Source organism: Arthrobacter sp. CG_A4, from assembly GCF_035985125.1.
GTDB lineage: Bacteria > Actinomycetota > Actinomycetes > Actinomycetales > Micrococcaceae > Arthrobacter.
Genome location: NZ_JAXCID010000019.1, coordinates 1 through 55,546 on the forward strand (window position 1 = coordinate 1; position 55,546 = coordinate 55,546).

54 protein-coding genes (1 of these 54 cut by a window edge) are annotated in these 55,546 nt (G+C 67.4%); 28 read left to right on the plus strand and 26 right to left on the minus strand.

Features of this window, described 5'->3' with window-relative positions; all coding sequences use genetic code 11:
- Positions 1-174: 174 nt before the first annotated feature.
- The 4 genes from RCH07_RS09815 to RCH07_RS09830 all read left to right on the plus strand — a co-directional run bounded on the left by RCH07_RS09815 (position 175) and on the right by RCH07_RS09830 (position 3,597).
- Positions 175-540 carry a TraR/DksA family transcriptional regulator gene (locus tag RCH07_RS09815; RefSeq protein WP_326967284.1) on the plus strand — a complete coding sequence of 122 codons (366 nt, stop codon included), beginning with the start codon at positions 175-177 and terminating at the stop codon, positions 538-540.
- Positions 537-1,313 carry a M50 family metallopeptidase gene (locus RCH07_RS09820; RefSeq protein WP_326967285.1) on the plus strand — a complete coding sequence of 259 codons (777 nt, stop codon included), beginning with the start codon at positions 537-539 and terminating at the stop codon, positions 1,311-1,313. The genes RCH07_RS09815 and RCH07_RS09820 overlap by 4 nt, the downstream gene beginning before the upstream one ends.
- Positions 1,314-1,322: 9 nt before the next feature.
- Positions 1,323-2,387, plus strand: a complete 1,065-nt coding sequence (locus RCH07_RS09825; protein WP_326967286.1) for a glutathione S-transferase family protein — start codon at positions 1,323-1,325, stop codon at positions 2,385-2,387.
- Between the two features lie 82 nt (positions 2,388-2,469).
- Positions 2,470-3,597: an FUSC family protein gene (locus RCH07_RS09830; RefSeq protein ID WP_442784803.1), complete on the plus strand. Its 1,128-nt coding sequence runs from the start codon at positions 2,470-2,472 to the stop codon at positions 3,595-3,597.
- Between the two features lie 75 nt (positions 3,598-3,672).
- Here RCH07_RS09830 and RCH07_RS09835 read toward each other — a convergent pair whose 3' ends face one another.
- From RCH07_RS09835 to RCH07_RS09845, 3 genes are read right to left on the minus strand one after another with little or no spacing between them, the layout of a single operon-like run.
- Complete coding sequence (locus RCH07_RS09835) at positions 3,673-4,584, minus strand: MaoC family dehydratase (protein ID WP_326967287.1); 912 nt, start codon at positions 4,582-4,584, stop codon at positions 3,673-3,675.
- Positions 4,581-5,921 carry a 3-oxoacyl-ACP reductase gene (locus RCH07_RS09840; protein WP_326967288.1) on the minus strand — a complete coding sequence of 447 codons (1,341 nt, stop codon included), beginning with the start codon at positions 5,919-5,921 and terminating at the stop codon, positions 4,581-4,583. Before RCH07_RS09840 ends, RCH07_RS09835 begins: the two co-directional genes overlap by 4 nt.
- A gap of 9 nt (positions 5,922-5,930) precedes the next feature.
- Entirely contained in the window at positions 5,931-7,328 is a 1,398-nt protein-coding gene (locus RCH07_RS09845; protein ID WP_326967289.1) for an acetyl-CoA C-acetyltransferase, read from the minus strand.
- 61 nt (positions 7,329-7,389) lie between these two features.
- On the opposite strand from RCH07_RS09845, the gene RCH07_RS09850 reads away from it, so the two are divergent.
- Positions 7,390-8,244, plus strand: coding sequence for a TetR/AcrR family transcriptional regulator (locus RCH07_RS09850; RefSeq protein WP_326967290.1), 855 nt, complete (start codon positions 7,390-7,392; stop codon positions 8,242-8,244).
- Positions 8,241-10,394 (plus strand): acyl-CoA dehydrogenase family protein, encoded by a 2,154-nt coding sequence (locus tag RCH07_RS09855; protein ID WP_326967291.1) that lies wholly within the window; start codon positions 8,241-8,243, stop codon positions 10,392-10,394. The genes RCH07_RS09850 and RCH07_RS09855 overlap by 4 nt, the downstream gene beginning before the upstream one ends.
- Positions 10,395-10,501: 107 nt before the next feature.
- Here RCH07_RS09855 and glgA read toward each other — a convergent pair whose 3' ends face one another.
- Entirely contained in the window at positions 10,502-11,707 is a 1,206-nt protein-coding gene (gene glgA / locus RCH07_RS09860) for a glycogen synthase (protein ID WP_326967292.1), read from the minus strand.
- Positions 11,708-11,803: 96 nt separating this feature from the next.
- On the opposite strand from glgA, the gene glgC reads away from it, so the two are divergent.
- From glgC to RCH07_RS09895, 7 genes are all read left to right on the plus strand, one after another.
- Positions 11,804-13,219, plus strand: a complete 1,416-nt coding sequence (gene glgC, locus RCH07_RS09865; protein ID WP_326967349.1) for a glucose-1-phosphate adenylyltransferase — start codon at positions 11,804-11,806, stop codon at positions 13,217-13,219.
- A 124-nt stretch (positions 13,220-13,343) separates the two neighbouring features.
- Entirely contained in the window at positions 13,344-14,795 is a 1,452-nt protein-coding gene (locus RCH07_RS09870) for an SDR family oxidoreductase (protein WP_326967350.1), read from the plus strand.
- A gap of 104 nt (positions 14,796-14,899) precedes the next feature.
- Positions 14,900-15,370: a pyridoxamine 5'-phosphate oxidase family protein gene (locus RCH07_RS09875; protein WP_326967293.1), complete on the plus strand. Its 471-nt coding sequence runs from the start codon at positions 14,900-14,902 to the stop codon at positions 15,368-15,370.
- Positions 15,371-15,656: 286 nt separating this feature from the next.
- On the plus strand, positions 15,657-15,971 hold the full coding sequence (locus RCH07_RS09880) for an RDD family protein (RefSeq protein WP_326967294.1): 315 nt from the start codon (positions 15,657-15,659) through the stop codon (positions 15,969-15,971).
- 423 nt (positions 15,972-16,394) lie between these two features.
- On the plus strand, positions 16,395-16,553 hold the full coding sequence (locus tag RCH07_RS09885; protein WP_326967355.1) for a hypothetical protein: 159 nt from the start codon (positions 16,395-16,397) through the stop codon (positions 16,551-16,553).
- A complete protein-coding gene (locus RCH07_RS09890; RefSeq protein ID WP_326967351.1) occupies positions 16,531-17,133 on the plus strand; it encodes an alpha/beta hydrolase family protein in 603 nt (200 codons plus the stop codon). Before RCH07_RS09885 ends, RCH07_RS09890 begins: the two co-directional genes overlap by 23 nt.
- 243 nt (positions 17,134-17,376) lie before the next feature.
- Positions 17,377-18,009: a CG0192-related protein gene (locus RCH07_RS09895; protein WP_326967295.1), complete on the plus strand. Its 633-nt coding sequence runs from the start codon at positions 17,377-17,379 to the stop codon at positions 18,007-18,009.
- Positions 18,010-18,029: 20 nt separating this feature from the next.
- Here RCH07_RS09895 and RCH07_RS09900 read toward each other — a convergent pair whose 3' ends face one another.
- Positions 18,030-18,482 carry a universal stress protein gene (locus RCH07_RS09900; protein WP_326967296.1) on the minus strand — a complete coding sequence of 151 codons (453 nt, stop codon included), beginning with the start codon at positions 18,480-18,482 and terminating at the stop codon, positions 18,030-18,032.
- Between the two features lie 300 nt (positions 18,483-18,782).
- Between RCH07_RS09900 and RCH07_RS09905 the strand changes: the two genes are divergently transcribed.
- Entirely contained in the window at positions 18,783-19,517 is a 735-nt protein-coding gene (locus RCH07_RS09905) for a response regulator transcription factor (RefSeq protein WP_326967297.1), read from the plus strand.
- A 19-nt stretch (positions 19,518-19,536) separates the two neighbouring features.
- Here the strand turns inward: RCH07_RS09905 and RCH07_RS09910 are convergent, their stop codons facing one another.
- Positions 19,537-21,237 carry a GAF domain-containing sensor histidine kinase gene (locus RCH07_RS09910; protein ID WP_326967353.1) on the minus strand — a complete coding sequence of 567 codons (1,701 nt, stop codon included), beginning with the start codon at positions 21,235-21,237 and terminating at the stop codon, positions 19,537-19,539.
- Positions 21,238-21,404: 167 nt separating this feature from the next.
- On the opposite strand from RCH07_RS09910, the gene RCH07_RS09915 reads away from it, so the two are divergent.
- Positions 21,405-21,905 carry a pyridoxamine 5'-phosphate oxidase family protein gene (locus RCH07_RS09915; protein WP_326967298.1) on the plus strand — a complete coding sequence of 167 codons (501 nt, stop codon included), beginning with the start codon at positions 21,405-21,407 and terminating at the stop codon, positions 21,903-21,905.
- 105 nt (positions 21,906-22,010) lie between these two features.
- Here the strand turns inward: RCH07_RS09915 and RCH07_RS09920 are convergent, their stop codons facing one another.
- The 3 genes from RCH07_RS09920 to RCH07_RS09930 are packed head-to-tail and all read right to left on the minus strand — an operon-like array spanning position 22,011 to position 25,399.
- The gene (locus RCH07_RS09920) at positions 22,011-22,862 is read right to left on the minus strand and encodes a transglutaminase family protein (protein WP_326967299.1); all 852 of its coding nucleotides are present in this window, start codon (positions 22,860-22,862) and stop codon (positions 22,011-22,013) included.
- The gene (locus RCH07_RS09925) at positions 22,859-23,785 is read right to left on the minus strand and encodes an alpha-E domain-containing protein (protein WP_326967300.1); all 927 of its coding nucleotides are present in this window, start codon (positions 23,783-23,785) and stop codon (positions 22,859-22,861) included. Before RCH07_RS09925 ends, RCH07_RS09920 begins: the two co-directional genes overlap by 4 nt.
- Before the next feature lie 57 nt (positions 23,786-23,842).
- Entirely contained in the window at positions 23,843-25,399 is a 1,557-nt protein-coding gene (locus RCH07_RS09930; RefSeq protein WP_326967301.1) for a circularly permuted type 2 ATP-grasp protein, read from the minus strand.
- A 100-nt stretch (positions 25,400-25,499) separates the two neighbouring features.
- Here RCH07_RS09930 and RCH07_RS09935 point away from each other — a divergent pair, with 100 nt between their 5' ends.
- Together RCH07_RS09935 and pepN are read left to right on the plus strand one after the other, a co-directional pair.
- The gene (locus RCH07_RS09935) at positions 25,500-26,540 is read left to right on the plus strand and encodes a YeiH family protein (RefSeq protein WP_326967302.1); all 1,041 of its coding nucleotides are present in this window, start codon (positions 25,500-25,502) and stop codon (positions 26,538-26,540) included.
- Between the two features lie 49 nt (positions 26,541-26,589).
- The gene (gene pepN, locus RCH07_RS09940) at positions 26,590-29,220 is read left to right on the plus strand and encodes an aminopeptidase N (RefSeq protein ID WP_326967303.1); all 2,631 of its coding nucleotides are present in this window, start codon (positions 26,590-26,592) and stop codon (positions 29,218-29,220) included.
- Between the two features lie 60 nt (positions 29,221-29,280).
- Here pepN and RCH07_RS09945 read toward each other — a convergent pair whose 3' ends face one another.
- The 5 genes from RCH07_RS09945 to RCH07_RS09965 all read right to left on the minus strand — a co-directional run bounded on the left by RCH07_RS09945 (position 29,281) and on the right by RCH07_RS09965 (position 33,426).
- A complete protein-coding gene (locus RCH07_RS09945) occupies positions 29,281-30,384 on the minus strand; it encodes a lipoate--protein ligase family protein (RefSeq protein ID WP_326967304.1) in 1,104 nt (367 codons plus the stop codon).
- A gap of 116 nt (positions 30,385-30,500) precedes the next feature.
- Positions 30,501-30,758 carry a type B 50S ribosomal protein L31 gene (locus RCH07_RS09950; protein WP_326967305.1) on the minus strand — a complete coding sequence of 86 codons (258 nt, stop codon included), beginning with the start codon at positions 30,756-30,758 and terminating at the stop codon, positions 30,501-30,503.
- A gap of 171 nt (positions 30,759-30,929) precedes the next feature.
- Positions 30,930-31,739 carry a TrmH family RNA methyltransferase gene (locus RCH07_RS09955; protein ID WP_326967306.1) on the minus strand — a complete coding sequence of 270 codons (810 nt, stop codon included), beginning with the start codon at positions 31,737-31,739 and terminating at the stop codon, positions 30,930-30,932.
- 97 nt (positions 31,740-31,836) lie between these two features.
- Positions 31,837-32,622 carry a sulfite exporter TauE/SafE family protein gene (locus RCH07_RS09960; RefSeq protein ID WP_326967307.1) on the minus strand — a complete coding sequence of 262 codons (786 nt, stop codon included), beginning with the start codon at positions 32,620-32,622 and terminating at the stop codon, positions 31,837-31,839.
- 18 nt (positions 32,623-32,640) lie between these two features.
- Positions 32,641-33,426: an ABC transporter ATP-binding protein gene (locus RCH07_RS09965; RefSeq protein ID WP_326967308.1), complete on the minus strand. Its 786-nt coding sequence runs from the start codon at positions 33,424-33,426 to the stop codon at positions 32,641-32,643.
- A gap of 92 nt (positions 33,427-33,518) precedes the next feature.
- Here RCH07_RS09965 and serB point away from each other — a divergent pair, with 92 nt between their 5' ends.
- Positions 33,519-34,427, plus strand: a complete 909-nt coding sequence (serB, locus tag RCH07_RS09970; RefSeq protein WP_326967309.1) for a phosphoserine phosphatase SerB — start codon at positions 33,519-33,521, stop codon at positions 34,425-34,427.
- A 74-nt stretch (positions 34,428-34,501) separates the two neighbouring features.
- On the opposite strand, the gene RCH07_RS09975 is transcribed toward serB, so the two are convergent.
- The gene (locus tag RCH07_RS09975; RefSeq protein ID WP_326967310.1) at positions 34,502-35,254 is read right to left on the minus strand and encodes an SDR family oxidoreductase; all 753 of its coding nucleotides are present in this window, start codon (positions 35,252-35,254) and stop codon (positions 34,502-34,504) included.
- Positions 35,255-35,451: 197 nt separating this feature from the next.
- Positions 35,452-35,871: an Hsp20/alpha crystallin family protein gene (locus tag RCH07_RS09980; protein WP_326967311.1), complete on the minus strand. Its 420-nt coding sequence runs from the start codon at positions 35,869-35,871 to the stop codon at positions 35,452-35,454.
- A gap of 330 nt (positions 35,872-36,201) precedes the next feature.
- Here RCH07_RS09980 and RCH07_RS09985 point away from each other — a divergent pair, with 330 nt between their 5' ends.
- Positions 36,202-37,968: an HNH endonuclease signature motif containing protein gene (locus tag RCH07_RS09985; protein ID WP_326967312.1), complete on the plus strand. Its 1,767-nt coding sequence runs from the start codon at positions 36,202-36,204 to the stop codon at positions 37,966-37,968.
- Between the two features lie 466 nt (positions 37,969-38,434).
- Here the strand turns inward: RCH07_RS09985 and fabG are convergent, their stop codons facing one another.
- The gene (fabG, locus tag RCH07_RS09990) at positions 38,435-39,160 is read right to left on the minus strand and encodes a 3-oxoacyl-ACP reductase FabG (protein WP_326967313.1); all 726 of its coding nucleotides are present in this window, start codon (positions 39,158-39,160) and stop codon (positions 38,435-38,437) included.
- A gap of 181 nt (positions 39,161-39,341) precedes the next feature.
- On the opposite strand from fabG, the gene RCH07_RS09995 reads away from it, so the two are divergent.
- The 3 genes from RCH07_RS09995 to RCH07_RS10005 are packed head-to-tail and all read left to right on the plus strand — an operon-like array spanning position 39,342 to position 40,906.
- Positions 39,342-39,776 (plus strand): DUF3099 domain-containing protein, encoded by a 435-nt coding sequence (locus tag RCH07_RS09995; protein WP_326967314.1) that lies wholly within the window; start codon positions 39,342-39,344, stop codon positions 39,774-39,776.
- Positions 39,773-40,021: a hypothetical protein gene (locus RCH07_RS10000; protein WP_326967315.1), complete on the plus strand. Its 249-nt coding sequence runs from the start codon at positions 39,773-39,775 to the stop codon at positions 40,019-40,021. Before RCH07_RS09995 ends, RCH07_RS10000 begins: the two co-directional genes overlap by 4 nt.
- On the plus strand, positions 40,022-40,906 hold the full coding sequence (locus RCH07_RS10005) for an SURF1 family cytochrome oxidase biogenesis protein (RefSeq protein ID WP_326967316.1): 885 nt from the start codon (positions 40,022-40,024) through the stop codon (positions 40,904-40,906).
- Between the two features lie 65 nt (positions 40,907-40,971).
- On the opposite strand, the gene RCH07_RS10010 is transcribed toward RCH07_RS10005, so the two are convergent.
- Entirely contained in the window at positions 40,972-42,570 is a 1,599-nt protein-coding gene (locus RCH07_RS10010; RefSeq protein ID WP_326967317.1) for an ABC-F family ATP-binding cassette domain-containing protein, read from the minus strand.
- A gap of 276 nt (positions 42,571-42,846) precedes the next feature.
- Here RCH07_RS10010 and RCH07_RS10015 point away from each other — a divergent pair, with 276 nt between their 5' ends.
- From RCH07_RS10015 to RCH07_RS10025, 3 genes are read left to right on the plus strand one after another with little or no spacing between them, the layout of a single operon-like run.
- Positions 42,847-43,593, plus strand: a complete 747-nt coding sequence (locus RCH07_RS10015) for a biotin transporter BioY (RefSeq protein WP_326967318.1) — start codon at positions 42,847-42,849, stop codon at positions 43,591-43,593.
- Entirely contained in the window at positions 43,590-44,309 is a 720-nt protein-coding gene (locus RCH07_RS10020; protein WP_326967319.1) for an energy-coupling factor ABC transporter ATP-binding protein, read from the plus strand. Before RCH07_RS10015 ends, RCH07_RS10020 begins: the two co-directional genes overlap by 4 nt.
- A complete protein-coding gene (locus RCH07_RS10025) occupies positions 44,306-44,938 on the plus strand; it encodes an energy-coupling factor transporter transmembrane component T family protein (protein ID WP_326967320.1) in 633 nt (210 codons plus the stop codon). Before RCH07_RS10020 ends, RCH07_RS10025 begins: the two co-directional genes overlap by 4 nt.
- Positions 44,939-44,981: 43 nt before the next feature.
- Here the strand turns inward: RCH07_RS10025 and RCH07_RS10030 are convergent, their stop codons facing one another.
- The gene (locus tag RCH07_RS10030; protein ID WP_326967321.1) at positions 44,982-46,217 is read right to left on the minus strand and encodes a thiolase family protein; all 1,236 of its coding nucleotides are present in this window, start codon (positions 46,215-46,217) and stop codon (positions 44,982-44,984) included.
- Positions 46,210-47,682 carry a class I adenylate-forming enzyme family protein gene (locus RCH07_RS10035; RefSeq protein WP_326967322.1) on the minus strand — a complete coding sequence of 491 codons (1,473 nt, stop codon included), beginning with the start codon at positions 47,680-47,682 and terminating at the stop codon, positions 46,210-46,212. The genes RCH07_RS10030 and RCH07_RS10035 overlap by 8 nt, the downstream gene beginning before the upstream one ends.
- Positions 47,683-47,740: 58 nt before the next feature.
- Between RCH07_RS10035 and ypfJ the strand changes: the two genes are divergently transcribed.
- Positions 47,741-48,628, plus strand: a complete 888-nt coding sequence (ypfJ, locus tag RCH07_RS10040) for a KPN_02809 family neutral zinc metallopeptidase (RefSeq protein ID WP_326967323.1) — start codon at positions 47,741-47,743, stop codon at positions 48,626-48,628.
- 137 nt (positions 48,629-48,765) lie between these two features.
- Here ypfJ and RCH07_RS10045 read toward each other — a convergent pair whose 3' ends face one another.
- From RCH07_RS10045 to RCH07_RS10070, 6 genes are all read right to left on the minus strand, one after another.
- Positions 48,766-49,098 (minus strand): metal-sulfur cluster assembly factor, encoded by a 333-nt coding sequence (locus tag RCH07_RS10045; RefSeq protein WP_326967324.1) that lies wholly within the window; start codon positions 49,096-49,098, stop codon positions 48,766-48,768.
- 13 nt (positions 49,099-49,111) lie between these two features.
- Positions 49,112-49,909: a Fe-S cluster assembly ATPase SufC gene (gene sufC, locus RCH07_RS10050; protein ID WP_326967325.1), complete on the minus strand. Its 798-nt coding sequence runs from the start codon at positions 49,907-49,909 to the stop codon at positions 49,112-49,114.
- Between the two features lie 96 nt (positions 49,910-50,005).
- Positions 50,006-50,365, minus strand: a complete 360-nt coding sequence (locus RCH07_RS10055; RefSeq protein WP_028275514.1) for a non-heme iron oxygenase ferredoxin subunit — start codon at positions 50,363-50,365, stop codon at positions 50,006-50,008.
- A 31-nt stretch (positions 50,366-50,396) separates the two neighbouring features.
- The gene (sufD, locus tag RCH07_RS10060) at positions 50,397-51,683 is read right to left on the minus strand and encodes a Fe-S cluster assembly protein SufD (protein WP_326967326.1); all 1,287 of its coding nucleotides are present in this window, start codon (positions 51,681-51,683) and stop codon (positions 50,397-50,399) included.
- Complete coding sequence (sufB, locus tag RCH07_RS10065) at positions 51,683-53,146, minus strand: Fe-S cluster assembly protein SufB (RefSeq protein ID WP_326967327.1); 1,464 nt, start codon at positions 53,144-53,146, stop codon at positions 51,683-51,685. Before sufB ends, sufD begins: the two co-directional genes overlap by 1 nt.
- Positions 53,146-53,982 (minus strand): helix-turn-helix transcriptional regulator, encoded by an 837-nt coding sequence (locus RCH07_RS10070; protein WP_326967328.1) that lies wholly within the window; start codon positions 53,980-53,982, stop codon positions 53,146-53,148. Before RCH07_RS10070 ends, sufB begins: the two co-directional genes overlap by 1 nt.
- A gap of 199 nt (positions 53,983-54,181) precedes the next feature.
- On the opposite strand from RCH07_RS10070, the gene RCH07_RS10075 reads away from it, so the two are divergent.
- Both RCH07_RS10075 and RCH07_RS10080 read left to right on the plus strand, forming a co-directional pair.
- Positions 54,182-55,150: an ABC transporter ATP-binding protein gene (locus RCH07_RS10075; protein WP_326967329.1), complete on the plus strand. Its 969-nt coding sequence runs from the start codon at positions 54,182-54,184 to the stop codon at positions 55,148-55,150.
- On the plus strand, positions 55,147-55,546 hold the 5' end (the start) of the coding sequence (locus RCH07_RS10080; RefSeq protein ID WP_326967330.1) for an ABC transporter permease. The gene runs 410 nt beyond the window's last position; 400 of the gene's 810 nt are visible here — the first part of the coding sequence; the start codon lies at positions 55,147-55,149; the stop codon falls past the right edge of the window. Before RCH07_RS10075 ends, RCH07_RS10080 begins: the two co-directional genes overlap by 4 nt.

A 55,546-nucleotide genomic window follows, 5' to 3' on the forward strand; every position in this document is an offset into this window, starting at 1 on the left:
TCCCAGAGACCCTGCCGAATCCCGGGAACCGGCCCGGCGATTTAAACCCAAAATCGAGAACCCGCCGCTACCCGACTAATGACCCACGCACCTAGACGCAGGCGTGTGCCCGTCCCGTGGTGTGCCCCGTCCCGTGGTGTGCACCGTGTGCGATCCGCGCTAGCCTTGCAGCCTATGGTCGACGTCGAACGTTTCCGGATTCTCCTGCTCGAGGAGCGCCAACGGAAACTTGCCCTCCTGCCCGCCCTCCGCCAGGACATCACCTCGGTGACCGCGGCCCGGCAGGACTCCAACGTCGACGACGAACACGATCCCGAGGGTGCCACGATCGCCTTCGAACTCTCGCAGGCCTCGGCGCTGCTGGAGCAAAGCAGGGCCGGCCTGGCGCAGGTCGAGGCCGCACTGGCCCGCATCCGGGACGGCAGCTACGGGATCTGCCAGGACTGCGGCGAGGAGATCCCGGCGGGCCGGCTTGAGGCCAGGCCCTGGACGCCGTACTGCATCCGGCACACCCCGGGTGCTGCCGGCAGGAAAGCATGAACGCCGCCGGGACCTGGTGGGACCGGATCATCGCCGGATCCGCGCAGGGCCCCGTCCCGCACGTCACCGGCACCGAACTCGCCCTGGTGGTCCTCCTCGCCGTCGCACTCTCCCTCCCCCGCGTCACCTGGCGGTATTTCGGACTGCTGGCCACCGTGACCCACGAACTGGGCCACGCCTTCGCCGCGCTGATGACGGGCCAGCGCCTCGGCGGGATCCGGCTCAGCCTGGACCACTCCGGCACCACCGCCACGTACAGCCGGCGCCGCCTGGCCGCCGTCTGGTCCACGTTCTGGGGCTACCCGGTGCCCGCCGTCGTCGGTGCTGCCATGGTCTGGTGCGGCTTCAACGGCTGGGGACCGGCGGCGATGTCGGCCGGAACCCTCGTGCTGTTGGCCTCGTTCCTGTTCATCCGCAACGGGATCGGAGTGCTGATCACCGCGGCCGCGGTGCTGTCCGCCGTGCTGCTGGTCCTCTTTGTCCCGCCCGAATTCAACGGCCACGTCATGATCGTGCTCGGTCTGGCCCTCCTGGTCGCCGCCGTCCGGGACCTCGGGAAGCTGGCCGCCGTCCATCTGCGGCGCCGGGACAGATTGCCGACGTCGGACGCCTACTTGCTGTTCCGGGCTACCCGAGTCCCGGCGGTCATCTGGATCGGGCTCTTTGCCGCGGTTGTGGGGGCTTCCTGGTGGTTTGCCTGGCAGCCGATGGCCCAAGTCTTCGCACCGTTGCCGGGGCCGGCGTTGCGGGGACCGGGCGCTCCCCCGGCATAGGCTGGGACCATGAGCCAGACACACGCCAATGACCCCGGCCACAGCACGAGGGGTGCCTATGTCACCGGCGGCGAGGAGTTCAGCCGGGACACCAACTACATCGAGGACCGGATCACCCGGGACGGTGGTCCGGGCCGCAACGGCGAACCCGGCTGGCCGGTGGAACCGGGCCGCTACCGTCTGATCGCGGCGCGCGCCTGCCCCTGGGCCAACCGGACAGTGATCGTCCGGCGGCTGCTCGGTCTCGAGGACGTCATTTCCCTCGGACAGCCCGGCCCCACCCACGACGCCCGCTCGTGGACCTTTGACCTGGATCCCGGCGGCAAGGATCCCGTGCTGGGCATCGAGCGGATCCAGGCGGCCTACTTACTCCGGTTCCCGGACTACCCCCGCGGCATCACGGTACCGGCGATCGTCGACGTACGCAGCGGCCAGGTGGTCACCAACAACTTTCCGCAGATCACCCTGGACTTTTCCACCGAGTGGACCGAGTACCACCGTCCCGGGGCACCGGAGCTGTACCCGGAGCACCTGCGGGATGAGATCAACACCGTCAACAAGAGGGTCTTCACTGAAGTCAACAACGGCGTCTACCGCTGCGGCTTCGCCGGCTCCCAGCAGGCCTATGATGCCGCCTATGAACGGCTCTGGACTGCGCTGGACTGGCTGGAGGAACGCCTCACCGGCCAGCGGTACCTCGTCGGGGACACCATCACCGAGGCCGATGTGCGGCTCTTCACCACCCTGGCGCGGTTCGACGCCGTCTACCACGGGCACTTCAAGTGCAACCGGCAGAAGCTCAGCGAGATGCCGGCGCTCTGGGGATATGCCAGGGACCTGTTCCAGACCCCCGGCTTCGGCGATACAACCGACTTCGTGCAGATCAAACAGCACCACTACATCGTCCATGAGGACATCAACCCCACCGGGATCGTGCCGAAGGGGCCGGAGCTCGGGAACTGGCTAAGCGCGCACGGCCGCGAAGCCCTCGGTGGGCGCCCCTTCGGCGACGGGACGCCGCCGGGCCCGGTCCGGGCCGGGGAAGAAGTGGCTCCGGGGCACGGGGCGGCCTGAGCCACTTTCCCGCACAGGCTGAGGGCAGGGACGGGGTTTGTCCACTTGTCGCAACATCGCCCCCGGCCTAGGGTGAGCCGGGATGGGCAATGAAAAGGACGCCAGCACATCGCCGCCTCCCCCCGCGGCGAGACTGTGGCGGATCGTGACCGGCGGCGTGGCTTCGACGCTGCTCTGGCCCCGGCTGCAACTGGCCATGAAGGCGGCATTGGCCGCGGGCATAGCCTTCTTCATCGCCCCGTTTATGCCCGGGTCCGCGGCCGACTACCCCTACTACGCTCCACTCGGCGCCCTCGTCGCCATGTACGAGAACGTATCCGGGTCCATCCGCCAGGGTGTCCAGACGCTGGTGGGGCTGGCGATCGGCATCGGCCTGGCCTTTGTGCTCGTCAGCGTTGGGGACCCCACTCCGCTGTCGGTCGCCATCGTGATGGGCTTTGGAGTCATCCTCGCCGGGCTCCCGCGGATTGGCTCCGGCAGCGACTGGATCCCGACGGCGGCCCTCCTAGTCCTGCTGGTCGGCGGGAACAACCCGGACAGCTTCTCCTTCGGCTACCTGGTCCAGATGGGCGCAGGGGTCGCCGTGGGCATCCTGGTCAACCTCCTCGTGTTTCCCCCGCTGCATTTCCACGCCGCGGCTCTCAGCATCGCGGAGTTGCGCCTGGCCCTCGCCCAACAAATGCGGGACATGGGCAAAGCGTTGAAAGAGAGCTGGCCGCCGGAGCACGAGGACTGGTCCGGCCGGTCCGAGGCGCTCGCAGGCTCGGCCCGCTCTGTCCGGCTCGCGGTGGAAAAGGCGGATGCCAGCCGGCAGGCCAACCCCCGGCGACGGCTCCATCCGCGGGATGTGGAGCTGGACTACCGGAACCTCCGTGACCTGGAGCGGGTGACGTTCCACGTCCAGGACGTGACGCAGGTCCTCTCGGATGTCATCTGGGCCGGGGACACACCATTCGTTATACCGGATGAATATGCCGTCCCGCTCGCCGACGCGATGGCTGCGGTGGCCGACGTTCTGCGCGCCATCGAAGAGGAGAGTCCGGAACGCCAGGCGGAGCTGGCGGACGCGGCCAGCATTGCGGTGAAGGAGTTGACGGCCCGCATCGGCGCGGAGGAAGCGACCACGGACGAGCCCAGCGCTGTGGAATCCATCCTGCTGAGCCTGCTCCGCATGCTCCGCGTTGTGAAGTCCGGCGGGGCCAGGACGTAAACGGGCCCGAAACGACGGCGGCCGCCCCAGGGAAAGGGGCGGCCGCCGCCGTCGGAGATTCAGCCGAGTCTGGTGCTACAGCGCGGCAACCGTTCCGCTGAAGTGCTTGCGGCCGGACTTCGGGTTCCAGCCGACATAGTCGGAGCGCCGCCAGCCGCCGTCGCTGCCCTGGCCAGTGCTGATGTCCAGGGCCACCTGCGCGGGCAGGAACACCGGCGCCTCAAAGGCGAGCTGCCAGCTGAATGTCTCACCCTTTGCGGCGCCCACGTCGGCCAGCGCCCTTGATGCGAGGTACATGCCGTGAGCGATCGACCGGCGCATCCCCAGGGCTTTGGCCGAGAGCACGCTCAGGTGTATAGGGTTGAAGTCTCCGGAAACGGCGGCGTAGGCCCGTCCGGTGTCCACCCCCAGCCGCCAGAGCGCAGTGGGATCCGGGGCGGTGAAGTCCACCGGCGTCGACGGTGCCGATGGCTTGTCGATTCCGGGCAGGAACACGCCTTTGGCCAGGTAGCTGGATACGCCGCGCCAGCGGATCATGTCCTCCCCCGCCCCCCGTACCTCGGCCACGAGGTCCAGCTGGGTGCCGGAACGGTGGCCGCGCAGGTTCTCCGCCCAGGCCCGGATGTCCACCACATCGGTGAAGCGGACGGGTGCGGACTGGACCACGTGGTTTTCGAGGTGGATCATCCCCAGCAGCGGCAGAGGGAAGTCATCGCGGTTCATCACACTCATCGCCAGCGGGAACGCCAGCGCATGGATGAAACCGGCCGGGAGGATGTCGCTTGCCGTTTCCCCGACCAGGTGCTGGTAGGCCGTGAGGTTCCCGGCCCCGGCCTTCACACCACGGACCTCGTGGCTGCATAACGGAAGCGTGGTCCCCGTGTGGGTTCCCAGGATCCGGCGCCGCGCAGCGGTGGCTGCGGCGTTGACGTACTGCTTGGAGAGCGCCGGCATTTCGCCCAGAATGACGGGCTGCGAAGGGGTCATGCCCCCACCAGGTTCTGCCCGCAGACCCGCAGCACCTCACCGGAGATCCCGCCGGCGGCGTCGCTGGCCAGGAACGCGATGGCCTCGGCGACGTCGTCTGGCCGGCCGCCCTGCTGCAGGGAGTTGAGCCGGCGGGCCAGCTCGCGGGTGGCGAACGGGATCCGGGCCGTCATCTCGGTCTCGATGAAGCCGGGGGCGACGGCGTTGATGGAGCCGCCGTGCGCGGCCAGAAGCGGTGCCGTGGCCCGGACCATGCCCGTCACGCCGCCCTTGGAGGCGGCGTAATTGGTTTGCCCGCGGTTGCCGGCGATGCCGCTGGTCGAGGCGACGGATACGATCCGCGGCGAGTTCCGGAAGTGCTCCGAGGCCAGCAGCGCCTCGTTGATGCTCAACTGGGCCGCGATATTCACGGCGATGACGGAGTTCCAGCGCCCCGCATCCATGTTGGCGAGCAGCTTGTCGCGGGTGATGCCCGCGTTGTGGATCACGATGTCGAGCCGGCCGTGGCGAGCCACGGCATGGTCGATGATCCGCTGGCCGGCGTCGTCACGGCTGATGTCCAGCTGCAGGGCGGTGCCGCGCACCTCGTTGGCGACCGCTGCCAGGCGGTCCCCGGCCGCCGGGATGTCCACGACGATCAGCGTGGCGCCGTCGCGGTGCAGCGTGCGCGCAATCGCGGCGCCGATCCCCCGTGCTGCACCGGTCACGACGGCGACCCTGCCTGCCAGCGGCTTGTCCGCATCGGCTGGCAAGTGCCCGGCAGCGGACGTGACGGTCAGGAACTGCCCGTCCACGAACGCGGAGCGGCCGGAGAGGAAGAAGCGCAGCGCGCCCAAGGTGCTCGGGCTGGTGGTGCCCGCGCCGTTGGCGAGCAGGATGCCGTTGCCGGTGGCGCCGGCCCTGAGTTCCTTGGCCAGCGACCGCAGCAGTCCGTCGACGCCCTGCCGGGCCGCGGCAACGGCCGGATCGGCGGAATCCGAGGCGGCGCGGGACACGGTGATAACACGGGCGTTGGGCGCCAGGTCGCGCAGCGAGGAGGCTGCCGTCAGGACAGGCTGCTCCAGATCCCCGGGACGGGCCAGTTCGTCCAGCACCAGGATGATGGCGCCGAGCTTTTCCCTGGGCACGGCATGCCGGCGGACGTCCAGCTTCCAGGACAGCAGGGCCGAGGCGAGTTCGTCGGCGCCGCTGCCCGTGCCCTGGACCAGCACCGGCCCCTCGATAAGAGGCTGACCTGCCTTGTGGCGCCGGAGCACCACGGGCTGCGGGAGCCCGAGCTTCCTGGCGATGTCCTTGCCAAGGCCCCTGCTCACGAACTGGGTGTATTTGTCGGTCATCCGGTCCCCCTAGTGTGCTTCGAGAATAGCGACGACGCCCTGGCCGCCGGCGGCGCAGATGGAGATCAGGCCGCGTGCCGGGCGTCCGTCGATCTGCCCCTTGGCATGCAGCATCTTCGCGAGCGAGGCCACGATCCGTCCGCCGGTGGCGGCGAAGGGGTGCCCTGCGGCGAGCGAAGATCCGTTGACGTTCAACCTGGACGCTTCGACGCTGCCGAAGGCTCCGTCGAGGCCGAGACGGCTGCGGCCGAATTCCTCATCCTCCCAGGCGGCGAGGGTGCTCAGCACGGTACCGGCGAAGGCCTCGTGGATCTCAAAGTAGTCAATGTCATCGAGGGTCAGCCCGTTGCGGGCCAGCAGCCGCGGCACCGCGAAGGCGGGAGCCATCAGGAGCCCGTCCTTGCCGTGCACAAAGTCAACGGCCGCCGCCTCGCCGTCGACGACGGTGGCGAGTTTGGGCAGGTCGTGCGCGTCAGCCCATTCCTCCGAGGCCAGCAGCACGGTGGAGGCGCCGTCGGTGAGCGGCGTGGAGTTCCCGGCCGTCATGGTCGCCGCGGCGCCCAGGTTCTTGCCGAAAACGGGCTTGAGTGTGGCGAGCTTCTCGAGGCTGGTGTCGGCGCGCAGGTTGGAGTCCCTGCTGAGGCCGCGGTACGGGGTGAGCAGATCGTCGAAGAAACCGGCATCGTAGGCGGCGGCGAGGTTCCGGTGGCTCTTGAAGGCCAGTTCGTCCTGCGCCTCGCGGGTGACGTTCCACTGCGCAGTGGTGAGCGCCTGATGTTCGCCCATGGACAGCCCGGTCCGGGGCTCGCCGGTGTTCGGGGCATCGGGCGCGAGGTCCTTGGGCCGGAGGCGGCTGAGGATCTGCAACCGCTGCGGCAGCGTCTTGGCGCGGTTCAGGTCCAGCAGCACGTCACGGAGGCCCTCGCTCACGGCGATCGGCGCGTCCGAGGCGGAGTCGACGCCGGCGGCAATGGCTGAATCGATCTGGCCGAGTTTGATCTTGTTGGCGAGGCCGAGCACCGTTTCCAGGCCGGTGGCGCAGGCCTGCTGCAGATCGTAGGCCGGCGTTTCTGCGGAGAGCGCCGAGCCGAGGACGGCTTCGCGCGTCAGATTGAAATCGCGGGAGTGCTTGAGCACGGCGCCCGCGGCAACTTCGCCGATGCGCTCATCCTGCAGGCCGAAGCGGGAGATCAGCCCGTCGAGGGCAGCGGTGAGCATGTCCCGGTTGGAGGACTTGGTGTAAGCGCCTCCGGTCCGGGCGAACGGAATGCGGTTGCCGCCAACCACCACGGCCCTGCGGAGCGCCGGCAGTGCCGTAGCTCCGGCCTGTCCTGTGTTCTGTCCTGCGGACCCTGCCGTCGGGGTCGATTCCTGGGGTCCGGGTACGGACTGTCCATTCACGGACATGGGCTGTCTCCTTTGATCAAAACGGTTACCGATACCCAGCGTACCTGATACGGTGGGTATCGTGAACAACCTCCAGTCTGACTCTTCCGGCGGTGGCCCGGCCAGCGCCGTCGCGTCCGCCGGCGGCACCGTCGATGGGCGTGCCTCACGCTGGCAGCCGCACCGCGAGGAACGCCGTCGGGAGCTCATCAAGTCGGCCCGCAAGGCCGTCCACGCGCTGGGCAGCGAAGCCTCGATGGAGGACATTGCCGCGGCGGCAGGGACCTCCAAATCGGTGTTCTACCGGTATTTTGGGGACAAGGCCGGGCTCCAGCAGGCGGTGGGTGAAGTGGTGCTCAGCCAGATGCAGCGGCGCATCCAGGAAGCGGTGCAGGGCGCCCAGACTCCCGGCGAGGGCCTGCTCGCCATGGTTTCCGCGTATCTGCAGATGGCCGAGACGAGCCCCAACGTCTACACCTTCGTCACCCGGTATGCACCCGCCGGCGCGGACGGCGCCGCCGGGTCCGCCGCCGGGTCCATTGCCACGGCGGGCGCCCTGGGCCACTTCTTTGCGGCGATCAGCGACATGATCGCCCGGCCCATGCGGAGCCACCTCGGCGACTCGGCCGGCCGCGAAACGGCAATCGGCTACTGGCCAAACGCCGCGATCGGCCTGGTCCGGAACGCCGGCGAGCAGTGGCTCGCCACTCCGGACTCCCCGTCCAGACCGGACCAGGCGGCGATGGCGTGCCAGATCACGCACTGGCTCTGCCTGGGCATCGCCCCCGAGCTCCGGAACCAGCCCGCCCCGCCCGCCGTGGCGCCGGCGGTGGCAGAAGACCCGGCGGAACCCGCGCAGCGCACCCAACGACCCACAACTTCAGAACCAACCTCGTCAGAGCCAACCTTGTCAGAACCAAAGAAGGAATCGACATGACTGAACTAGCGGACCGCGCAGCGGACCCGGCGATCGACCCGACGACCAACCCGACGACGAACGCGAATCCGGCCGCCCGGTCGGTGGCTTCATCGTCTGACGCCACGGACGCGGGAGCGCCCGCCGTCGACGTCGCGGCCCTCGGCGAACTGCTCCTCGGCAAATGGGCCGCCACCCGGCGCGTCGCGCGGGCCCTTGCCGGCCGGCCCGAGCTGCACAAAACCGAAGGCCTGAGCCACACGGATCACCGGCAGCGCGTCTTCGGCCAGCTCAAAATCCTGGTGGAGAACGGCGCCGTCCACCGCGCCTTCCCAGCGTCCGTCGGCGGCGCCGACGAACACGGCGGAAACGTGGCCGGTTTCCAGGAACTCGTCATCGCCGACCCCTCGCTGCAGATCAAAGCCGGCGTCCAGTGGGGCCTGTTCGGCTCCGCCGTAAACCACCTGGGCACCGAAGAACACCACCGGACGTGGCTGCCCGGCATCATGAACCTGGATATTCCGGGCTGCTTCGCGATGACGGAAACCGGCCACGGCTCGGACGTTGCGAGCATTGCCACCACCGCCACCTATGACCCGGCGACCGAGGAGTTTGTGGTCCACACCCCCTTCCGGGCCGCCTGGAAGGACTACATCGGCAACGCCGCCGTGGACGGCCTGGCCGCGGTCGTGTTCGCCCAGCTGGTCACCCGGGGAGTTAGCCATGGCGTCCACGCTTTCTACATGGAGCTGCGCGATCCCGGAACCAAGGACTTCCTGCCCGGCATCGGCGGCGAGGATGACGGCGTCAAGGGCGGCCTGAACGGCATCGACAACGGCCGGCTGCACTTCACCAATGTCCGGATCCCGCGCACCAACCTGCTGAACCGCTACGGCGGCGTCGACGCCGACGGCAGCTACACCTCCTCCATCGCCAGCCCGGGCCGCCGCTTCTTCACGATGCTCGGCACCCTGGTCCAGGGCCGGGTGTCGCTCGACGGCGCCGCCGTGACCGCCTCGAAACTGGCGCTGAAAACAGCCATCCAGTACGCCACCGAACGCCGGCAGTTCAATGCCTCGTCGCAGACGGACGAGGAAGTGCTGCTCGACTACCAGCGGCACCAGCGCCGGCTGTTCACCCGGCTGGCCACCACCTATGCCGCGGGCTTCGCGAGCGAACAGCTGCTGCAGAAGTTCGACGACGTCTTCTCCGGCCGTAACGACACCGACGCGGACCGGCAGGATCTGGAGACCCTCGCCGCCGCGCTCAAACCGCTCAGCACCTGGCACGCGCTGGACACGCTGCAGGAATGCCGCGAGGCCTGTGGCGGGGCGGGATTCCTGATCGAGAACCGCTTCGCCTCGCTGCGGGCGGACCTCGACGTCTACGCGACCTTCGAAGGCGACAACACCGTACTGCTGCAACTCGTCGCCAAGCGGCTGCTGGCCGACTACGCCAAAGAATTCCGGACAGTGAACTTCGGCGTGCTGGCCCGCTACGTGGTGGGCCAGGCCGCCGGTGCCGCGATCCACCGCACCGGGCTGCGCGGCGTGGCCCAGTTTGTGGCGGACTCCGGTTCGGTGCAGAAGGCGGCCATCGCGATCAAGGACGAAGCCAGCCAGCGGACCCTGCTGACGGACCGTGTCCAGACCATGGTCGCGGAAGTGGGTTCGGCTCTCAAGGGCGCCAACAAGCTGCCCCAGGCGCAGGGCGCCGCGCTCTTCAACAAGCACCAGAACGAGCTCATCGAGGCCGCGCAGGCGCACGCCGAACTGCTCCAGTGGGAGGCGTTCACCGAGGCGCTGGGCAAGGTCGCGGATCCGGGGACCAAGGTGGTCCTGACGTGGCTGCGGGACCTTTTCGGGCTGTCCCTGATCGAAAAGAACCTGTCCTGGTACCTCATGAACGGACGGCTCTCCATGCAGCGCGGCCGCACAGTGGGCGATTACATCAACCGGCTCCTGGTCAAAATCCGTCCGCACGCCCTGGACCTCGTGGATGCATTCGGCTTCGGTCCGGAGCACCTCCGGGCCGAGATCGCCACGGGCGCCGAGAAGGTCCGGCAGGATGAGGCCCGGGAGTACTTCCGCGGGCAGCGCGCCAGCGGACAAGCACCGGTGGACGAGAAGATCCTGATCGCGCGCGCCGCGAAGACGGCCCCGCGCCGCTGACCCGCCGCTTCACCGGCGCTTTACCGGCGGGAGAACGACGACAGCGCCGCACCTCACCCGGGGCGGCGCCGTCGTCGTCCGTATTTGCGCTATTTCCCGCAGGTGCCTCAGGAACCGTGCGGAAGCACCGAGCGGTACACCTCAAGGGTGGTTTCCGTGATGGACTCCCAGGAGAAGTGCTCCTCCGCCCGGCGCCGCCCAGCCTCGCCCATGGCACGCGCCCGCTGGGGATCGGACACCACCTCGGTGAGCGCCGCGGCGAATTCGGTGACGAACTTCTCCGGATCCAGCGGGACACCGGTGCCGTCCGTGACCTGCTCAAGCGGAACCAGCAGCCCGGTCTCGCCGTGCCGGACGACTTCGGGGATTCCGCCGGTGGCGCTCGCCACGACGGCGGCGCCGCAGGCCATGGCCTCAAGGTTCACGATGCCCAGCGGCTCATAAATCGACGGGCACGCGAACGCGGTCGCGTGGCTGAGCACCTGGATAACCTCGTTGCGCGGCAGCATCCGCTCGATCAGGATGACGCCGCTGCGCTGGCCCTGCAGCTCCTCGATCAGGCGCGCCGTTTCGGCCGCCAGCTCGGGGGTGTCCGCGGCACCGAGGCACAGGACCAGCTGGACCCCGGCCGGAAGCTTGGCGGCGGCCCGCAACAGGTACGGGACGCCCTTCTGCCGGGTGTTCCGGCCCACGAAGACGACGCTCGGCCGCTCCGGATCGATGCCGAGGGCACGGATGATGTCGTCCCCCTCGTCCCGGTTCCACCGGCTCACGTCGATGCCGTTGTGCACCACCTTGACCTTGGCCGGGTCTACCTCCGGGTAGCTGCGCAGGATGTCCTGCCGCATGCCCTCGGAGACGGCGATGATGGCCGCAGCCGCTTCATAGGCGGTCTTTTCCACCCACGAGGAAACGGCGTAGCCGCCGCCGAGCTGCTCGGCCTTCCACGGACGCAGCGGCTCCAGGCTGTGGGCGCTGAGCACGTGGGGAATCCCGTGCAGCAGCGACGCAATGTGCCCGGCCATGTTGGCATACCAGGTATGCGAATGCACGAGGTCGGCGCCGGCAATGTCGGGGGCCATCCGCAGATCCACGCCCAGGGTCTGGACGGCGGCGTTCGCTCCGCCGAGATCCTCCGGCACCGCGTAGGACGTGACCGTCGCTCCGTGGTAGCAGGATTCACGGGGCGCGCCGAACGCACGCACCTGCAGATCCACGTGGTGGGCCAGCACCCTGCTGAGCTCGGCCACATGGACCCCGGCGCCGCCATAGATTTCGGGCGGGAATTCTTTAGTCACAATGTCTATACGCACAAACCCCAAGGTAGTCGTTACGGTGGAACTGATCTAGTGTGAAGACGTTCGGGCGTGCCGGACTGTTTTGGGGAGTAACAAAGGCGTTCAGGAGCGATCACCATGCCGAATAAAAGCGTTCTGGCCATTGTCCTCGCGGGTGGCGAGGGGAACCGGCTGATGCCGTTGACGGCGGACCGGGCCAAACCCGGAGTGCCGTTTGCCGGAAGTTACCGGCTCATAGACTTCGCCCTGTCCAACCTGGTCAATTCCCGGTACCTGCAGATCGTCGTCCTAACGCAGTACAAATCCCACAGCCTTGACCGCCACATCTCCGAAACCTGGCGGATGTCCACACAGCTGGGCAACTACATCGCCTCCGTTCCGGCGCAGCAGCGGGTGGGCAAGAGCTGGTTCCTGGGCAGTGCCAACGCCATCTACCAGTCGCTGAACCTCATCCAGGACGCCAGCCCGGACATCGTCGTCGTGGTCGGTGCCGACCACGTCTACCGCATGGACTTCGCGCAGATGGTGGACTCGCACGTCGCCAGCGGCGCCAAGGCAACCGTCGCCGCCGTGCGCCAGCCGCTGAGCATGGCCGACCAGTTCGGCGTGATCGAAGTGGACCACAACGATCCGCGGAAGATCGGCGCGTTCGTCGAGAAGCCGTCCTCCACGCCCGGGCTCGCCGCCGATCCCTCCCAGTTCCTGGCCTCCATGGGCAACTACGTCTTCGACGCCGACGCCCTCGTCGAGGCCCTGCACGTCGACGCGGAGCGCCTCGACACCAAGCACGACATGGGCGGGGACATCATTCCCTACTTTGTCAACAAAGGCGAAGCCGGCGTCTACGACTTCACCCTCAACGAGATCCCCGGCTCCACCGATCGAGACCGGACGTACTGGCGCGACGTCGGCACGATCGACTCCTTCTACGACGCGCACATGGACCTCATCTCGCCGGTGCCCGTGTTCAACCTCTACAACTCGGAATGGCCGATCTACACGCGGCAAAGCATCTCGCCGCCGGCAAAGTTCGTCCGCGGAGTGGGCAACACCGTCGGCACGGCCCTGGATTCAATCGTTGCCAGCGGGACAGTGATCTCCGGCGGCATCGTCGAGGGCTCCGTGCTTTCCAACGACGTCTATGTCGGCACGTCCAGCCGGGTGCTCGATTCCGTGCTGATGGACAAGGTCACCATCGGTGAAGGTGCCGTCGTCAAGCGCGCCATCATCGACAAAAACGTCAAGGTCCCCGCGCATGCGGCCATCGGCCTCGACGCCGAACTGGACCGGTCCCGCGGCTTCAAGGTCACCGACACCGGTATCACCGTTGTTTCGAAGGGACAGCTGGTCCCGGAACCGGGCGAGGCAGAGCGCGTCCTTTCCTCCGCCAACCTGATTCTGGTGCCGGACGCTGTCAAGGCCGCCACAGAAAACTGGCCGGCCCTGCGGGAGTCCGTGGACAAGATCGCAGAAGTGCAGGCCGCCGCCGTCGGCGTCGCAACCCTGCGGTCAGCCCCGGCGGGCTAAACGCAATCTCCCGGGCAGCGCCGGGCGCCGGCGTCGGGCCGGGCCCCCGGCAGGCTGTAAAATTGGGGCAATGAGCTCCCCCGATGTGCCTTCTGACCTGCCTTCCGGTCTGACTACCGCCGATTTGACCGCGCCGGACTTAACCGCAGCGGAAATCGAGGCTTGCCTCAAAGTCCTGAACAGCATCCACGTCTACGACGAGGAGCACCCGGACTACGTACTGGTGCGCCGCGCCACCGGCAAGATGTTCAAGGCCGTCAAACGGCACCGCAGGGTCAGCAAACGGGACCTCATCGCTGAGGCGGACCGGGCCGTGCTGGCCCAGACCGCGACGGCGGCCCCGGACCGGATCGACGACGAGACCCGCGGCAACAAACTCGCAACCTCTGCCACGGGCGAGATCGCCGGGCACCTGATCAAGTCCCGGCCCTGCTACATCTGCAAGCAGCACTACACGCAGGTGGACGCCTTCTACCACCAGCTGTGCCCCGAGTGCGCCGCTTTCAGCCACAGCAAGCGGGACGCCCGCACGGACTTGAGCGGCCGCCGCGCCCTCCTCACCGGCGGCCGGGCCAAGATTGGCATGTACATCGCGCTGCGCCTGCTTCGCGACGGGGCCCACACCACCATCACCACGCGCTTCCCCAAGGACGCCGTACGCCGCTTCGCCGCCATGGAAGACAGTGGCGACTGGCTGCACCGGCTGCGGATCGTCGGCATCGATCTCCGCGATCCCTCCCAGGTGATGGCCCTGACGGACACCCTGGACGCGGCCGGACCGCTGGACATCATCATCAACAACGCGGCCCAGACCGTTCGCCGTTCCGGAAACGCGTATCAGCCCCTCATCGACGCCGAGGACGAGCCGCTGCCCGCCACGCTGCAGCCGGCCAACGGCGGCCCCGAACTCGTCACCTTCGGCCACGCCCACGACAAGCACCCGCTGGCCCTGGCCAGCACGGTGCTGGAGCATCCGGTCCTCGCAGGCGACGCCATCACCGCGCTCGCCCTGTCCACCGGCTCCGCGTCGCTCGAACGCATCGCCGCCGGCACGGCCATCGACGCCGGCGGGCTCGTCCCGGACCTCGCGGCCATCAACAGCTGGACGCAGGTGGTGGACGAGGTCGATCCCCTCGAGATGCTTGAGGTCCAGCTCTGCAACGTCACCGCGCCGTTCCTGCTGGTCAGCCGGCTCCGGGGGGCCATGAAGCGCTCCGCCGCCCGGCGGAAGTACATCGTCAACGTCAGCGCCATGGAAGGCCAATTCTCCCGCGCCTACAAGGGACCCGGCCACCCGCACACCAATATGGCCAAGGCTGCGCTGAACATGATGACGCGGACCAGCGCCCAGGAAATGCTGGACTCGGACGGCATCCTAATGACCGCCGTCGACACCGGCTGGATCACCGATGAGCGCCCGCACCACACCAAGGTTCGCCTTATGGAGGAAGGCTTCCACGCCCCGCTGGACCTGGTCGACGGCGCCGCCCGGGTGTACGATCCGATCGTTGCGGGCGAGTCCGGTGAAGACCAGTTCGGATTCTTCCTCAAGGACTACAGGCCCAGCCCCTGGTAGACCCTCCCCCGGCTGCCAGGCTGCGCTACGTGCCGGTCTTCGTGCCGGTCTTCGGGCCGTATGGCCCTGACGAGGTTCCCCGACGGTACGTGTAGCGTGGGTCTATGAATACAGAGACGACGCCTGCGCCGAATTACGAGCTGACCATCGACGAATGCTGGGGCTTGCTGGGCACCGAAGTTCTCGGACGCATTGCCATGATCGTCGACGGCCATCCGGAGGTTTTCCCGGTGAACTTCGTCCTGGAACGCCGTGCGATCGCCTTCCGCACCGCGGGCGGAACTAAGCTCTGGGGCGCCATGACGGCCAAGCCGGTTGCCTTCGAAATCGACGGCTATGACGCCCACGAGCAGACGGCGTGGAGTGTTATCGCCCGCGGCGAGGCCGAGCTGATCGAAAGCCAGGACGATAAGAACGCTGTGGACGCGAAGCTGCTGGAGCCGTGGCAGGCGGGCGACAAGGACTTCTATGTGCGCGTGGCACCCAGGGTGCTGACCGGGCGCCGGTTCAAGGTCAACAACCCTGACCTGTGGAAGACCAGGCTCACGGATCCCCGCCGGCAGTCCTTCGAATAGAGGGCCTTGGGAGCGCGCACGCGCTCTTGCCGAAAACCTGGTATGGGATGACCGCGGCCGGGCGCCGGCCCTGGGCCGGACGCCCGATCAGTCCGGCCCCGCGGCGACTTGTCGATCGCTGTCCCCGAAATCGGGGCGGAGACGGGCCGGAACGGAAGTTCAATGTTCAGGGCTCATCGGTGCTGATTTCGGCTTTCAGCGGCTCCATTGTTCGGATCTAACCAGTGGTGTCGCCAGAGCATTTGACGGGACGGTAGTCGGTTAGGCGAGCGATAGACTCGCAATCGTGAATCAACACCCGTGGAACCGGCTGGCAGCATGGCTCGTTGATTGGCTGCTCGTCCTGGGATGGCTGGCGATTACCGCCGCCGTGGCGGTGCCTTTGTTCCTCAGCAGCTATACCGGTGGGCTGTCAGTCTTGGCACTGAATATCGTCGCAACTCTCGTTGTCGTGGTCCCGGTGACCGTCGGAATGGCTGTTCTCGAATCGAGCGCCCGGAAAGCGTCGATTGGGAAGCGCGCTCGTCGGCTCATCGTTGTGACCATATACAACCCCCAACCGCGTATCCAGAACACGGGCGCTCGGCCGCAACGTCCTTAAGATAGCTTTGCCTTGGACAATTGGCCATGCAGCCGTATTCGAGATCGTCGCCACGAGCACCACCGACGCCGTCCCTGTTTCTACATGGATCGTGACTGCATTTGCTTACATCCTGCCGATCGTTTACGTGGTTTCACTATTCATCGGCTCGGGTCGGACACCCTACGATCGGGTCTGCGGCACGGCAGTTGTTGCCCGAACATCCGAACCACCACAAGGTGCAATCCGAAAAAGACCTTCTGCAACGTAGGCCCGCGGAGATGACAAGCAAAATTCACGAACTGGAACCTCCCCAGACGCGGCTCCGCCTGGCGTTACTGGATCCGGCTCTAAGCGCGCCCATTGAGGGACGCTGCACCGGTGGTGGCCGGCTTTTCCGCGGAGCATAATGACGATCCCGTTTGGTGATGTACAGTCCGGGCTATGGATCCAATAGTCCGAGAACACGCACGGGTCAGCACCGCCGGCGGCGATCTCGATGCCCTCGTTCATTATCTTCCTTCGCCGGTATCCCGGCCGGGACTGGTCATGGTGGACGGTTCCGGAGACGGCACAGCGGATGGCTGGGGCGGGGGCTGCTGACCTGCTTGTCTTGCGCGGCGCCGTCGTCCTCACGCATGACAAGCCCGGATGCGGAAATTCTACTGGTAACTGGCGGACTCAATCGCTGGCTGCACGGGCGGAAGAGTCCCTAGCGGCGGCGGCGCTGCTGAGTTCACACCCAGCGGTGGCAAGTAAGGAATGCGGTTTGTACGGCGTGAGTCAAGGCGGCTGGGTGGCGCTGATCGCGGCGGCTCTGGATGCCCGGGTCCGCTTCGTCATCTCCAATTCGGGACCGGGGGTGTCACCGGCGTATCAGGACCGCTTCAGGATCCTGAACGACTTGCGGCAGGACGGCCAAGACGGCACAGCCCTGACGGAAGCCGGCCGGTGGCTTTATGAACGTGCAGACCGTCTGCTTGCCGGGCAGTTCCTGGAGGATGTCCTTGCCAGTCAAGAGAGCTTCAAGGGCAGTTCCTGGTACCATCTCACGACTCGCTACTTCGACACCTGGTTCCTGTCCCCGAAAGCCTGGCTGCGTTCTCGACGCTGCTCCCGCCGTTACCCGGAAATCCACACGGCATCGCCGTGTTCCCTGGCGCCGGACACGGCCTGTTCGTAGAAGACCCCGATCCGGCTGTCGACAGGTCCGCACAGCTGGCTCCCGGCGTCGTCCCCATGGTCCGGGCCTTTATTCACATGAATTCGTCGGCCCCGGCCGGGGACCACCGCAACTGACAGGCACCGAGTCCGTGACACTTCGGCGGCGATGCAGGAAAGTCGAGTCCAACGTGCCCGGGAGGCTGCGGCGCAGCGCCTCCGGTCCGGAAGCACTTGGCCGGCGCCTGCGGTTAGGCTGGCTGTCATGGCAATCCTCCACCAAGCCGAATTGCGGCCGACGAAACTTGAACTCCTCGAAGAGTGGCTGCCCCGCCAGCCGTGGTTCCCGGAGTCCGGCACCGCAGCCCTGCACAAAGTAGGCTCCTATCGGTTCGACGACCCTGCCGGCGAGGTCGGGATTGAGACGATGCTCGTCTCAGCGGGGAACGCCACCGTTCAAGTACCACTCACGTACAGGGCCCAGCCCCTGGCCGGCGCGAAGTCATGGTTGATCGGAACGATGCAGCACTCAGTTCTCGGCACGAGATGGGTTTACGATGCCTGCGCCGATCCCGCCTACGTGACAGCTTTGGCGGCATGCATATTGCTGGGCCAGCCCCAGGCAGAGCAGTACCTCGAAGTGGCGGGACAACTTGAATTGCTGGACCAGTCCGTCGTCGTACACGCCACCGGAGCTAAACTCGATGCCATTCCTGTCGTCTCTTCGGCCACCCCAAACACCACCGCCGCCGGTACCACTATCGAGACCGGAAACCTTCACGTACTCGTTATCCGGCGATTGGACCTGGATCAGCAACCAGTTGGCCGGCTCACGTTGACCGGCAGCTGGGAAGGGCAAAAGGTCGACGTCGGACTCGCCGCCATCACTATGGCCTGACCCCTGCGGCAGGACCCGCCCTACTTCGCTGCCTGAGCTTCCGGAGTGTGCACGACGAGCACCGGGCAATGGGCGTGCGCCACCAGGGCGGAACTCACCGAGCCCAGGAGCAACCCTCCGAAGCCTCCGTGCCCGCGCCGGCCCACAACGATCATGTCCGCGTCCCGGCTGGCCTCGATCAGTGTGTGCCTGGGGTGGCCCTGCACGAGCCGGGCTTCCACGTTGGCCGGGGCCTCGGCGCCGAAGGCCTTCACGATGCTCTCCTGCAGGATTTCACGGGCGCGGACGTCGAAGTCGTCGATGCCCATCGCGACGTAGCCGTCATACACCGGAGGGACGTCCCAACTCGCCAACGCGATCACCGCGGCAGAGAGCGGCACTGCCAGGGCTTGCGCCCGGCGGAGTGCTTCGACCGAGGCGTCTGAACCGTCGACCCCCACCACAATGGTCCGGACATCCCTGGCTTCGGTCATGGCTGATCCCTTCGAGTGCTGATGGTGCGTCATCCCAAGGATAACGCCGGCCACCGGCGGCGTTCAGGGCCTAAGGTCACGGCCATCACGGCCATCACGGATAAGCGGCGGACCGTGGTGACCCGGTAGGCCCTATGACCCTTGTCCGCGTTTAGGCTGGGTACAAGAATTGCAGAGGCCGGGGACGGACAACCCCCGGGCAGCGAAGAGGATTCAGCCGGGGCGCCGGTACAACCGGCGCGACAGGCTGGGTAACACCGCATCACACGAGGCTGCGCAGGCGGCCGGGACGGGAGAATCATGATTGCCTGGGCAGACACAGGTCCCGCTGCACCCGATAGGGCGCCGGCCGTCATCCGCGTCTTCATCCTCGATGACCACGAACTCGTCCGGCGCGGGCTGCAGGAACTCCTGGAGGGCGAAGGGTTCCTCGTCGTCGGGAGTTCCGGGTCCGCCGTCGAAGCGACGCGCCGCATTCCCGCGCTGCATCCGGACGTGTGTGTCCTCGACGCGCGGCTGCCGGACGGAACTGGCATTGAGGTATGCCGCGACGTGCGCTCCATCGACCCCTCCCTTAACTGCATCATCCTGACGAGTTACGACGACGACCAGGCCCTGCGGGGTGCGGTGCTGGCCGGAGCCAGCGGCTACGTCCTGAAGGAAATCGGCGGCACCGATCTGATCGGGGCGCTGCGCCGGGCGTCTGCCGGCGAATCACTCTTCGAGGAAGGCGTTGCAGCAGGCATCATCGACAGCCTTGCGGAAGCCGAAGAAGTGGACCCGCGGACATCCTCCCTCACACCTCAGGAGCGCCGGGTGCTGGAACTGGTGGGAGGCGGACTCACCAACCGCCAGATTGCCGCCGAAATGTTCCTTGCCGAGAAGACCGTCAAGAACTATGTTTCGTCGTTACTTGCCAAGCTCGGCTTCGAGCGGCGCACCCAGGCGGCCGTATTCATCGCAAGCCCCGCCCTACCGCTACCGCACGGAAGTCGTTCCACCGCCGACGGCAGCCGCCCGCACAGCCTCCGCTGAGAACATGGGCCGGCCGTCGTTAGATCGGCACCGACCACTCAAGGCTCGTACCGGCGTCGGGCGCGCTGGTGACTGTGCATTCGCCGTCCAGCATCTTCGCCCGGTCCTCCAGGTTTGTTAGTCCGTTGCGCTTCTCCGGCTTGGCGAACCCTGAGCCGTTGTCGGTGATGACCACGGTCACCCGGCCCTTGATCACGCCGACCGACACCGAGATGGCATCGGCGCCGGAGTGCCGGATGGCGTTGCTGAGCCCTTCGGAGACGACGGCGACAACGTTGTCCGCCTTGTCGGGGGTGACCACGTCCACGGGGCCGGTGATGGTCAGCCGGGGCGTGAACGGCATGGACTTGGCCGAGCTCTTGGTGACCCGCCGGATCCGCCCGCTGAGCAACTCGGGTTCCCCGCCGCTGCTCTTGAGAGAGTAGATCGTGTCGCGCAGGCTCCGGATCGCCTCGTCGAGTTCTCCGGTGATGTTCCGGATCCGTTCCGTCGCGAGCTCGTCCTTGGTGAAGCGCATCAGGCTCTGCACGCTGAGTCCGGCCGCGAACAGCCGCTGGATGACGAGGTCGTGCAGGTCCCGGGCGATCCGGTCGCGGTCCGTGAACACCAGCAGTTCTTCGCGGAGGCGGTGGACGCGGGCGAGTTCCAGGGCGAGGGCCACGTGGGATCCGAAGACGGCCCCCATCTCGATGTCTGTGCGGCCGTAGTGGAGCGAGTCCGTCTCCCGGGCCAGCAGCAGGAGTCCGTGATGGGCCCCCTGGGTGCTCAGCGCCACGGCAAGCAGCGGTCCGGTGAGCCGTGGGTCGGTCTCGCCGAAGAGGCCGGAGGCGTCGTCAAGGACAACCGGCTCACCGCCGTCGAAAACGCCTTGGAGCAGCGGGGAATCGAGCATCAGCGTCCGGCCGGAGAACTGGGCGCCGAGCTTGCCTGCGACGCCAGCGACAATGTGGCCCTGGCCGTTGACGGCCGGTGCGACGAGCAGGGCAAGCTGCGAACCCGATTCCTGCAGGGCGCGGCTGGCGATGGGGTCCAGGCCCCCCGAGGTGTAGTCCCGGTCGCTGCTCAGCATCAGCCCGGAGACGTCCATACAGGCTTCCAGCCAGCGCGCCCGGCGCCGGGCGTCGTCGTAGAGCCGGGCGTTTTCAATCGCGACGCCGGCAGCGGCGGCGAGGGCGACGGCCAGGCCCTCGTCCTCGGCCGTGAATTCGCTGCCGTCGTCCTTCTCGGTCAGGTACAGGTTGCCAAAAACGACGTCCCGGACACGGACGGGGACGCCGAGGAAGGACTGCATGGGCGGGTGGTTCGCGGGGAAACCGTAGGACTCCGGATGCCGGCGCAGGTCATGGAGCCGCAGCGGGCGGGGATCGGTGATCAGCAGGCCCAGCACGCCGTGGCCGGTGGGCAGCGGGCCGATCTTGTGCGCCAGTTCCCCGTCGATGCCGACCGTGATGAAGTGGCTCAGCGCCCGGTCATCCCCGATCACGCCGAGGGCCCCGTAGCGGGCGCCCAGCAGTCGGCACGCGGACTGGACGACGCGTTCGAGGACGGTGTCAAGGCTCAGGTCTTCGGCGACGGCGACGACAGCCTCCAGCAGGCCGGCCATCCGCTCCTGGGTCTGGAGCAGAGCCTCGGACCGGGCATCGAATCCCTTGAGCACCCCGTCGATTCCTGGGTGCGGCCCGGCGCCGGCGTGCTCTGGGTTGTCCCGGATTGAATGCATGCTCATTGCCCCAATTCACTACGACCAACACGGCCATCAGCGACGCTGACGACGTGCTGCCAGACTACCCCGCATCCGGCCCGAGGACCCGGGAAGCAGCGCATTGTTCCTTCGGATGTCACCTTGTGCCTAACCCTCCGGCGACGGATTGACGTAGGCTCGGCGGCATGACTACTGAACCGAACCCGGGCGAACACCAGCCAAAAGACCGGCCGTCACACGACGTGGAAACCCTCGACCACCATGAATGCTGGCGGCTGTTGCGCAGCGTCACGGTGGGCCGGCTGGCGGTGTGGGTGGACGATCATCCCGACATTTTCCCGATCAACTACAAGGTGGACCACGGTTCCCTGGTCTTCCGGACCGCTGACGGCACCAAGCTCCAGGCGGCAACCGGCGACACCGCAGTGGCCGTGGAGGCCGACGGCGTCGACGCGGACAGCGGCGTCGCGTGGAGCGTCGTGATCAAGGGCCAGGCGGCCCCGGTGCAGAATCAGCAGGAAGTCCTGGATACGGTGGGGCTGCTGTTGTTCCCGTGGCAGGCAGGGAAAAAGGAACACTTCGTCCGGATCACGCCCGACACCGTCACGGGCCGCCGCTTCAAGGTGGTGCCGCCACTGACCTGGTGGACGCCGCTGGACGATGCCGCCCATTCCGGACCCGAATAGCCCCGAATAATCCCGTTGCGCTATCAGCTATGGCTGTTCTGAGGGCTTCAGAGCAGCTCCAAGTGATAGCGCAATGCGGGTGGGTCGGCTGGGTGCGTGGGTCGGCTAGGCGAGGCGGGTCATCTCCACGCTCACGCTGAGCTCTGAGCCGCCGCCGCCGGACAGGATGCCCTTCAGCGGCGGGACGTCGCGGTAGTCGCGTCCACGGGCCACCGTGACGTGGAAATCGCCGGCGGGCTTGTGGTTGGTGGGGTCCCAGCTGCGCCATTCGCCGTCCCACCATTCCAACCATGCATGGGACTGCCCGGCGATCGGCTCCCGCAGTTCCGCCGTCGACCGCGGGTGCAGGTAGCCGGACACATACCGCGCCGGGATGCCGCGGCTGCGCAGCGCGCCGATGGCAAGGTGCGCGAGGTCCTGGCAGACGCCCTGGCGCTGGATCCAGGCTTCCTCGGCGTTGGTGGTCACGCCGGTGGAACCCAACATGTACGTCATTTCACCGCGCATCCATTCAAAGACCGCCAGGGCAGCCCCGTGCGGGTCGCGGCCCCCGACGACGCCGGGAATGATGCCCAGCACTTCCGTGCCCGGCCCGGTGAGCTGCGACTGCGGAAGCCAGTCGCTGAACCTGTTCAGGGTGTCCGGGGCAGCCAGCACGTCCCAGCCGACGATGTCCGCCCCGGCCGGGATCTTTTCCACCCGGTGCACCTCCACCGTGGTGGTGGAGACGACTTCCAGGAACTCATGCGGCATCTGCATGTCAAAGGCCGTGACCCGGGTGCCCCAGTAGTCGCGGTAGCTGCTGACGGCCGCCTGCGACGGTGAGACTTTCATCGACGACTCCAGCACCACCTGCTGGGGGTCCGTCAGCGGCGTCATGCGGGCTTCGTTGTAGGAGAGCGTGACGCGTTTGTTGTACTGGTACGCGGTCTTGTGGATGATACTGAGCCGGGTCATGAAACTTCTCCCACCCAGGCCAGTTCGTCTGCCTGATTGAAGTACTTGCGGGAAATGGCGTCCGAGGCCTGTGAGACGGCTTTCTGCACGCGTTCCATGTGTTCGGGCAATTCCGACATCAGGTCGTCGGTGCGGTGGAACTCGAGGAAGGTCCGGGCCTGGCCCACAATCCGGCGGGCGTCGTTGATGAAGCCGACACGCTGGGCCGAGGGGTCCAGCATGGCCAGGCACTCGTCGGCGTCGCGCAGGGCATACACGATGGAGCGCGGGAACAACCGGTCCAGGAGCAGGAACTCCGCCGCGTGCTGGTCGCCGAACGCGGCGCGCCGGGTCCGTAGGAAGGACTCGTAGGCCCCCGCGCAGCGGAGCATGTTCACCCACGACATCCCGGCCGAGAGGACGTCCCTGGTGGAGAGCATCCGCGCGGTCATGTCGGCGCGTTCCAGCGACCGGCCCAGGACCAGGAACTGCCAGCTCTCGTCGTGGCTCACCGTGGTGTCCGCGAGGCCGCTGACCATGGCCGTGCGTTCCAGCACCCAGTTGCAGAAGCGGTAGGTGCCCACGACGTCCTTGCGGTGCTGGTTAAGCCCGTAGTACGTGGTGTTCAGGCTCTCCCAGAGCCCGGACGACACAGTTTCCCGGGCGCGGCGGGCGTTCTCCCGCGCCGCGCCCAAAGAGCCGGCAATGGACGTGGCACTCTGCTTGTCGTAGGCGAGGGCGTTGAGCAGCTCGGGGAGGCCGAAGTCCTCGCTCTGCGCCCGGGCGCCCATCACGGCGAGGAGTTCCTGCGCCACCGCGCGCTGTTCCTCCATCGGCAGGTGGTTGAGCCGCTCGAGGTGGACGTCGAGGATCCGGGCGGTGCCGTCAGCCCGTTCCACATAGCGGCCGATCCAAAACAGTGACTCGGCGATACGGCTAAGCATCCGCGGTTACCTCCTGCGCATCGGATATCTGAAATGAGGAACTTGGCGTGCCGGGGGTCACTGCTGCTGCTCTTTCTGGCTGTCGCGCCAGTTGCTCTCCACGGGCCAGACCGAGACCCGCTCGCGGATTGCGATGGCGGGCCGGGGAATGGTCTCCACCGGGACCTGCGGCGAATCCGCCAGCACCCAGGTGTCCTTGGAGCCGCCGCCCTGGCTGGAGTTCACGATCAAAGACCCCTCCTTGAGCGCCACCCGGGTCAAACCGCCGGGCAGGACCCAGACGTCGTCGCCGTCGTTGACCGCGAAGGGGCGCAGGTCCACATGCCGCGGGCCGAACCTGTCGCCGCTCAGCGTGGGGACGGTGGAAAGCTGCAGGACCGGCTGCGCGATCCAGCCGCGGGGATCCGCGATGACGCGGCTGCGCAGCGCCTCGAGTTCGTCCCTGGACGCGTCCGGGCCGATCACCAGGCCCTTGCCGCCGGAGCCGTCCACGGGCTTGACCACCAGCTCGGCCAGGTTGTCCAGGACGTATTCCCGGGCTTCCTCCTCCTCCAGCCGGAAGGTGTCCACGTTGGCGATGACGGGTTCTTCGTTCAGGTAGTAACGGATGAGGTCCGGCACATAGCTGTAGACCAGCTTGTCGTCGGCGACGCCGTTGCCCACGGCGTTGGCGATGGTGACGCCGCCGGCGCGGGCGGCGTTGACCATGCCCGGGCAGCCGAGCATGGAATCGGCGCGGAACTGCAGCGGGTCCAGGAACTCGTCGTCGATCCGTTTGTAGATAACATCCACGCGCTGTTCGCCTGCGGTGGTGCGCATGTAGACCCGGTTGCCGCGGCAGATGAGGTCGCGGCCCTCGACGAGTTCCACACCCATCAGGCCGGCCAGCAGGGTGTGTTCAAAATAGGCGCTGTTGAAGACGCCCGGGGTCAGCACCACCACGGTAGGATCGTCGACGCCGGCGGGGGCCGTCTTGCGCAGGGCGGACAGCAGGCGGCGGGGATACTCTTCGACCGGCCGGATCAGCTGCTGGCCGAACGCTTCGGGCAGGCCCTTGGCCATGGCCCGGCGGTTCTCCAGAACATAGCTCACACCGGACGGCACCCGGACATTGTCCTCGAGGACACGGAAGGTCCCCTCCGCGTCGCGGACGACGTCGATGCCGGAGACGTGGACGCGGACGCCGCCGGCCGGCTCAAAGCCGTGCACCTGGCGGTGGAAGTGGGCGCTTGTGGTGACCAGCTGGCGGGGGATCACGCCGTCGGCCACCACCGTCATTTTGTCGTAGACGTCGTTGAGGAAGGCCTCGAGCGCCCGGACGCGCTGGGCCACGCCTTTCTCCAGGATGGTCCATTCGTCGGCCGGGATGACCCGGGGGACGATGTCCAGCGGGAAGGGCCGTTCCTCCCCCGCGAAGTCGAAGGTGACCCCGCGGTCCAGGAACGTGCGCGCCATGGAGTCGGCACGGGCGGTGACATCGGCCAGCGAGAGTTCCCGCAGGGCCCCGGCAACCTGCCCGTAGGACTTCCTGGCCTGCTGGCCCGAAGCGAACATCTCGTCATAGGCGCCGGTGCGGCCGGCCGCTTCGGAGTAATCCTGGAAAAGATCAGACATGCCGACTAGCAAATCACCTTTTTGTTACGAAATCATGTCGGCAGGGCCGCGTCGGGTGGTGCGCACCGTCTTTTCCGGCCGCTTACGGCAAGGTAGGGGCGTGCCCTCGTTCCCGCTGAAGCCCGCAGCAGCCACTTCCGCGGCAGGTCCCGGCCTGCTCGCCGCCGCGGCCGCCGTCGGGCTTGCCCTTGCCGTCCACACGATGGTCCCGGTCCTGCCGTCGATGACGCTGGCCGTGGTGCTGGGACTCCTCGCCGCGAACCTGCCGGGCGTCTCCGTCTGGACTGCGGACGCAGGACGGCCGGGACTGGACTTCGCCGGCAAACACCTCATGCGCGCCGGGATCGTGGTCCTTGGCCTGAAGGTAAGCATCGTGGATGTGCTGGGGCTGGGCTGGGCTGCCCTGCTCCTGATCACCGGCGTGGTGCTGGCCGCCTTTGCGGGAACCTACGGCATCAGCCGGCTGTTCCGGCTCCCGCCGCAGGTATCCCTGCTGATCGCCACCGGTTTTTCGATCTGCGGGGCCTCCGCCATCGGAGCCATGGCCGCGGTCCGCCGGATCCGGCAGGAGGACACCGTCCTCCCGGTGGCCCTCGTGACCCTGTGCGGCACGCTCGCCATCGGCGGGCTGCCCCTGCTGATGCGGCCCCTGGGGCTCGGCCCGGAAGAGTTCGGGGCCTGGGCCGGGGCCTCGGTGCACGACGTCGGCCAGGTAGTCGCCACCGCGCAGACCGCCGGGACGGCGGCGCTGGCAGTCGCCGTCGTCGTCAAACTGACCCGGGTGATCCTGCTCGCGCCCATGGTCGCCGCCGCGGGTCTGCTCCACCGCTCTGGCGCCGCTGTCACTACCGCGGGCGGCGCGGGCGGGAGGCGTCCCCCGATCGTCCCGCTCTTTGTGCTCGGCTTCGTTGCGCTGGCGGCTGTGCGGTCCACGGGCTGGCTCTCCCCCGGTGTCCTCGAAGCGGCCGCGGTGCTGCAGGACCTGCTGCTGGGAATGGCGCTCTTCGGCCTCGGCTCCGCGGTCCGGGCGGGCCAACTCCTGCACACCGGCGCGCGGGGGCTGCTGGCCGCGCTGGCATCCTGGCTGCTGATTGCCGGGCTGGGGCTGGGCGCCGCGCTCCTTATGCTCCGGCAGGGTTGAGCCGCCCGTCGGGTGAGCCGGGACACAGCATGCGTGATTAGATAGCGGGGTGTCGAACCAGAACCTGCGCCGCGATGAAGCCGCGGCCCGCTCAGCCCTGATCACCACCCACAGCTACGATGTGACCCTAGACGTCCGGCAGGCAGTCGATGTGAACGTCGCAGGCTACCCCAGCCGGAGCGTGATCAATTTTTCCGCCGGCGAGGGCTCCGCCACCTTCCTGGACTTCATCGGCAGCGACGTGCACAGTGTGTTCCTCAACGGCGCGGATCTTCCCGTCGCCGACGTCGTGGACGGCTCCCGGATCCGCCTCGACAACCTCCGGGCCGAGAACCAGGTCACCGTGAACGGCACCGCGCTCTTCAGCACCTCCGGCGAAGGCATGCACCGCTTCTTCGACCCGGCCGACGGCCACTGCTACCTCTACACCCAGTACGAGCCCGCCGACGCCCGCCGGGTCTTCGCGAACTTCGAACAGCCCGATCTCAAGGCCGAATTCACCTTCCATGTGATGGCCCCCGCGGAATGGCAGGTGGCCTCCAACGGCGTCGAAACCCGGCGCACCCCGCTGACGTCCGACCCCGCCACGAGCCGCTGGGACTTCGCCCCGACCAAGGCGATGTCCACCTACATCACCACGGTGCTGGCCGGCCCTTACTTTAAGGCCGAGGACGCCTGGCGCAAAACGCTCGACGACGGAACCGGCCTGGACGTTCCGCTGGCCTTGTACTGCCGCGCCTCGATGGCACCCTCCTTTGACGCCGCGGCGCTCTTCACGCTCACCAAGAACGGCCTGGACTTTTTCAACGACCTCTTCGACTTCCCGTATCCGTGGGGCAAATACGACCAGGCGTTTGTGCCTGAGTACAACCTCGGTGCGATGGAAAACCCCGGGCTGGTGACGTTCACCGACAGCTACGTGTTCGCCTCCCGGGCCGCCGATTCGCAGTACCAGGCCCGCGCCAACACCCTGCTCCACGAGATGGCGCACATGTGGTTCGGCGACCTCGTCACGATGCAGTGGTGGGACGATCTATGGCTCAAGGAATCCTTCGCCGACTACATGGGCACCCTCGGCGTCGACCGGACCACCGGCTGGTCCACTGCCTGGGTGAACTTCGCCAGCAACCGCAAGGCCTGGGCCTACATGCAGGACCAGCTGCCCACCACACACCCCATCGTCGCCGACATCCCGGACCTTGAGGCGGCCAAGCAGAACTTCGACGGGATCACCTACGCCAAGGGTGCCTCGGTGCTCAAGCAACTCGTTGCCTTCGTGGGCTTCGAGGCGTTCATTGCCGGCTCCCGGCAGTACTTCAAGGACCATGCCTACGGCAACACCACCCTGGCTGAACTGTTGGCCGCGCTGGGCGCCGCCTCCGGCCGCGACCTCGGGGAGTGGGCACGCCAGTGGCTGCAGACCGCCGGCATCTCGACCCTCTCCAGCGAGATCGAGGAGAATGACGGCGTGCTGGGCACCGTGACACTGTTGCAGGACGCGGAGGACCCCATCACCGGCCGGCAGGAACCCCGCCCGCACCGGCTGCGCATCGGCCTCTACGAAACGGACGACGCCGGCGCCCTGGTCCGCACCGACAGCATCGAGGCCAACGTCAGCGGCGCCCGCACCCTGGTGGCGGAACTGTCCGGCAAGGCGCGCCCGGCCCTGCTGCTGGTGAACGACGAGGACCTCAGCTACGCGAAGGTGCGGCTGGATCCCTATTCGGAAGCCACTGTGCGGAGCTCCCTGGATAGACTCGGCGACCCAATGGCCCGTGCCCTATGCTGGACTGCCCTGTGGGATTCGGCCCGCGACGCCGTCACGCCGGCGTCCCTCTACGTGAGCGCCGCGCAGCGCTTCGGCCCCGCAGAAACCGGCATCGGCGTGCTGCTCAATGTGCTTGGCAATGCCGCCACGGCGATCGAACGCTACGTGCCCAGGGCCCGGCGGGCCGAGGTCCGGCACGGATTCCTGACCGTCGCGGCCACCGAACTCCGGCGGGCCGAACCGGGCTCGGACCAGCAGCTGGCGTGGGCACGCACGCTGGCTGCCACGAGCCGTTTCGACGCCGGTTACCTCGACCAGGTCCGCGGCATCCTGGACGGCAGCACGGTCATTGACGGCCTGTCCGTCGATGCCGAACTGCGCTGGAACCTGTGGCACGCGCTGGCCGCCAACGGCCAGGCCACCCCGGAGCAGCTGGATGGGGAGCTGGCACGGGACAACACCGCCGCAGGCAAGTCCGGCCACGCCACCGCCCTCGCGGCCCGCCCCGAACCGGACGTCAAAGAAGCGGCCTGGCAGGAAGCCGTGCACGGCGCCGCGCTCTCCAACCAGCTGCTCAGCGCCACCATTGCCGGTTTCACCACCGCCCCGGCGTCGCTGCTTGGCGGTTTCATCGACCGGTATTTCGAGTGCCTGGAGGAGGTCTGGGCCGGGCGCAGCATTGAGATTGCCAGTCGGATCGTCCGCGGCCTCTACCCGGCCGGGCAGGATCTGGACGGGCACGGTGCCGACCCGGATACACACGCGGTGATCGCCCGGACCGACAATTGGCTGGCCGAACACCCGGAAGCGCCGCGGGCGCTGCGCCGCATCATCATTGAACAGCGCAGCCACCTGCACCGTGCCCTCAAGTCACAGGCGCTGACTGCCAACCCCCCATCGACTGCTCCGTAACCGCCCTATTGGCGGCTCAAAACGGCAGTTACGGAGCAATGGACGGGGTTGTGGGGCGTTTTATGGCACGCGGTGCAACCATTCCGTTGTGCCGAACTTGGTGTCCACCCGATCCTGTGCGGTAGCCAGTTCGGCGTCGGTGAGCTCCGAGGCCGTCGCGGCGTAGCGTTCGGTGAAGACCTCCAACATGGCGGCTACGATTTCGCCGCGGGCCAGCCCGGTCTGGCGGCGCAGCGGATCCACCCGCTTCTTAGCGCTTGTGGTGCCCTTGTCGGAGAGTTTCTCCTTGCCGATCCGCAGCACCTCGACCATTTTGTCGGCGTCGATGTCATAGCTCATCGTGACGTGGTGGACCATGCCGCCGTTGGCGAGCCGCTTCTGCGCGGCGCCGCCGATCTTGCCCTGTTCCGTGGCAATGTCGTTAAGCGGGACGTAGAAGGCGCTGATCCCCAATTTCCTGAGGGCAGCCATGACCCAGGCATCGAGGAAGCCGTAGGAGTCCGCGAAGCTGATGCCGTCAACGAGGGTCTGCGGCAGGTACAGCGAATAGGTGATGCAGTTGCCGGCCTCCATGAACATCGCGCCGCCGCCGCTGATCCGGCGGACCACGCTGATGCCGTGCCGGGCCACGCCGTCGGGATTGACTTCGTTGCGGACCGACTGGAAACTGCCGATCACCACGGAGGGTTCCTGCCAGTCCCAGAAGCGCAGGGTCGGGTTCCGCCGGCCGGCGCCGACCTCTTCCGCGAGCACTTCGTCCAGGGCGACGTTGACGTGGGTGGGCAGTACCGAGGGAGCGATGACGTTCCAGTGGTGGTCGGCCCAGCCCGTGGCCTTCGCGAGGGCACGCCGGACGGTGACGGCCACGGCGTCCGCGGAGAAGCCGAACAGGACCGCGTCCGCGGGCAGGGCCGCGGTCACGGCGGCAGCGATGTCCGCGGCGCCGACGTCCGCCGGGAGGCCGGTAAGGGCCCCGTTGATCGCCAGCAGCGCCTCGTCCGGCTCGAGGAAGAAGTCGCCGCTGAGCGAGACACTGGCCAGGACGCCGCCGACGACGTCGAAGTCGGCCACCACGAGTTTGCCGCCGGGGACCTTGTACTCCCCGTGGCGGCGGCCGCCGTCGTCGTCGCTGCCGGATGGGGTGACGAGGGGAAGGGATGTCATGTCCTCAATCCTGCCATGGCTGTGCGGCGAGGGGCCCGGACGGCGAGGGGACCGGACGCAAAAAGCCCGCACCGGTGACGGTGCGGGCTTTTCCAAAAGACCTTGGGGAGAAGAAGTTACTTCTTGCCGCCGAAGCCCTTGAAGCGAGCGTTGAAGCGCTCGACGCGGCCTGCAGAGTCCATGATGCGCTGCTTGCCCGTGTAGAACGGGTGGGACTCGGAGGAGATTTCGACGTCAATAACCGGGTAGGTGTTTCCGTCTTCCCACTCGATGGTCTTCTTGGAAGACACGGTGGAGTTGGTCAGGAACTTAACGCCGGAAGCCAGGTCGTTGAAAACAACAGCTTCGTACTTCGGGTGAATATCAGACTTCATAATTGGGCCTTTGTTCGCACAACTGGATTTTGCCAGTTGCCAGGTATGAATGGGATGGCCGGCGGAATGAACCGGACGGCCAGCTATCAATCATAGCGGAAAGCCGGGGCCCCTGCCGCCCGTGGAATCCCGCGGTTTAGTCCAGTCTGCAGGCCGGACCTCAGTACCGATTCAGTGATGTGGACGTAGTTCCCAGAACGCCACGGCGGACGCCGCCGCAACGTTGAGCGAGTCCACGCCGGCGCGCATGGGGATTTTCACGGTGAGGTCGACGGCGGCGAGGGTTCCTGCACTCATCCCGGCACCCTCGGTGCCGAGCACCAGGGCCAGCTTCTCCGGTTTCCGGGCGGCCAGATCATCGAGGTCCACGGCGTCGCCGGTGAGCTCCAGGGCGGCCACGGTGAAGCCGTGCTCCTTCAACACCCGCAGATCCCCCGGCCAGTCGTCCAGCCGCGCCCAGGGCACCTGGAACACGGTGCCCATGCTGACCCGGACGCTGCGGCGGTACAAGGGGTCCCCGCAGCGCGGCGAAACGAGGACGGCGTCCAAGCCCAGCGCCGCGGCGGAGCGGAAGATTGCGCCCACGTTGGTGTGGTCCACAATGTCCTCCAGCACGGCGACCCGGCGCGCCCCGGCGAGCAGCGCGGGCAGCGGAACGGGTTCCGGGCGGTGCATGGCGGCCATCGCGCCGCGGTGCAGATGGAACCCGGTGATGTCCTCAAGGAGCGCGGCGGTGCCGATGTAGGCCGGCACCTCCGGATACTGCTCAAAGATGTCCCCAAGGTCCTCGAGCCATTTTTCGGCCAGGAAGAAGGAGCGCGGCCGGTGTCCTGCCGCCAGCGCACGGCGCAGGACGCGGGAGGATTCCGCGATATACATACCCTCGGCCGGTTCCCGCAGCTTGCGCAGGTGCACATCAGTCAGCCGGGTGTAGTCGGAAACCCGCGGGTCGTCGGCGGATTCGAGGTGGTGGAAGGTCACTGGCGGGCCATTTCAGCGGAAGGTTGCAAGCGGAAGATCATACAGGGGTTGCAAGCGGAGGTTTCTACAGAAACTTTCTACGGAAGACGGGAACGGACTATTCGAACAGCTTGGCGATCATAAAGCCCAGCGCGGTGAGGCCCAGGCAGAAGATGACCCCGCGCAGGACCACCGGGGAGAGCTTCCGCCCCACCTTGGAGCCGATCACGCCGCCGATCAGGGAGCTCACGGCGATCAGCCCGACGACGGTCCAGTTGATCCGGTCGAAGGCGAACAGCAGGTAGGAGGCCGCCGCGACCACGTTCACGCCGAGGACCAGAAAGTTTTTCATCGCGTTGGCGTTCTGGATGGTCCCGGTCATGAACACCCCGAGGATACCGACCAGCAGGATGCCCTGCGCGGCCACGAAGTACCCGCCATAGACGCCGGCCAGGTAGACCAGGCCCACGAGGATGACGCCGTGGCTCCGGTCGCGGATGGCGTGTTGGGGGTTCTGTTCCCGGTTCCGGACCCACTGCTGGAGCTTGGGCTGGAACACGACCATCAGCAGTGCCAGGACGATCAGCGCAGGGGCGGCGTAGTGGAAGACCGTCTCCGGCAGGTGCAGCAGCAGGTAGGCGCCCGTGATGCCGCCCAGCAGGGAGGCAGGCAGCAGCTTCAGGAGCTGCCTGCCACGGCCGGCAACTTCCTTGCGGTAGCCCCAGGCCCCGGCCGCGTTGCCGGCCACGAGGCCCATCGCGTTGCTGATGGACGCCGTGACGGGCGCGAAGCCGAGGGCGATCAGGACCGGGAAGGTCACCAGGGTGCCGGACCCGACAACGCTGTTGATGGTTCCGGCCCACAGCCCGGCGAAGAAGATGAAGACGCTGCTGAGGAGCTCCACGCGCTGTCCGCGGCCCGGTCAGCGGCGGGCGGTGGCGGTGTAACGCCCGGCGGTGACGCTGACGTCCAGCGGCAGCCCGAAGGTCCGGCTCAGGTTTTCGGCAGTCAGGACCCCCGCGAGCGGACCCTGGGCGATGACGCCGCCGTCGCGCATCAGCATTGCGTGGGTGAATCCGGGCGGGACCTCTTCGAGGTGGTGGGTGACCAGGACAATGGCGGGGGCATCTTCATCGCGGGCGAGCTCGCCAAGCCGGTGGACGAGGTCCTCGCGGCCGCCGAGGTCGAGGCCGGCGGCCGGTTCGTCGAGGAGCAGCAGTTCCGGGTCCGTCATGAGGGCGCGGGCGATCTGGACGCGTTTGCGTTCCCCCTCGGAGAGCGAGGCGAACGGCCGGTTGAGCAGCGGTCCCATACCCCATTCGTTCAGGAGGCCAAAGGCGCGGCGTTCGTCGTCCTTCTCGTAACCCTCGCGCCAGCGCCCGGTGACGCCATAGGCTGCGGTCACCACGACGTTGAGGACCGTCTCGTGTCCGGGGATCTGGTTGGCCAGGGCGGCCGAGGACAGGCCGATCCGCGGCCGGAGTTCAAACACGTCGACGGCGCCGAGGATTTCTTCCAGGATGCCGGCCATGCCGGACGTGGGGTGGATCCGGGCGGCGGCAACCTGCAGCAGCGTGGTCTTGCCGGCGCCGTTGGGGCCCAGGATCACCCAACGCTCGCCTTCTTTGACCTGCCAGTCCACCTTGTCCAGGAGGGTTTTAGCCCCTCGTACAACGCTGACGGCGGCCATTTCAAGAACATCACTCATAGGAGTAGACACTAGGACAAAAGCGTGGACGACTGATAACCGGAACGCCACGGATTCAAGCCGCCCTCGGTGCGCTCGCTAGGATTGCAGCCATGACTTTGAACGTGACCGCGGTCAGCTACGGCTTGAAACTGTCCCAGCCCGAGGTGCGGCGTCTACGCGCCGCGCTGACCGCCGCCGGGGTGACGCTCGACGCCGGGACCCGCACCGGAAATGGCCGCTTTGAGGTATACACCGCTGGCGGAACGCTGGAGACCGGCCCCGCCGACGTCGACGGCGAATCGGCGCTGGCCGGGCTGCGCCGGGCGGTAACGGACAACGGCGTCGACGGCGTCGATACCGCCATCGTGCCGGCGGCCCTGCGCAACGCCCCGCGGAGATTCCTCCTCATGGACGTGGACTCGACACTGATCCAACAGGAGGTCATCGAGCTCCTGGCCGCCTACGCCGGCAAACGCGCGGAAGTCACCGCGGTGACGGAGGCCGCGATGCGCGGCGAACTGGACTTTGCCCAGAGCCTGCACGCCCGCGTAGCCGTCCTTGCCGGGCTGCCCGCCGACGTCGTCGTGTCCGTCCGCGCTGAAGTGACGCTGAGCCCGGGCGCGGCCGAGCTGGTGGCGGCCTTCCGGTCCGCGGGCCACGCGGTGGCCGTGGTGTCCGGCGGTTTTAACCAGGTCCTCGGGCCGATCGCCGAGGGCCTCGGCCTGGACTACTGGATCGCCAACGAACTTGAAATCGTCGACGGCGCCCTCACCGGACGGGTCCTCGGCGATGTGATCGACCGTGCGGCCAAGGCGAGGTACCTGCGCGAATGGGCCGCGAAAGAGGGCATCCCGATGGAGCACACGATTGCCGTGGGCGACGGCGCCAACGATCTTGACATGCTGGGCGCCGCCGGGATCGGCATCGCATTCAACGCCAAGCCGGCCGTCCGTGCCGCCGCTGACGCCGTGGTGAACCTGCCGTACCTCGACGCCGTCCGGCATATCGCCGGGGTCTGAGGCCGGGCTGACAAAGACGAAGGCCGGGGCGGTTTGCCTCGGCCTTCGTTGCGTTCCGCCTGCGTGGCGGGTGCCTAGTTGTTGCTCTTTCCAAAGTAGTCGGCTCCGCCGACATACTCGGTGTGGCCCGGCTCGACGTCGGCCGTGACCATCCTGGCGACCTCGGCGGCGAACTCCTCGACCGAGTAGAGCTTCCCGGCTTCAGCGCGGCGGGCCTCGATGGCGCCCGGGTTGGAGCGGTCCAGCAGGGTGGCAGTGACGGTGCCCTCGATCATGTCACCGGAGACGACGACGAGGGAGATTCCCTTCTCGGCCAGGTTCGGCACGAGTTCGCGAAGCGCATCCTCGCCGGCGCGCTTGCTGCGGGCCACCTGCTCGTACTCCGGCATCGTGGGAACGGTGGTGATGAAGTGGGCCTGGTGACTGGTGACGAAGACGACGCGGGAGCCCTCGGGCATCAGCAGCACAGCAGCATTGAGCAGGTTCACCTGGGCGTCACGGTTGAGCTTGAGCGCGTAGCCCTCCTCCATTCCGGATTCCATCCCGCCGGAAGCGTTGAGGACCAGGATGTCGAGTGAGCCGAAGTTCTCCATGGCGGCGCTGGCCAAGGCCTGGACGCCTTCCTGGCTGGTAAGGTCTGCGCCCACGGCGGCGGCGCGGCCGCCCGCGGCCTCGATTTCCGTCACCACCTTGTTGGCACGCGGTGCCTTCTGGCGGTAGTTGACCACGACGGCGGCGCCCTCGGCAGCGAGGATCTTGGCGACTTCGGCACCGATACCCCTCGATGAACCGGTCACAATTGCGGTCTTGTTGTCCAGCAGTCCCATACGAGCTCCTTTGTTCCAAACGTCCAAAAACGGTGGGTCTGCAGACCATCATGCCAGCGGCGCCCGGGTTTTCGATTGTTCGGGTTCCACAAAGAAGCCGTATGGGGCTAGTTCAGCCGACGGGGAGCCTTCCACCGGGGCGCCTTCCACCGGGGTGGCGGACTGGCTGCAGGGAGCCTACGGGAACGGCCGCCACGTCAGCTGTGGTCGATCCTGATCTTTTTTGCGGGAGCGTCCGGCGCGGTTACGGGAGCAGGTGCCCTCACTTCCAGGACGCCGTCCTTGTAGATGGCCGTAATGTCTTCTTCCCGGGCGCCCGGCGGCAACGCAATGCTGCGCGTGAACGAGCCGTAGCGGAACTCCGAGCGGTAGCCGGTCTTGCTCCTATCCTCCGTCTGCTCCGCGCGTTCTGCTCTGATGTGCAGCATGCCCTCACTGACAGAGACGTCCACGTCCCTGTCGGGGTCGATCCCCGGTACTTCGGCGCGCACCACCAGAGTGCTGCCGTCAACGAACTGTTCGACCTTGATGGACGGCGTCATCGTCAGGTCGCCGTCGAGGAAACGCTTGATCGGCTCCAACACGTCCGAAGGTACCCACTTGTTGAGTTCAGCCATGATTCTCCTCCTGGATCCATGCCCTGCCCTGATGCGGTCATGGGCTGTAGCACCATTGCACACCTCGGCAGCCCCTGCGCTAAGGGCAGAAAGTCCTATCCTGGCTGACACAGCGGGTACAGCGGGTACCGCGGCGCGACCGGCCAGCGCCGGTGGCTCCCGCCGTCGTCGTCGGCAGCGGGTAGACCTGGGCTGAGCGGCGGTCGACGACGGCGCAAAGGCTGGGCTGACGTCAACGAATGCGTCCCGGGGCGTTGGTCGGTGCCTGGATCACGCAGTAACGCAGCCGATGTGATCGTTGTTGTCGGTGCTCCCTGATGTAATTGAGGTATGGAAAGCAGGAGAGTGTGGAGTGCGGAGAGCAGGGCGGCGGTGGCGGATGTCGCGGCTTCCGCTGCCGTGCTGGCTGCTTTCATTGGCGCTGGCGCGGACCACGCTGATCCGTCCGGCGCGGATACCCTGCGTGGCGTTGATCCGTCCGGCGCCGATTCACTGCCGGGCGCCGACACCCTGGGTGACGGCGATCCGGTGCGGGATCTGGCCGATGATTGCCTGGACGCCCTCGCGGACGTGGCCCGGTTGGAGGCCCGGACCGCGGCGCTGAAGGTGCGGCTGGCCGCGGACTACGTCCAGGCCACCCTGTCCCTGGTACCCCCGGGAGCGTCCCCGCAGGAACGCACCATGCAGGAAATGGCGCTGACCGCCGAAGTCGCCTGTGTCCTGACTATCAGCGAACGAAGCTCCCGGGCGCTCCTGGCCGACTGCCAGGCCCTCACGACGGCACTGCCGCTGACCCTGGGAGCCCTGCAGGCCGGGACGATCTCCTGGGCCCACGCGAGGATCATCTGCGAGGAAACCAGCACCCTGGACCGGCACGGGGCGGCCGGGCTGGAAGCGCACTTCCTGGACCCCGGCGCGCCGAACCCCGCCCGCGGGGCCCCGCCCGGGGAGCTCGTGCCGTCCCGGTTCCGTGCCAAAGCCCGCACCTGGCGCGAACGCCACCACCCGGTCAGCATCGAGACCCGCCACAGCAACAGCGCTGCGGACCGGCGGGTCGAGTACCTCCCGGACCGGGACGGTATGGCCTGGCTCTCGGCCTACCTCCCGGCCGGCACCGCCGCAGGGATCTGGGACCGGACCACCGCCGCCGCCCGCGCCCTCCAAAACCCTGACGAGGCCCGGACCCTCGCCCAGCTCCGCGCCGACATCACCGCCACCTGGCTCCTCACCAACGGCACCACCTGCGGACCAGACGACAGCGGTGTTCCGTCCCCGCGGGCGCAGGTCCTGATCACCGTCCCGGTCCTGTCCCTCCTCGGCGTCACCGGGGAACCGGCCATGTTGGACGGGTACGGGCCGATCCCGCCGTCCATGGCCCGGCGCCTGATCGCCGAGGGCGCCGAGTCCTTCCACCGGGTCCTGACCGACCCCCGGGACGGTACGCCCCTGGAAATCGGGAGGACCAGCTACCGCCTCACCAAAGCCCAGCGTCAATGGCTCCGGCTCCGCGACGGCAGATGCCTCTTCCCGGGCTGTAACAACCACTCCCTGGACAACGACGCGGACCACCTCCTGGCCTGGGCCGACGAAGGCACCACCGGCATCTCCAACCTCGGACAAACCTGCCCCCGCCACCACCGCCTCAAACACAACACCGCCTGGACCCCTGCCGGGGCCGGCAAGGACAGCCCGCCAGGGTGGACCTCACCCACAAACAGGCACTACCCCAGCGAACACCAGGACTGGGAACCACCCCACTGGCCCGATTGGTCCCTCGCCGTGGCCGCGGCCATGACCACGGAAACAGACATGACCGCGACCATGGCCATGGACATGGACACACTCCCGGACCACAGCCTGCCCACAGAACCAGGCCGTCATCCCGACCCGCCTCCCACCGGGATCCCCGGCCAGGACCCGGACCCGAAACAGGCCCCGGACCCCGGCCCGGACCTGAAACAGCCCCCGGATCCTTTCCCGGACTGGCACTCATTCACGGCCGGACACCAGCTCCCAGCCGCTGGCACCGAGGTTCCATGCTGGCCAGACCCCGCCTCTGAAGCGGTCCCCGAGACATTCCTCTTACAAGGTGCCTGATTGTCACGGCGACTGATCGCGCAGATTCGAGCCGCTCTTTTGCTGACTGCAGCCCATCCACGTTGGTGGCCTGCAGGTACCAGGGCCTGTGTCCAAAGTGGGCCCTGACCTGATTGGCATGACGGAACCATGTTGCCGGCTATGGCCGTGACGGCTTCGCAGCGGAAGTGGATTGAATCATTGATGCCCGGTTCCGACAGGAGCCGGGGCCGGACTCGGCGACGGGGCCGTTCCAAGATCACCGTCGTCGGAGCCACAACAGGTCAATTGCGGGCGGGAGATCGTTGGCGTGCCCCCTCAGCGACCTCCGGCCTGCGGCTAACCGCTCGGAACTGCCACCGCCACCTCAATTGCGACGGAACCTGGGAACAGATCGACTACAGGATCCCCGGGAACTACGGGATCCCCGGGTCACCAAGCCACCAAGCCACCAAGCCACCTAGCCACCAGCCGACCGCAAGGAGGCTTAGTGGCCCATGCCGAGGCCGCCGTCGACCGGGATGACGGCGCCGGAAATGTAGGCGGCCTCATCGCTGGCGATCCAGCGGACGACGTTTGCCACCTCGGAGGCTTCGGCGAAGCGGCCGGCCGGGACCTTATCGAGGTAATCCTTCCGGGTTGCTTCGGGCAGTTCCGCCGTCATGTCCGTGTTGATGAAGCCGGGTGCCACAACATTCGCGGTGATGCCGCGGCCGCCGAGTTCGCGGGTCAGGGAACGGGCGATGCCGACGAGGCCTGCCTTGGAAGCCGAGTAGTTGATCTGGCCCGGCGCGCCGTACAGGCCTGACACGGAGGAAATCAGGACCACTCGGCCCTTGCGTGCCCGGATCATGCCCCTGGAGGCCCGCTTGATGACGCGGAAGGCGCCGGTGAGGTTGGTGTCGATGACGGAGGTGAAATCGTCCTCGCTCATGCGCATCAGCAGGGTGTCTTTCGTGATGCCGGCGTTGGCCACCAGCACCTCGACGGGGCCGTGCGCGGCCTCAACCGCGGCGAACGCGGCGTCCACGGAGGCTTCATCGGTGACGTCCGCCGTGACCCCGAGGATGCCCGCGGGGAGCGTCGATGCGCTGCGGTAGGTCACGGCCACCTTGTCCCCGTTGGCGAGGAAGGCCTCGGCGATGGCGAGGCCGATTCCGCGGTTGCCGCCGGTGATCAGGACGCTGCGGCCGGTGGTTGCTGTATCAGGCATGTTGCTGCTCCGGGATTCTGCGGCGGGACAATGCCGCGCTGGGGGCTGGATTTTCCTGCCTTCGATCTTAGCGCCCGGCAGCCCTGTGTTTTGGCGGCACCCCCGATGGTGAGAGAATTGGAGTAAGCCTTGGGAGCGTGATCTGACAGTCTTGACAATCAACAACCGATCAGGTGTGCCGATGCCCGGGAACCCGGATGCAGCATCCGGTGACATCGAGGTACACAGCATTACAGACGCCGCCACGGCGCACTCTGAAGAGATACGCCAGCGGATGATCAAGTACGCCGTAGCCATGGGGATCCGCATGGTGTGCCTGGTCCTGATTTTTGTTGTGGACGGCTGGTTTAAGGTGATCCCGATCATCGGCGCGGTGTTCCTGCCCTGGGTTGCCGTCATCGTCGCCAACGGCGGCGACCAAGCCGAGATCCACAGCGAGTCCCTGCTGGACTCCGCTCCGCTGGCCGAACTCGACGCCTCGGCCGCCGCGTCCCCGCCAGCGGACGGTTCCGGCCTCCCCGTGCCGGAGGACCCGTCGCTGACACTGTTGCAGGGTGAGCTGGTGGACGACGAAGAACGTGCCGGCGACGGCGAGCATGGGCGGGCAGTTTCATGAACCTCCTTGACCTGGCCGGACACGGCGCGCAGGCCGGGCCGCCCGCTGCAGTCTGCTCCCGCAAGGCCTGCCGGGCGGGCGCCGAATGGCAGCTGCTGTGGAACAACCCCAAAATCCACCCACCGGAGCGGCGCAAAATCTGGCTCGCCTGCGGACAGCACCGGGACTGGCTCGAGGACTATCTCCAGACCCGCGGGCTCTGGAAAGAAACCGCGGCGCTGGACACCGCAGGCGGGGCACGCTGAATGTACCGTTTTCTCTTCTCCAGTAAATGGCTGGGCTACCTTTTGCTGGCCGCAATCTTCGCCGCCGCCTGTGTGGGTCTGGGCCGCTGGCAGATGGACCGCCGGGCCGAGACGCTGGCCGAAATCAACCGCGTCACCTCCAACTATTCCGCCACGCCCGTTCCGTTCGCGGAGGTCGCGGACCAGTTCAGCTCACTGGAAGCGCACCGCGAGTGGACCCAGGTGGAACTGAAGGGCAGCTACGAACCGTCCGGCCAGCGCATCGTCCGCAACCGGCCGCTCAACGGCCAGCCCGGCTACGAGGTGGTGGTACCGCTTCGCCTCGAAACGGGCGAAACCGTCGTCATCAACCGTGGCTGGCTGCCCATCGGCAACAGGAACCCGGGCCGGCCCGACTCGGTACCTGCGCCGCCGGAGGGCACCGTGACCGTCATCGCCCGCTTGAAGCCTGCCGAGCCGGAGCTCCAGCGCGGCGCCCCTGACGGCCAGCTGGCGTCGATTGACCTTCCTGCCTACTCCGCGCAGCTGGGATATCCGCTGCTCACCGGCGCCTACGGCCGGCTGGCCGAGGAAACTCCTGCCGTGGCAGAGATGCCCTTCCCGTTCCCCAAGCCGACCACTGTTGAGGGAACGCATCTGTCCTACTCGCTGCAGTGGTTCGCATTCGGTGTCCTGATGTTCATCGGCTTCGGCTACGCGGCCCGGCAGCAGGCGCGGAACGCGGCCATTGACGCCGAGGATGCAGAAGCCGAGGGTGCCGGCGCAGATGGCGGCTACATGCATTCGAGCGGCCCGGCAGTCCGCCGTCGGCCGGTCCTCCGGACGCGGAAGAACGCGACCGCGGAAGAAGAGGAAGACGCCATTCTGGACGCGCAGGGGCTCTGAGGAGCGGCCATCCTGGCAGGATCACCGGCGCCGAAGTCCTGGCGGTCCGTTGATCCCAGGTGGAACTACGCCAGCGTGATCAGGTCCAGGTAGTCTTCGTTCCAGTGGTCCTCGATGCCGTCGGGCAGCAGCACGACGCGCTCGGGATTCAGCGCCGCAACGGCACCTTCGTCGTGACTCACCAGCACGACGGCGCCGGTGTAGTTACTCAGGGCCCCGAGGATCTCGGCGCGGCTGGCGGGGTCGAGGTTGTTTGTGGGCTCGTCGAGCAGCAGCACATTGGCACTCGAAGCAACGATGGTGGCCAGGGCCAGCCGGGTCTTCTCACCGCCGGACAGCACACCGGCGGGCTTGTCGACGTCGTCGCCCGAGAACAGGAACGAGCCCAGGATGTTGCGTACTTCCGCGTCATTCATGTCCGGGGCGGAGGAGCGCATGTTCTGCAGCACGGTGCGGTCCACGTCCAGCGTCTCGTGCTCCTGGGCGTAGTAGCCCACTTTCAGGCCGTGGCCCGCCACGACTTCGCCGGTGTCCGGCTTATCGACTCCGGCGAGCATCCGCAGCAGCGTGGTCTTGCCGGCGCCGTTGAGGCCCAGGATGACCACCTTGGAGCCGCGGTCGATGGCAAGGTCAACGTCGGTGAAGATCTCGAGTGAACCGTAGGACTTGCTGAGGCCGTCCGCGGTGAGCGGGGTCTTGCCGCAGGGTGACGGATCCGGGAAGCGCAGGGCCGCCACACGGTCGGTCGCGCGCACGGCTTCGAGCCCGCCCAGCAGACGCTCGGCCCGCTTTGCCATGTTCTGCGCTGCAACGGCCTTGGTGGCCTTGGCGCGCATTTTGTTGGCCTGGTCGATGAGGACCTGGGCCTTCTTCTCCGCGTTGGCGCGCTCCCGCTTGCGGGCACGCTCGTCCGTTTCGCGCTGCTGGAGGTAGCGCTTCCAATTCATGTTGTAGAAGTCGACCTTGGCGCGGTTGGGATCCAGCAGAAACACCTTGTTCACCGTGGCCTCGAGCAGCTCCGTGTCGTGGCTGATCACGATCAGGCCGCCCTGGTGGTTCTTCAGGAACTCGCGGAGCCAGGCGATGGAATCCGCGTCGAGGTGGTTGGTGGGCTCATCGAGGAGCATGGTTTCGGCGTCCGAGTACAGGATCCGGGCGAGCTCCACACGGCGCCGCTGGCCGCCGGACAGTGTCTTGAGCGGCTGGTTCAGCAACCGGTCCGGGAGCGCCAGGTTGGAGCAGATCGCGGCGGCCTCGGCCTCTGCCGCGTAGCCGCCGGCGGCCAGGAACTCAGATTCCAGCCGGTCGTAGCGGTTCATGGCTTTGCGCTGGACTTCGGCGTCCTCGCTGGCCATGTCCTCATGCGTCTGCTTGAGCTTATTGACGGCGATGTCCAGGCCGCGGGCGGCAAGGATCCGGTCGCGGGCCAGCTGCTCCATGTCCGGGGTCCGGGGATCCTGCGGCAGGTAGCCGATCTCGCCGCTGCGGGTCACCTTGCCGCCGGCGGGCAGGCCCTCGCCCGCGAGAACCCGGGTCAGTGTGGTCTTGCCTGCACCGTTACGGCCCACAAGGCCGATCTTGTCGCCCTTGTCGATCCGGAAGCTCACCTGGTCCATAAGGAGGCGGGCGCCGGCGCGCAGTTCGAGATCCTGGACGGTAATCAATGCAGCTAAGGCCTTTCACAACAGGGAACACCGCGGCACAACGGATGGAATCTGGAAGGGGCCGGGGCAGTGCGGCCGAGAGTTCGGCCTCGACCAGTCTACCGGCCCAGCCCCTGCCGGATGACAAGAGCCTGCTGGTGGGCCTCGTCCGCCGTTGGCGGCAGTCTCCATCATCCGGGCCGCCCGCTAGTGGGGCTCCTACAAAAACGCGCCGCCGCCGCCGCCGTATCGTGGCAGCCAGGACCCGCTTCCCCGTTCCATACGACAGGAAAACCCATGACCAAGATTGACAAAGTTGTCCCGGCCAGCGTCGACCCGGCCAGCGTCGACCCGGCCAGCGTCACTGCCACCGCCACCACTGCCACCGCCACCACCGCCACCGCCGCCACCGCCGCCGCCGCGCGGCGCAACCGCTGGAACGCCACCGACCTCGGCCTGATCGCCGTCTTCGCCGCCCTGGTTGCCGGTTCGGCGTTGATCGCCGCCATCCCCGTCGGCGGCCTCGGGGTCCCCATCACCCTTCAGACCCTCGCCGTTATGCTCACCGCGCTGGCGCTTGGCCCGGGCCGGGCCTTCGCCGCCGTCGGACTATACGTCCTCCTAGGACTGGCCGGGCTGCCGATCTTCAGCGGCGGACGCGCCGGACTCGGTGTCCTGGCCGGCCCGTCCGCCGGCTACATCCTGGCCTTCCCGCTCGCCGCCGCAGCGGCGGGCTGGCTGACCGTCGTCGTACTCCGCCGGACCGCGGGCCGCGCCGGGAAGATCCGCGGCATTCTCCTCTTCGCCGCAGCGATGGTGAGCAGCATCATCTTCGTCCACGGCCTCGGCGTACTCGGCATGATGGTCAACGCCAAACTGAGCCTGTCCGCGGCCTTCCTCGCCGACCTCGCCTATTACCCCGGCGATGTGATCAAGAACGCACTGGCCGTGACGATCGCACTGTCCCTGCACAAGGCCTTTCCGGACCTGTTGCTCCGCCGCGTCCGCACGGCAGCTGCCGGGCCGGTGAGCTCCCGCCCGTGAGCGTCGTCCTGGACCGGGTGGCCGTCCGTGTGACCGTTGACGGCCGTGCCGATCCCAAGACCCTGCTCGACGGGTTGTCACTGGACCTTGCGGAGCCGCGGATCGGCGTGATCGGCGCGAACGGCTCGGGCAAATCCACCCTCCTGCGGCTCTTCAACGGGCTGGTTGCCCCGAGTGCAGGCACCGTCATGGTGGACGGCCGCGACACCGTCCGCGCGGTGCGGGATGTCCGGCGCCACGTCGGCTTCGTCTTCACAGATCCGCTCTCCCAACTGGTGATGCCCACGGGACGCGAGGACGTGGAGCTGTCCCTGCGGCGGTCCGCGCGGAACCCGCAGGAACGCCGCGCCCGGGCTGAGGCGGCCCTGGAGCGTTTCGGGCTGCTGGCGCTGGCGGACCAGAGCATCTACGAGCTCTCCGGCGGGGAACGCCAGCTCCTGGCACTGGCCGCCGTCCTGGCTGTGGACCCCGAGGTGCTGGTGCTGGACGAGCCCTCCACCCTGCTGGACCTGCGCAACCGCGAGCTGCTGCGCCGGACCCTGGCGGGGCTGGGCCAGCAGATCATCCTGTCCACGCACGATCTTGAGTTCGCCCAGGACATGGACCGGGTCCTCGTGGTGGACGCCGGGAAGGTGGTGTTCGACGGCGGGCCCGCGGCCGCCGTCGCCCATTACCGTGCGCTGTGCTCGGCGGGAATGGCGCCGGGGCGGCCATGAGCGGACATGGTTTCCTGCTCGCCAACTATGTGCCCGGCACATCGGTGGTGCACCTCTCTCCGCTGTGGCTGAAGTTCGTGCTGGTGCTGGGATCCGGCATGGCGTCGTTCCTGATCTCCGACTGGGCCGCCGCCGCCGCGGTGCTCGTGTTCATGTGCGCGCTGTTCCTGCTGAGCGGGGCCGGCGTTGCGCGGCTGGTCCGGGCCCTCCGGCCTGTTGTTCCCGTGCTCGTGGCGATCGGCCTGTTCCAGTGGTGGCAACTCGGTGGATCCACGGCGGCGCGGATTGTGCTGAATGTGCTGGTCTGCGTTGTGGCGGCGTCGATCCTGACCGCGACGACTCCGGTCCAGGCGCTCCTGGACGGTGTGGCCTCCCTGGCCCGCCCCCTCGAGCGCTTCGGCGCGGATCCTGAACGCTTCGCGCTGACGATTGCCATCATGCTGCGCAGTATCCCCTTCATCGCCGGAGCCTTCGCCGATGTCCGGGACTCCGCCCGGGCCCGCGGGCTGGAACGGAATCCGAGGGCCCTGGTGCTCCCGGTGTTCATTACCACTGTGGCCTTCGCCCGCCAGACCGGGGAGGCCCTCGCCGCCCGGGGGCTGGGCGAGGCCGAGGACCGGGCCACCTGACCCTTCGCCTCCCGGGACCAGGAATGGACATGTCCCGCGGTGGTCAGGGCAACGTTCGGTATTCCAGCAGCGCAGCGGTGCCCATGCCGCCCGCGCTGCTGATCAGGGCCAGGGCCAGCTGTCCCTCCACTCCGCGGCGGCGTGCCTGGGCCAGGAGCCGCGTAACCAGCACCGCGCCGGAGGCCCCGTAGGCATGGCCCAAAGCAAGGGCCCCGCCGTCGAGGTTGGCACGCTCCGGGTCGATTCCAAGCTGCTCCAGGCAGGCAATGGCCTGCGACGCGAACGCCTCGTTGAATTCGACCAGATCCAGCTCGGCTGTTGTTACGTGCAACGCCGCGAGCAGCCGTTCTCCCGCCGCTGCCGCGCCGATTCCCAGGAGCTGCGGATCCACTCCGGCGGTGTCCGCGCCCAGCACGAGTAACCCGTCGGCGGCGCCGAGCTCGCGGGCGTGACGCAACGAGGTGATGACGACGGCGGCGGCACCGTCGGCGTCGAAGCAGGAGTTGCCGGCGGTGACGCTACCGTCCGCCACGAAAGCGGCGGGAAAGCGCGCCAGCACCGGCCCGGACAGGCCGCGGCGCGGGCCGTTGTCCGCCGTCACCGGACCGTTCGCCCCGGCCAGGTGGACAATCTCGCGGCCGAACGCTCCGGCTGCGGCCGCCGCGATGGCACGCCGGTGGCTGCGCAGCGCAAAGTCGTCCTGCCGCTCCCGGCTGATACCGTAGCGGGCCGCCACGTTCTCTGCGGCCACCCCCATGTCCGGATCGCCGTGGCTGAGCGGGGCAAACTGCGCCCGCGAGAAGAAGTCGGGATCCCCCCGGGCGCCACGGTGGGCCCTGAGCGGTGCCGTGCTGATGCTCTCAACCCCGCCGGCCAGATATACGCCGCCGCCGAAGGACCCGCCGGCCGCCACGAGCCGGGACGCCAGGACAATCGCGTCCAACCCGGAACCACACTGGCGGTCCACCGTGATGCCAGGGACACTGACGGGCAACCCGGCTTCGAGTGCCGCGAGCCTGGCCACGTTCCCGCCGCCGCCCACGGCATTGCCGATCACGATATCCGCCACCGCCGAAGATGAAACCCCGGCGTCCGCAAGCAGGCCGAGCAGTACGGGGGCCAGCAGCTCGTGGGCGCGAAGGGTTTTCAGGGCGCCGTTGGCGCGGCAGACTGGGGTGCGGCGTGCGGCAATGATGACGGGCTGCCGGTCATCCGGAAGGGGCTGATTCTCCGGCCGGGCCCGTCCGTCCGGAACAGGGGTCCGGCGGAGCTCAGCCAAGTCGCCGGATCCGGGGGTCGTTGCCGGCGATCCAATCGAGCAGGAGTTGCCTGCTGAGCTTGCCGCGGTCAGTCAGCGGAAGCTCAGCCAGCGCGAAGTACTCCAGCGGCCGCTTGGTCCGTGCAAGCACGTGCTCGACGCCCGCTTTCAGCTGGGTTGCGGTGATCCCGCCGTGGGACGGCACGACGGCGGCCACCACCCGCTGGCCGCGGATGTCGTCCGCCAGGCCGGCGGCCACCGCGGAGGCGACGCCGGGCACCGAGGCCAGAGCGAGCTCCACCTCGTGGGGGTAAACGTTGGTTCCGGCGGTGATGATCATGTCCGAGCGGCGGCCCAGCATGTGCAGGGTTCCGCCGTCGAGATGGCCCTGGTCCCCCACCGTGTACCAACCGTCGAAGCATTGCAGGGCATGGCCGTCGTCGCCCCACAGGTAGCCACTGCTGACCATCCCGCTGCGGACGCAGATAGTGCCGTCGGTGCCGTCCGGCAGCTCCGCGCCATCGTCATCCAGGATCCGGATTCCGACGCCCGGAAAAGGTTTCCCGATGCCGGTTCCGCCCAGCTCCCGCTGCTGCCCGGGGCGCAGGCCGGCACCGGAGACGAAGCTGAGCTCGGCGGCGCCGTAGTACTCGAAGATCGTCGCGTTGGGCGCCCAGCGCCGCGCCGCTTCCAGGGTCCGGGCGTCGAGCTTCGATCCGGCGCAGATGATGGAGCGGATCCCCGAGGCATCCACCCCGCCGCTGAGGCCCCGCTCGCTGAGCAGCCGCAGCATCGTGGGAACCAGGACCAGGCGCGTGATCCCGTCGTGGACCACGGCGGCATGCGCATCGCCGACGTCGAAGTGCTCCAGCGTGTGGAATTCCGAGCCCGCATACAGGCACTCGGCCAGGGCATAAAGGTTCAGGCTGGCGGCCAGCGGCCCGGGGGCCAGAGTCTTGTCTTCCGGGGACAGACCGAAGAATTCGATGGAAGCGTCGAAGGACTGCTGCCAGGACCGGCGCGTCCGGGTGAAAGCCTTCGGAACGGCGGTGGTACCGGAGGTGAGCCCGATCAGGAAGGGCGAATCGGGGGGTCCGTCCGCCAGTTCGACGCCCGCCAGTTCGACGCCGGGCAGTTCGACGCCGGGCAGTTCGACGCCGGGCGGGAAAGCTCCAGCCGGGAAGGCCCCCGGGCGCGCTGACGGCACTGTCTTCCGGATCTTGTCCGTGATCCCGTCCTGCAGGTGCTGCGGCCAGGCCGGATCCAGCACGGCGCACTGGCGTTCGCCCGCGACGGCGGCGGCGAAGGCGACGGCGAAGTGCCGGGAGTTGCGTTCGGAGAGGACAGTGACGGCCGGTGCGGCGCGAACAAGCGCAGCGGCGGCATCCCGCAGCTCCGCCCAGCCCAGCCGTTGTCCGGCCACGACGACGGCGGTACCGTCGGGGCGCTGATCGGCCCAGCGCTGGAGTCTGTCGAGAAAGGGCATCGGATCAACTTTACCGGCCGTTGGCGCTCCCGTTCCCGGTAACCGATATTGTGACAGCATGAGTTTCAATGACAACGTCCAGCTGGACCCCTCACAAGTCCAGGACCGGCGGGGCATGGGCCGCGGCGGCAAGGTGGGAGTGGGGATCGGTGGCGGCATTGTGCTGCTGATCGCCGCCCTGCTCGGGGTCGATCCGCAGCTGCTCGAGGGCCTCACCGGCAGCACGCAGGATCCGGGCTCGCAGAGCCAGGGCACCGGCCCGGCCTGCAAGACCGGTGCCGATGCCGATGCCCGGCTCGACTGCAGGATCACGGGCACCGTGAACAGCCTCAACGCGTTCTGGCCGGCCTACCTGGCCCAGTACAACAAAAAGTATCCCCAGCCGCAGACCGTGATCTTCGCCGGCGGCACCGGCACCGGCTGCGGCGCTGCGACGTCAGAGATCGGTCCGTTCTACTGCCCCGCCGACTCGACAGCCTACTTTGACCCGGGCTTCTTCCAGGAACTCGTTGACCGCTTCGGATCCTCGGGCGGCCCGCTGGCGCAGGAGTACGTCGTCGCCCACGAGTTCGGCCACCATGTCCAGAACGTGCTCGGCAACCTGGACCGCGCGCAGCAGGATCCCCAGGGGCCGGAGTCGGGCGCGGTCCGGGTGGAGTTGCAGGCCGACTGCTATGCGGGTCTGTGGGCGCGGCACGCGAGCTCCACGAAGGACCCCGCCACCGGCCAGCCGTTCCTGGAACCGCTGACGCAGCAGGATCTGCAGGACGCACTGTCCGCCGCCTCATCCGTGGGTGATGACCGGATCCAGAAGGCTGCCACCGGCCGGGTCTCACCGGAGTCCTGGACCCACGGCTCCAGCGCCCAGCGGCAGAAGTGGTTCTACCAGGGCTACACCACGGGCGACATCAACCAGTGCGACACGTTCGCCGCCGCCGCACCGTAACCCCACGCCCCATAGTCCATCGACTGCTCCATATCTGCCGTTTTGACGTGCCTACGGGGCACTTGCGGAGCAATCGATGAAACGACGACACCGGCCCCACCGTTCAGAGGCGGGGCCGGCGTCGTCGTAAGCGGGATTTAGATGTTGAAGCCTAGGGCGCGCATCTGGTCGCGGCCGTCTTCGGTGATCCGTTCCGGACCCCACGGCGGCATCCACACCCAGTTCAGGCGCCACTCGTCGACGACGCCGTCGAGGGACTTACCGACCTGCTCCTCGATCACATCCGTGAGCGGGCAGGCGGCCGTGGTGAGCGTCATGTCGATGAGCAGGGCGCCGTCGTCGTCTGAATACTTCAGCCCGTACAGCAGGCCCAAGTCGACGATGTTGACCCCAAGTTCCGGGTCGATCACATCCATGAGTGCCTCTTCGACATCCTCAAGGCTTGTGCGGGCCACATTCAGTTCAGTCATGGCGGAGTCCTAACTAGGCCTGCGCGGCAGCCGAAGCTGCAGCGATGGTGGCTGCCCCTGCGCCGGTGGCGTAGCGGTCATAGCCTTCTTCTTCAAGGCGGTCCGCCAGCTCCGGGCCGCCTTCTTCGACAACCTGGCCGTCAACGAACACGTGGACGAATTCCGGCTTGATGTAGCGCAGGATCCTTGTGTAGTGCGTGATGAGCAGGGTTCCCATGTTGCCTTCGGCGTGGGCGCGGTTGACGCCCTCGGAGACAACTTTGAGCGCGTCCACGTCAAGGCCGGAGTCGGTCTCGTCGAGGATGGCGAACTTCGGCTTGAAGAGCTCCAACTGGAGGATCTCGACGCGCTTCTTCTCGCCGCCGGAGAAGCCTTCGTTGACGTTGCGCTGGGTGAAGTCGGCGTCGATGCGCAGCTGCGCCATGGCAGCTTTGACATCCTTCGTCCAGGTGCGCAGTTTGGGGGCTTCGCCGTCGATCGCGGTCTTGGCGGTGCGCAGGAAGTTGGTCATGCTCACGCCCGGAACCTCGACGGGGTACTGCATGGCCAGGAACAGGCCGGCGCGGGCGCGGGCGTCCACGGTCATGGCGAGGACGTCTTCGCCATCCAGCGTGATGGTGCCGGAGGTGACGTTGTAGCGCGGGTGCCCGGCAACGGTGGATGCCAGGGTGGACTTGCCGGAGCCGTTAGGGCCCATGATGGCGTGCGTTTCGCCGGTCCTGATGGTCAGGCTGACGCCCTTCAGGATTTCCTTCGTGCCCTGCTCGGTGTCAATGCTGACGTGCAGGTCCTTGATCTCAAGAGTAGACATGTGTCTTGTTCTCCTCTGCACAATACCCTCCGGCACTGTGCGGTTTCTTGGCGATAAGTTCTGTGATGCGGGTTGCCGGCGGCGGGGTGCCGGCGGCTAGCTGAAGGTCGGAGCCTCGGCACCGTTCAGGACGTTGGTGAAGTCCACGTAGACCTCGTCATCCAGGACGGTCACCGCAAAGACGGGGACGGGATCGTAGGCCGGGAGCTGGAGCGGTTCGCCGCTGCGCAGGTCGAACTGGGAACCGTGCCCCCAGCACTCGATCTTGCAGCCTTCCACCTCTCCTTCGGAGAGCGAGATGTCCGCGTGCGAGCAGGTATCACCGATGGCGTGGATCTCGCCCATGGAGTCCTTCACGATCGCTACGGGGTAGTCGTCGATCAGGATCCGCAGCGCCTGCTTGAGCTGGATTTCGCTGGCGTTGCAGACCAGCTCGCCCTTTGGCTGTTCAGTCATAAAAAGTTTCCGTGTTCTCCAGTGCTGCGCACTAGTTGTCCGTTGCCGCGAGTTCGCGCTCGACGGCGGCCGTGAGCCGCTCTTCGATGGCGGGAACCCTGATCTGCTGGATGATCTCGTTCAGGAAGCCTCGGACCACCAGACGGCGGGCCACCTTTTCCGGAATGCCGCGGGCCATCAGGTAGAACAGGTGCTGGTCATCGAATCGTCCGGTGGCACTGGCGTGGCCGGCGCCGGCGATCAAGCCGGTCTCGATCTCGAGGTTCGGCACCGAGTCCGCGCGGGCGCCGTCGGTGAGAACCAGGTTGCGGTTTGCCTCATAGGTGTCGGTGCCTTCTGCCTCCTTGCGGATCAGGACGTCACCCACCCACACGGTGTGCGCGTTACGGCCCTGCAGCGCGCCCTTGTACAGCACGTTGGACTTGCAGTTGGCGACGGCGTGGTCCACGAACAGGCGCTGCTCGAGGTGCTGGCCGGCGTCGGCGAAGTACAGGCCGAACAGTTCCACTTCGGCGCCCGGGGCGGTGAAGCGTGCGGAGGGTGTGACCCGGACGAGGTCGCCGCCGAGGCTGACAACGATGTGCTTGAACCTCGCGTCGCGTCCGAGCTTCACCTGCTGCGAGGAGGCGTGCACGGCGTCGTCGTTCCATTCCTGGAGCGAGATGACGGTCAGCTGCGCGCCGTCCTCAACCAGGATCTCGACGTTTTCCGAGACGACGGCGGTGCCCTGGTGGTCCAGGACGACGACGGACCTGGAGAACTTCTCCGCCACAATCACGAGGTGCTGCGCGGCGGCCTGGGTGCCCTGGCCGGTCAGCAGGACGTTGACCTCGCCGTCGACCTGGACCTCGGCGGGAACCGTGATGACGGTGGCCTCGGTGAAGTTTTCCCAGGCGTTCGCCGAGACACGGTCCTCGGGGATGGCCGCGGAGCCGATCCTGCGGTGGTCCCGGCCGACGGTCTCCACGGTGACACTGTCCGGAGCCGTGACGCTCACGGTCGGCGCGGCGCCGTTGAGGACGTCGGTGTGCAGGCCGCGGAGGCGCTTGAGCGGGGTGAACCGCCAGTCCTCCTCCATGCCGGTCAGCGGCTTGAAGTCCGCCAGTTTGTAGGACGTCAGGCGGCCGGCGCGTGAGCTGTCCGGAATGCCGACGCCGCCGCCGTGCGAGTGGCGCTTGACCGCCTCGCCGGCCAGCGGTGACTTGGATTCGGCCGCGTTCAGCGGCGACAGGCTCTCGCCCTCCTCGGTGAAACCGTTGATGAACGGCTTGGCTGAGGGGGCGCCGATGCGGGCCTTTTCAGTAGTGATGTCAGTCATTAACCGACCGATCCTTCCATCTGCAGTTCAATCAGTCGGTTCAGCTCGAGGGCATATTCCATCGGCAGTTCGCGGGCAATCGGCTCGATGAACCCGCGGACGATCATCGCCATGGCCTCGTCTTCGCGCATGCCGCGGGACATCAGGTAGAACAGCTGCTCTTCGCTGACCCGCGAGACCGTGGCCTCGTGGCCCATCGTGACGTCGTCCTCGCGGATATCGATGTACGGGTAGGTGTCCGAGCGGCTGATGGTGTCCACCAGCAGGGCGTCGCAGCGGACCGTGTTGGCTGAGTGCTTGGCGCCTTCACGGACCTGGACCAGGCCGCGGTAGGCGGCACGGCCGCCGCCGCGGGCCACGGACTTGGAGACAATGGAGCTCTTGGTGTTCGGCGCGATGTGGACCATCTTGGAGCCGGTGTCCTGGTGCTGGCCCTCGCCGGCGAAGGCGATGGACAGGGTCTCGCCCTTGGCGCCCTCACCAACAAGGTAGACGGCCGGGTACTTCATGGTGACCTTGGAGCCGATGTTGCCATCGATCCACTCCATGGTGGCGCCCTCTTCGCAGATGGCGCGCTTGGTGACCAGGTTGTACACGTTCGTGGACCAGTTCTGGATGGTGGTGTAGCGGACCCGGGCGCCCTTCTTCACAATGATCTCGACGACGGCGGAGTGCAGCGAGTCCGAGGTGTAGATCGGCGCGGTGCAGCCTTCGATGTAGTGGACGTAGGAGTCCTCGTCCGCGATGATCAGCGTGCGCTCGAACTGGCCCATGTTTTCGGTGTTGATGCGGAAGTACGCCTGCAGCGGGATGTCCACGTGGACGCCCTTGGGTACGTATACGAAAGACCCGCCGGACCACACGGCCGTGTTCAGCGAGGCGAACTTGTTGTCGCCCACCGGGATGATGGTGCCGAAGTACTCCTGGAAAATTTCCGGGTGTTCGCGCAATGCGGTGTCCGTGTCCAGGAAGATGACGCCCTGCTCTTCCAGGTCCTCGCGGATCTGGTGGTAGACAACCTCGGACTCGTACTGGGCCGCGACACCGGAGACGAGGCGGCTGCGCTCGGCTTCCGGAATGCCCAGCTTCTCGTAGGTGTTCCGGATGTCCTCGGGCAGGTCTTCCCACGTCTTGGCCTGCTTCTCCGTGGAGCGCACGAAGTACTTGATGTTGTCGAAGTCGATGCCGGAAAGATCCGCACCCCACGTGGGCATGGGTTTGCGGTCGAAGTACTTCAGGCCCTTGAGCCGGAGGTCGAGCATCCATTCCGGCTCGCTCTTCTTGGCCGAGATGTCGCGGACCACGTCATCGTTGATGCCGCGGCGGGCGTTGGCGCCGACGTCGTTCTTGTCAGACCAGCCGTACTCGTAGGTGCCGATTCCGTGCAGCTCGGGATTCTTCTCCAGAATCTCCGAAATCACAGTAGATCCAGCAACCTTGTTCTCTGATAGTTGGTCCGTCATCACGGCCTTTCTTGCAGATGGTTGGATACTTCGTCCAGGTTGCCCGGTGCCGCCGCAGTGCCGCGGGGCACCACGGCCGCCGGCCGGCCTGTAGGTATGTGGGTGGTGCAGACATGGCCGCCGCGGGCCAGCGTGGACAGCCGGCGGACGTCGACGCCGACCAGCCGGGAGAACACCTCGGTCTCCACCTCGCAGAACACGGGGAACTGCGCGGCCAGCTGCTGGATGGGGCAGTGACCCTGGCACAGCTGGACACTCGAGAGCGACGCCGGCAGGGGCGCCCGTGCCTCGATCGAGGCTGCGGAAGCGACGAAGCCGTCGCGGGTCAGGGCCTCGGACAGCACCCGGGCGCGGGCGGTGATATCAGTGCCCGCCTGCTCGATGCCGGGCGCGTAGCGGCGTTCCATCTCCGCGAAACGCTCGACGGCGAACTGGCGGACCGCCTCGGGGCCGGCCGTTTCATCGAGCCGCTGCAGCGCCAGGGTGGCGATGTCGAGGTAGTCGTTGCCGAGCGTGGACTGGCCCTGGGAGCTGAGCACATAGCGGCGTGCGGGGCGTCCCGCTCCGGCCCCGGCGCGGGCAACCCGCTTGACCTCGATCACGCCGTTGCGTGAGAGGTGGTCCAGGTGCCGGCGCACGGCGGCGGGGGTAAATCCGAGCAGCTCACCAAGTTCGGCGGCGCTGATCGGCCCATGCTCCAGCACCGCGTTCAGCACACGGTCCCGGGTGCGTTCGTCGGCGTCGGACGCCGGCACTGCCGCCGCAGTGCCCGCAGCGGCGGCAGACACGGTTGACGTGCCGTACCGCGCAACGGCAACAGCGGAGGATGAGCTCATGGAATACACAACACAATCATGTCGTAATTTAGTCCCGCAATCCAGTAAGGCATGGCTACCCTCCCCGGCCCCCGGTGCCGCCGGTGCCGCCGACGGACGACGCCGTCGTCACCGGCGGCAGCGCAGGCGTCACCGTCGTCACGGGCAGCGCGCGGCGGGTGACCGGGCCGCGACGTACTACATCACGTAGAATGCTTGGGTGCGATCTCCCGAATCCCCGGTCCTGACTGTCAGCGGGCTCATCAAGGACGTTGGTCCGCTGCCCGCCCATGACGGCAAGATGCTGCGGGTGGTCAGCGGTATTTCCCTCGTCGCCGAACGCGGACAGGTCACCGCGCTGCTGGGAGCCAATGGTGCGGGCAAGACCACCACCATCGAATGCGCCCAGGGACTCCGGAAGCGCACCGCCGGCAGCATCAGCCTGCTGGGGCAGGATCCGGACACCGCCGGCGCCGGGCTGCGGGCCCGCGTCGGCGTGATGCTCCAGGACGGCGGGCTGCCGCCGTCGGCCCGGCCCATCCCCCTGCTCCGGCACATTGCCGGCATGTACCAGGACCCGTGGCCGGTTGACGAGCTCATCGCTCGGCTCGGCATCGATACCTTCAGCCGGACCTCCGTGCGGCGCCTGTCCGGCGGACAGAAGCAGCGGCTCGCCCTCGCCGCCGCCCTCGTCGGCAGGCCAGAAGTGCTCTTCCTGGACGAACCCAGCGCGGGCCTTGATCCGCAGTCGCGCCAGCTGGTGTTTGAGCTGATCTCCGGACTCCGCGACCGCGGCATGGGGATCGTCCTGACCACCCACCTCATGGACGACGCCCAGCGCCTCGCCGACTATGTCTACATCATCGACTCCGGCCGGAACGTCGCCGAAGGCACCGTCGCTCAGCTGCTGGCAAACCCGTTGCCGCCCGGCGCCGGGGAGCACCATATCCGTACCCTGCTGTTCGAGACCGAGCCGGGACTCGATTTCACCGGGGTGCTGCCCGACGGCGTCGACGTCACCGAAGCCCGCGCCGGCAGCTACGCCGCCACGGGGTCACTCACCTCTGCCGATCTGGCCGCCATCACCGCCTGGTGGGCGGCGCGCGGGCTCATGCCCAGCTCCCTGAGCCTCGAGGCCCGTAGCCTCGAGGACGTCTTCCTGGACATCTCCGGAAGGGAGATCCGATGACTGCCGTTCCGGGCAGCGCCCAGCCCGGCTACACCCAGCCCGGGAAGGCGCACGCCGCTCTTGGCAGTGCCCCCGCTCCACTCCTGCGCCGGATCGTGCTGCAGGGCAAATACGAGACCGTCACCATGCTCCGCAACGGCGAGCAGCTGATCCTCGCGATCGTTCTGCCGCTGCTTGCCATGGCTGGCCTGACCGTGACACCGCTGCTGGACGGGCTTGGCTCGAGCCGGATCAACGTCGCCGTGCCGGGCATCCTGGCCTTGTGCGCCATGTCCACCGCGTTCACAGGCCAGGGCATTTCCACCGGCTTCGACCGCCGCTACGGCGTGCTGCGTTTCCTGTCCACCACTCCCCTCGGCCGCACCGGATTGATCGCCGGAAAAGTCCTGGCCGTGC

Excerpts from the sequence above, each read along its gene's own strand:
- RCH07_RS09815 (WP_326967284.1), top strand. The coding sequence starts at position 175 with ATGGTCGACGTCGAACGTTTCCGGATTCTCCTGCTCGAGGAGCGCCAA.
- RCH07_RS09820 (WP_326967285.1), top strand. The coding sequence starts at position 537 with ATGAACGCCGCCGGGACCTGGTGGGACCGGATCATCGCCGGATCCGCG.
- RCH07_RS09825 (WP_326967286.1), top strand. The coding sequence starts at position 1,323 with ATGAGCCAGACACACGCCAATGACCCCGGCCACAGCACGAGGGGTGCC.
- RCH07_RS09830 (WP_442784803.1), top strand. The coding sequence starts at position 2,470 with ATGGGCAATGAAAAGGACGCCAGCACATCGCCGCCTCCCCCCGCGGCG.
- RCH07_RS09835 (WP_326967287.1), bottom strand. The coding sequence starts at position 4,584 with ATGACCCCTTCGCAGCCCGTCATTCTGGGCGAAATGCCGGCGCTCTCC.
- RCH07_RS09840 (WP_326967288.1), bottom strand. The coding sequence starts at position 5,921 with ATGACCGACAAATACACCCAGTTCGTGAGCAGGGGCCTTGGCAAGGAC.
- RCH07_RS09845 (WP_326967289.1), bottom strand. The coding sequence starts at position 7,328 with ATGTCCGTGAATGGACAGTCCGTACCCGGACCCCAGGAATCGACCCCG.
- RCH07_RS09855 (WP_326967291.1), top strand. The coding sequence starts at position 8,241 with ATGACTGAACTAGCGGACCGCGCAGCGGACCCGGCGATCGACCCGACG.
- RCH07_RS09875 (WP_326967293.1), top strand. The coding sequence starts at position 14,900 with ATGAATACAGAGACGACGCCTGCGCCGAATTACGAGCTGACCATCGAC.
- RCH07_RS09885 (WP_326967355.1), top strand. The coding sequence starts at position 16,395 with ATGGATCCAATAGTCCGAGAACACGCACGGGTCAGCACCGCCGGCGGC.
- RCH07_RS09890 (WP_326967351.1), top strand. The coding sequence starts at position 16,531 with ATGGCTGGGGCGGGGGCTGCTGACCTGCTTGTCTTGCGCGGCGCCGTC.
- RCH07_RS09895 (WP_326967295.1), top strand. The coding sequence starts at position 17,377 with ATGGCAATCCTCCACCAAGCCGAATTGCGGCCGACGAAACTTGAACTC.
- RCH07_RS09900 (WP_326967296.1), bottom strand. The coding sequence starts at position 18,482 with ATGACCGAAGCCAGGGATGTCCGGACCATTGTGGTGGGGGTCGACGGT.
- RCH07_RS09905 (WP_326967297.1), top strand. The coding sequence starts at position 18,783 with ATGATTGCCTGGGCAGACACAGGTCCCGCTGCACCCGATAGGGCGCCG.
- RCH07_RS09910 (WP_326967353.1), bottom strand. The coding sequence starts at position 21,237 with ATGCATTCAATCCGGGACAACCCAGAGCACGCCGGCGCCGGGCCGCAC.
- RCH07_RS09915 (WP_326967298.1), top strand. The coding sequence starts at position 21,405 with ATGACTACTGAACCGAACCCGGGCGAACACCAGCCAAAAGACCGGCCG.
- RCH07_RS09920 (WP_326967299.1), bottom strand. The coding sequence starts at position 22,862 with ATGACCCGGCTCAGTATCATCCACAAGACCGCGTACCAGTACAACAAA.
- RCH07_RS09925 (WP_326967300.1), bottom strand. The coding sequence starts at position 23,785 with ATGCTTAGCCGTATCGCCGAGTCACTGTTTTGGATCGGCCGCTATGTG.
- RCH07_RS09930 (WP_326967301.1), bottom strand. The coding sequence starts at position 25,399 with ATGTCTGATCTTTTCCAGGATTACTCCGAAGCGGCCGGCCGCACCGGC.
- RCH07_RS09945 (WP_326967304.1), bottom strand. The coding sequence starts at position 30,384 with ATGACATCCCTTCCCCTCGTCACCCCATCCGGCAGCGACGACGACGGC.
- RCH07_RS09950 (WP_326967305.1), bottom strand. The coding sequence starts at position 30,758 with ATGAAGTCTGATATTCACCCGAAGTACGAAGCTGTTGTTTTCAACGAC.
- RCH07_RS09965 (WP_326967308.1), bottom strand. The coding sequence starts at position 33,426 with ATGAGTGATGTTCTTGAAATGGCCGCCGTCAGCGTTGTACGAGGGGCT.
- serB (WP_326967309.1), top strand. The coding sequence starts at position 33,519 with ATGACTTTGAACGTGACCGCGGTCAGCTACGGCTTGAAACTGTCCCAG.
- RCH07_RS09975 (WP_326967310.1), bottom strand. The coding sequence starts at position 35,254 with ATGGGACTGCTGGACAACAAGACCGCAATTGTGACCGGTTCATCGAGG.
- RCH07_RS09980 (WP_326967311.1), bottom strand. The coding sequence starts at position 35,871 with ATGGCTGAACTCAACAAGTGGGTACCTTCGGACGTGTTGGAGCCGATC.
- RCH07_RS09985 (WP_326967312.1), top strand. The coding sequence starts at position 36,202 with ATGGAAAGCAGGAGAGTGTGGAGTGCGGAGAGCAGGGCGGCGGTGGCG.
- fabG (WP_326967313.1), bottom strand. The coding sequence starts at position 39,160 with ATGCCTGATACAGCAACCACCGGCCGCAGCGTCCTGATCACCGGCGGC.
- RCH07_RS09995 (WP_326967314.1), top strand. The coding sequence starts at position 39,342 with ATGCCCGGGAACCCGGATGCAGCATCCGGTGACATCGAGGTACACAGC.
- RCH07_RS10000 (WP_326967315.1), top strand. The coding sequence starts at position 39,773 with ATGAACCTCCTTGACCTGGCCGGACACGGCGCGCAGGCCGGGCCGCCC.
- RCH07_RS10005 (WP_326967316.1), top strand. The coding sequence starts at position 40,022 with ATGTACCGTTTTCTCTTCTCCAGTAAATGGCTGGGCTACCTTTTGCTG.
- RCH07_RS10015 (WP_326967318.1), top strand. The coding sequence starts at position 42,847 with ATGACCAAGATTGACAAAGTTGTCCCGGCCAGCGTCGACCCGGCCAGC.
- RCH07_RS10025 (WP_326967320.1), top strand. The coding sequence starts at position 44,306 with ATGAGCGGACATGGTTTCCTGCTCGCCAACTATGTGCCCGGCACATCG.
- RCH07_RS10035 (WP_326967322.1), bottom strand. The coding sequence starts at position 47,682 with ATGCCCTTTCTCGACAGACTCCAGCGCTGGGCCGATCAGCGCCCCGAC.
- ypfJ (WP_326967323.1), top strand. The coding sequence starts at position 47,741 with ATGAGTTTCAATGACAACGTCCAGCTGGACCCCTCACAAGTCCAGGAC.
- RCH07_RS10045 (WP_326967324.1), bottom strand. The coding sequence starts at position 49,098 with ATGACTGAACTGAATGTGGCCCGCACAAGCCTTGAGGATGTCGAAGAG.
- sufC (WP_326967325.1), bottom strand. The coding sequence starts at position 49,909 with ATGTCTACTCTTGAGATCAAGGACCTGCACGTCAGCATTGACACCGAG.
- RCH07_RS10055 (WP_028275514.1), bottom strand. The coding sequence starts at position 50,365 with ATGACTGAACAGCCAAAGGGCGAGCTGGTCTGCAACGCCAGCGAAATC.
- sufD (WP_326967326.1), bottom strand. The coding sequence starts at position 51,683 with ATGACTGACATCACTACTGAAAAGGCCCGCATCGGCGCCCCCTCAGCC.
- sufB (WP_326967327.1), bottom strand. The coding sequence starts at position 53,146 with ATGACGGACCAACTATCAGAGAACAAGGTTGCTGGATCTACTGTGATT.
- RCH07_RS10070 (WP_326967328.1), bottom strand. The coding sequence starts at position 53,982 with ATGAGCTCATCCTCCGCTGTTGCCGTTGCGCGGTACGGCACGTCAACC.